This window comes from Microbacterium sp. str. 'China' (genome assembly GCF_002993305.1).
Taxonomy (GTDB): Bacteria; Actinomycetota; Actinomycetes; order Actinomycetales; family Microbacteriaceae; genus Microbacterium; species Microbacterium paraoxydans.
Genome location: NZ_CP027434.1, coordinates 394,981 through 451,667 on the forward strand (window position 1 = coordinate 394,981; position 56,687 = coordinate 451,667).

At 71.0% G+C, this 56,687-nt stretch carries 50 protein-coding genes (2 of these 50 only partly in view); 31 read left to right on the plus strand and 19 right to left on the minus strand.

The genetic code is table 11. The features are described 5' to 3' along the window. The 5 genes from C6C15_RS01875 to C6C15_RS01895 all read left to right on the plus strand — a co-directional run. Positions 1–331: the end of an ABC transporter substrate-binding protein gene (locus C6C15_RS01875; protein ID WP_060922864.1), read on the plus strand. It extends 986 nt beyond the left edge of the window; the window shows 331 of its 1,317 coding nt (coding positions 987–1,317); its start codon lies off the left edge, out of view; the stop codon is at positions 329–331. A gap of 178 nt (positions 332–509) precedes the next feature. Then, positions 510–1,550: a carbohydrate ABC transporter permease gene (locus C6C15_RS01880; protein ID WP_025103982.1), complete on the plus strand. Its 1,041-nt coding sequence runs from the start codon at positions 510–512 to the stop codon at positions 1,548–1,550. Next, complete coding sequence (locus C6C15_RS01885) at positions 1,547–2,437, plus strand: carbohydrate ABC transporter permease (RefSeq protein WP_105949141.1); 891 nt, start codon at positions 1,547–1,549, stop codon at positions 2,435–2,437. The genes C6C15_RS01880 and C6C15_RS01885 overlap by 4 nt, the downstream gene beginning before the upstream one ends. Before the next feature lie 5 nt (positions 2,438–2,442). After that, entirely contained in the window at positions 2,443–3,873 is a 1,431-nt protein-coding gene (locus C6C15_RS01890) for a GH1 family beta-glucosidase (protein WP_199787682.1), read from the plus strand. A 128-nt stretch (positions 3,874–4,001) separates the two neighbouring features. Beyond that, the gene (locus tag C6C15_RS01895; protein ID WP_105950733.1) at positions 4,002–4,997 is read left to right on the plus strand and encodes a LacI family DNA-binding transcriptional regulator; all 996 of its coding nucleotides are present in this window, start codon (positions 4,002–4,004) and stop codon (positions 4,995–4,997) included. Between the two features lie 83 nt (positions 4,998–5,080). On the opposite strand, the gene C6C15_RS01900 is transcribed toward C6C15_RS01895, so the two are convergent. Next, a complete protein-coding gene (locus C6C15_RS01900; RefSeq protein WP_060922866.1) occupies positions 5,081–5,890 on the minus strand; it encodes a M57 family metalloprotease in 810 nt (269 codons plus the stop codon). A 475-nt stretch (positions 5,891–6,365) separates the two neighbouring features. On the opposite strand from C6C15_RS01900, the gene C6C15_RS01905 reads away from it, so the two are divergent. Then, the gene (locus C6C15_RS01905; RefSeq protein ID WP_105949143.1) at positions 6,366–7,034 is read left to right on the plus strand and encodes a TetR/AcrR family transcriptional regulator; all 669 of its coding nucleotides are present in this window, start codon (positions 6,366–6,368) and stop codon (positions 7,032–7,034) included. Positions 7,035–7,044: 10 nt separating this feature from the next. On the opposite strand, the gene C6C15_RS01910 is transcribed toward C6C15_RS01905, so the two are convergent. Next, on the minus strand, positions 7,045–7,701 hold the full coding sequence (locus C6C15_RS01910) for a GntR family transcriptional regulator (protein WP_082750116.1): 657 nt from the start codon (positions 7,699–7,701) through the stop codon (positions 7,045–7,047). A 148-nt stretch (positions 7,702–7,849) separates the two neighbouring features. Between C6C15_RS01910 and C6C15_RS01915 the strand changes: the two genes are divergently transcribed. From C6C15_RS01915 to C6C15_RS01935, 5 genes are read left to right on the plus strand one after another with little or no spacing between them, the layout of a single operon-like run. Further along, complete coding sequence (locus C6C15_RS01915; protein WP_060922868.1) at positions 7,850–9,127, plus strand: NRAMP family divalent metal transporter; 1,278 nt, start codon at positions 7,850–7,852, stop codon at positions 9,125–9,127. A 1-nt stretch (position 9,128) separates the two neighbouring features. Further along, complete coding sequence (locus C6C15_RS01920) at positions 9,129–9,893, plus strand: LamB/YcsF family protein (protein ID WP_060922869.1); 765 nt, start codon at positions 9,129–9,131, stop codon at positions 9,891–9,893. 1 nt (position 9,894) lies between these two features. Next, a complete protein-coding gene (locus C6C15_RS01925; protein ID WP_060922870.1) occupies positions 9,895–10,695 on the plus strand; it encodes a putative hydro-lyase in 801 nt (266 codons plus the stop codon). Then, positions 10,695–12,245 carry an urea amidolyase family protein gene (locus C6C15_RS01930; protein WP_105949144.1) on the plus strand — a complete coding sequence of 517 codons (1,551 nt, stop codon included), beginning with the start codon at positions 10,695–10,697 and terminating at the stop codon, positions 12,243–12,245. The genes C6C15_RS01925 and C6C15_RS01930 overlap by 1 nt, the downstream gene beginning before the upstream one ends. Then, positions 12,242–13,957 carry an acetyl/propionyl/methylcrotonyl-CoA carboxylase subunit alpha gene (locus tag C6C15_RS01935; RefSeq protein ID WP_060922445.1) on the plus strand — a complete coding sequence of 572 codons (1,716 nt, stop codon included), beginning with the start codon at positions 12,242–12,244 and terminating at the stop codon, positions 13,955–13,957. The genes C6C15_RS01930 and C6C15_RS01935 overlap by 4 nt, the downstream gene beginning before the upstream one ends. Positions 13,958–14,491: 534 nt before the next feature. Here C6C15_RS01935 and C6C15_RS01940 read toward each other — a convergent pair. After that, the gene (locus C6C15_RS01940; protein ID WP_105949145.1) at positions 14,492–15,847 is read right to left on the minus strand and encodes a uracil-xanthine permease family protein; all 1,356 of its coding nucleotides are present in this window, start codon (positions 15,845–15,847) and stop codon (positions 14,492–14,494) included. Positions 15,848–15,947: 100 nt separating this feature from the next. Further along, on the minus strand, positions 15,948–16,823 hold the full coding sequence (locus C6C15_RS01945) for a phosphoribosylaminoimidazolesuccinocarboxamide synthase (RefSeq protein ID WP_105949146.1): 876 nt from the start codon (positions 16,821–16,823) through the stop codon (positions 15,948–15,950). Between the two features lie 188 nt (positions 16,824–17,011). Here C6C15_RS01945 and C6C15_RS01950 point away from each other — a divergent pair, with 188 nt between their 5' ends. The 4 genes from C6C15_RS01950 to C6C15_RS01965 all read left to right on the plus strand — a co-directional run bounded on the left by C6C15_RS01950 (position 17,012) and on the right by C6C15_RS01965 (position 21,530). Further along, the gene (locus C6C15_RS01950) at positions 17,012–17,644 is read left to right on the plus strand and encodes a PadR family transcriptional regulator (protein ID WP_324970200.1); all 633 of its coding nucleotides are present in this window, start codon (positions 17,012–17,014) and stop codon (positions 17,642–17,644) included. Continuing rightward, complete coding sequence (locus C6C15_RS01955) at positions 17,641–19,173, plus strand: DHA2 family efflux MFS transporter permease subunit (protein WP_105949148.1); 1,533 nt, start codon at positions 17,641–17,643, stop codon at positions 19,171–19,173. Before C6C15_RS01950 ends, C6C15_RS01955 begins: the two co-directional genes overlap by 4 nt. A gap of 147 nt (positions 19,174–19,320) precedes the next feature. Next, the gene (locus C6C15_RS01960; RefSeq protein WP_105949149.1) at positions 19,321–20,805 is read left to right on the plus strand and encodes an amino acid ABC transporter substrate-binding protein/permease; all 1,485 of its coding nucleotides are present in this window, start codon (positions 19,321–19,323) and stop codon (positions 20,803–20,805) included. Then, entirely contained in the window at positions 20,802–21,530 is a 729-nt protein-coding gene (locus C6C15_RS01965; protein WP_105949150.1) for an amino acid ABC transporter ATP-binding protein, read from the plus strand. The genes C6C15_RS01960 and C6C15_RS01965 overlap by 4 nt, the downstream gene beginning before the upstream one ends. 159 nt (positions 21,531–21,689) lie before the next feature. On the opposite strand, the gene purD is transcribed toward C6C15_RS01965, so the two are convergent. Next, on the minus strand, positions 21,690–22,967 hold the full coding sequence (purD, locus tag C6C15_RS01970; RefSeq protein WP_105949151.1) for a phosphoribosylamine--glycine ligase: 1,278 nt from the start codon (positions 22,965–22,967) through the stop codon (positions 21,690–21,692). Between the two features lie 147 nt (positions 22,968–23,114). Continuing rightward, entirely contained in the window at positions 23,115–23,789 is a 675-nt protein-coding gene (locus C6C15_RS01975) for an NUDIX hydrolase (protein ID WP_105949152.1), read from the minus strand. A gap of 49 nt (positions 23,790–23,838) precedes the next feature. Here C6C15_RS01975 and C6C15_RS01980 point away from each other — a divergent pair, with 49 nt between their 5' ends. Then, complete coding sequence (locus C6C15_RS01980) at positions 23,839–24,207, plus strand: sterol carrier family protein (RefSeq protein WP_105949153.1); 369 nt, start codon at positions 23,839–23,841, stop codon at positions 24,205–24,207. Here C6C15_RS01980 and C6C15_RS01985 read toward each other — a convergent pair. Genes C6C15_RS01985 through C6C15_RS01995 form a run of 3 tightly spaced genes read right to left on the minus strand, consistent with a single transcriptional unit; the run spans position 24,204 to position 27,153 of the window. Then, positions 24,204–24,977 (minus strand): heme ABC transporter ATP-binding protein, encoded by a 774-nt coding sequence (locus C6C15_RS01985; RefSeq protein WP_391510080.1) that lies wholly within the window; start codon positions 24,975–24,977, stop codon positions 24,204–24,206. The two genes, C6C15_RS01980 and C6C15_RS01985, sit on opposite strands and share 4 nt — an antisense overlap. Then, positions 24,974–26,047, minus strand: a complete 1,074-nt coding sequence (locus C6C15_RS01990; RefSeq protein WP_105949155.1) for a FecCD family ABC transporter permease — start codon at positions 26,045–26,047, stop codon at positions 24,974–24,976. The genes C6C15_RS01985 and C6C15_RS01990 overlap by 4 nt, the downstream gene beginning before the upstream one ends. Then, positions 26,044–27,153, minus strand: coding sequence for a heme/hemin ABC transporter substrate-binding protein (locus C6C15_RS01995; RefSeq protein WP_105949156.1), 1,110 nt, complete (start codon positions 27,151–27,153; stop codon positions 26,044–26,046). Before C6C15_RS01995 ends, C6C15_RS01990 begins: the two co-directional genes overlap by 4 nt. Before the next feature lie 161 nt (positions 27,154–27,314). Between C6C15_RS01995 and C6C15_RS02000 the strand changes: the two genes are divergently transcribed. Beyond that, positions 27,315–30,761, plus strand: coding sequence for an HtaA domain-containing protein (locus C6C15_RS02000; RefSeq protein WP_105949157.1), 3,447 nt, complete (start codon positions 27,315–27,317; stop codon positions 30,759–30,761). A gap of 94 nt (positions 30,762–30,855) precedes the next feature. Next, positions 30,856–31,191, plus strand: a complete 336-nt coding sequence (locus C6C15_RS02005) for a hypothetical protein (protein ID WP_060922433.1) — start codon at positions 30,856–30,858, stop codon at positions 31,189–31,191. Here C6C15_RS02005 and C6C15_RS02010 read toward each other — a convergent pair. Next, on the minus strand, positions 31,188–31,793 hold the full coding sequence (locus C6C15_RS02010; RefSeq protein ID WP_060922432.1) for a hypothetical protein: 606 nt from the start codon (positions 31,791–31,793) through the stop codon (positions 31,188–31,190). The genes C6C15_RS02005 and C6C15_RS02010 overlap by 4 nt on opposite strands. Positions 31,794–31,944: 151 nt before the next feature. Between C6C15_RS02010 and C6C15_RS02015 the strand changes: the two genes are divergently transcribed. The 3 genes from C6C15_RS02015 to C6C15_RS02025 are packed head-to-tail and all read left to right on the plus strand — an operon-like array spanning position 31,945 to position 33,802. Next, on the plus strand, positions 31,945–32,820 hold the full coding sequence (locus C6C15_RS02015; protein WP_105949158.1) for a hypothetical protein: 876 nt from the start codon (positions 31,945–31,947) through the stop codon (positions 32,818–32,820). Beyond that, complete coding sequence (locus tag C6C15_RS02020; RefSeq protein WP_060923665.1) at positions 32,817–33,239, plus strand: phage holin family protein; 423 nt, start codon at positions 32,817–32,819, stop codon at positions 33,237–33,239. Before C6C15_RS02015 ends, C6C15_RS02020 begins: the two co-directional genes overlap by 4 nt. Next, the gene (locus tag C6C15_RS02025) at positions 33,236–33,802 is read left to right on the plus strand and encodes a DUF3618 domain-containing protein (RefSeq protein WP_105949159.1); all 567 of its coding nucleotides are present in this window, start codon (positions 33,236–33,238) and stop codon (positions 33,800–33,802) included. Before C6C15_RS02020 ends, C6C15_RS02025 begins: the two co-directional genes overlap by 4 nt. Before the next feature lie 72 nt (positions 33,803–33,874). On the opposite strand, the gene C6C15_RS16980 is transcribed toward C6C15_RS02025, so the two are convergent. Continuing rightward, the gene (locus C6C15_RS16980) at positions 33,875–35,377 is read right to left on the minus strand and encodes a DUF5979 domain-containing protein (RefSeq protein ID WP_158698505.1); all 1,503 of its coding nucleotides are present in this window, start codon (positions 35,375–35,377) and stop codon (positions 33,875–33,877) included. Positions 35,378–35,611: 234 nt separating this feature from the next. Here C6C15_RS16980 and purM point away from each other — a divergent pair, with 234 nt between their 5' ends. The 3 genes from purM to C6C15_RS02045 are packed head-to-tail and all read left to right on the plus strand — an operon-like array spanning position 35,612 to position 39,525. Then, positions 35,612–36,724 (plus strand): phosphoribosylformylglycinamidine cyclo-ligase, encoded by a 1,113-nt coding sequence (gene purM, locus C6C15_RS02035; RefSeq protein ID WP_105949160.1) that lies wholly within the window; start codon positions 35,612–35,614, stop codon positions 36,722–36,724. 6 nt (positions 36,725–36,730) lie between these two features. After that, complete coding sequence (purF, locus tag C6C15_RS02040; protein ID WP_105949161.1) at positions 36,731–38,203, plus strand: amidophosphoribosyltransferase; 1,473 nt, start codon at positions 36,731–36,733, stop codon at positions 38,201–38,203. After that, positions 38,203–39,525, plus strand: coding sequence for an MFS transporter (locus tag C6C15_RS02045; RefSeq protein ID WP_105949162.1), 1,323 nt, complete (start codon positions 38,203–38,205; stop codon positions 39,523–39,525). Before purF ends, C6C15_RS02045 begins: the two co-directional genes overlap by 1 nt. Before the next feature lie 9 nt (positions 39,526–39,534). Here the strand turns inward: C6C15_RS02045 and C6C15_RS02050 are convergent, their stop codons facing one another. Beyond that, on the minus strand, positions 39,535–40,569 hold the full coding sequence (locus C6C15_RS02050) for a LacI family DNA-binding transcriptional regulator (RefSeq protein ID WP_060923337.1): 1,035 nt from the start codon (positions 40,567–40,569) through the stop codon (positions 39,535–39,537). Between the two features lie 93 nt (positions 40,570–40,662). Here C6C15_RS02050 and C6C15_RS02055 point away from each other — a divergent pair, with 93 nt between their 5' ends. From C6C15_RS02055 to C6C15_RS16985, 3 genes are all read left to right on the plus strand, one after another. Then, complete coding sequence (locus C6C15_RS02055) at positions 40,663–42,480, plus strand: glycoside hydrolase family 35 protein (RefSeq protein ID WP_105949163.1); 1,818 nt, start codon at positions 40,663–40,665, stop codon at positions 42,478–42,480. A 185-nt stretch (positions 42,481–42,665) separates the two neighbouring features. Then, the gene (locus C6C15_RS02060) at positions 42,666–47,849 is read left to right on the plus strand and encodes an endo-alpha-N-acetylgalactosaminidase family protein (protein ID WP_105949164.1); all 5,184 of its coding nucleotides are present in this window, start codon (positions 42,666–42,668) and stop codon (positions 47,847–47,849) included. A gap of 135 nt (positions 47,850–47,984) precedes the next feature. After that, the gene (locus C6C15_RS16985; protein WP_158698506.1) at positions 47,985–48,155 is read left to right on the plus strand and encodes a hypothetical protein; all 171 of its coding nucleotides are present in this window, start codon (positions 47,985–47,987) and stop codon (positions 48,153–48,155) included. On the opposite strand, the gene C6C15_RS02065 is transcribed toward C6C15_RS16985, so the two are convergent. The 4 genes from C6C15_RS02065 to C6C15_RS02080 form a co-directional block, all read right to left on the minus strand. Continuing rightward, positions 48,145–49,065, minus strand: a complete 921-nt coding sequence (locus C6C15_RS02065; RefSeq protein ID WP_060922297.1) for a carbohydrate ABC transporter permease — start codon at positions 49,063–49,065, stop codon at positions 48,145–48,147. The two genes, C6C15_RS16985 and C6C15_RS02065, sit on opposite strands and share 11 nt — an antisense overlap. Further along, positions 49,062–49,919, minus strand: a complete 858-nt coding sequence (locus C6C15_RS02070) for a carbohydrate ABC transporter permease (protein ID WP_234024203.1) — start codon at positions 49,917–49,919, stop codon at positions 49,062–49,064. Before C6C15_RS02070 ends, C6C15_RS02065 begins: the two co-directional genes overlap by 4 nt. Before the next feature lie 206 nt (positions 49,920–50,125). Continuing rightward, positions 50,126–51,439 carry an ABC transporter substrate-binding protein gene (locus C6C15_RS02075; RefSeq protein ID WP_105949166.1) on the minus strand — a complete coding sequence of 438 codons (1,314 nt, stop codon included), beginning with the start codon at positions 51,437–51,439 and terminating at the stop codon, positions 50,126–50,128. Positions 51,440–51,728: 289 nt separating this feature from the next. Then, positions 51,729–51,920, minus strand: coding sequence for a DUF3073 domain-containing protein (locus tag C6C15_RS02080; RefSeq protein ID WP_025104705.1), 192 nt, complete (start codon positions 51,918–51,920; stop codon positions 51,729–51,731). 149 nt (positions 51,921–52,069) lie between these two features. Between C6C15_RS02080 and C6C15_RS02085 the strand changes: the two genes are divergently transcribed. Continuing rightward, positions 52,070–52,612 carry a universal stress protein gene (locus tag C6C15_RS02085; protein WP_060922300.1) on the plus strand — a complete coding sequence of 181 codons (543 nt, stop codon included), beginning with the start codon at positions 52,070–52,072 and terminating at the stop codon, positions 52,610–52,612. Positions 52,613–52,675: 63 nt separating this feature from the next. Here C6C15_RS02085 and C6C15_RS02090 read toward each other — a convergent pair whose 3' ends face one another. Both C6C15_RS02090 and C6C15_RS02095 read right to left on the minus strand, forming a co-directional pair. After that, entirely contained in the window at positions 52,676–53,302 is a 627-nt protein-coding gene (locus tag C6C15_RS02090; protein ID WP_105949167.1) for a PadR family transcriptional regulator, read from the minus strand. Then, complete coding sequence (locus C6C15_RS02095) at positions 53,299–54,138, minus strand: DUF4097 family beta strand repeat-containing protein (RefSeq protein ID WP_105949168.1); 840 nt, start codon at positions 54,136–54,138, stop codon at positions 53,299–53,301. Before C6C15_RS02095 ends, C6C15_RS02090 begins: the two co-directional genes overlap by 4 nt. A gap of 211 nt (positions 54,139–54,349) precedes the next feature. Here C6C15_RS02095 and C6C15_RS02100 point away from each other — a divergent pair, with 211 nt between their 5' ends. The 3 genes from C6C15_RS02100 (at position 54,350) to C6C15_RS02110 (ending at position 56,551) form a co-directional block, all read left to right on the plus strand. Next, positions 54,350–55,234 (plus strand): MerR family transcriptional regulator, encoded by an 885-nt coding sequence (locus tag C6C15_RS02100; RefSeq protein WP_060922302.1) that lies wholly within the window; start codon positions 54,350–54,352, stop codon positions 55,232–55,234. 113 nt (positions 55,235–55,347) lie between these two features. Then, entirely contained in the window at positions 55,348–55,740 is a 393-nt protein-coding gene (locus C6C15_RS02105) for a hypothetical protein (RefSeq protein WP_105949169.1), read from the plus strand. 4 nt (positions 55,741–55,744) lie between these two features. Next, a complete protein-coding gene (locus tag C6C15_RS02110) occupies positions 55,745–56,551 on the plus strand; it encodes a nitroreductase family protein (RefSeq protein ID WP_105949170.1) in 807 nt (268 codons plus the stop codon). 1 nt (position 56,552) lies between these two features. On the opposite strand, the gene C6C15_RS02115 is transcribed toward C6C15_RS02110, so the two are convergent. After that, positions 56,553–56,687, minus strand: the final stretch of a protein-coding gene (locus C6C15_RS02115; protein WP_105949171.1) for an FAD-dependent oxidoreductase. 1,395 nt of this gene lie beyond the right edge of the window; 135 of the gene's 1,530 nt are visible here — the last part of the coding sequence; its start codon lies off the right edge, out of view; the stop codon is at positions 56,553–56,555.

Here is a 56,687-nt window from a genome sequence, read left to right on the forward strand (position 1 = left end):
GGAGGCCGCGGCCGAGCTCGCCGACTGGTTGACGCAGCCCGAGCAGCAGGTGAAGCAGTCCGCCGCCGCCGGCAACTTCCCGTCGACCATCAAGGCGCAGGAGTCCCTCGCCGAGGAGGCCACGCCCAACGAGTTCTTCAACGACGCGCCGACCGGTGCCATCCTCGCCGAGCGTGCCAAGGGCGTCGTCGCACAGTTCAAGGGCGCCGATGACTCGGTGATCCAGGAGAACGTCTTCGGGCCGGCGCTGAGCGCGCTCGACCGCGGCGAGACCGACACGCAGGGCGCCTGGGACCAGGCGATCGGCCTCCTGAACGACCTCGTCGGCTGATCATCTCGCTTCGACAGGCTCAGCGACCCAGAGGGGACGCTCAGCGCCCCAGAGGGGATGCTCAGCGCCCCAGAGGGGACGCTCAGCGACCCAGAGGGGACGCTCAGCGCCCCAGAGGGGATGCTCAGCGCCCCGAGTGGGTGGCTGAGCCTGTCGAAGCCCGGCTAAGGACACGCCCATGACCCTCACCGCCCCGCCGGCGGAGCCGCAGGCCGCCGCCCCCGCAGCGGCGGATGCTCCGCCGCGACGCTCCTGGCGCACCCGCGTCTCCCGTTTCGACCACCGCGCCTCGCCGTACTTCTACATCTCCCCGTTCTTCCTCCTCTTCGGGCTCATCGGCCTCTTCCCGCTGCTGTACACGGTGTGGGTCGCGGTCCACGAGTGGGACCTGTTGAAGGGCGAGGGACCGTTCGTCGGCTTCGGCAACTTCGCGGCGATCCTCGGCGACGGCATGTTCTGGAACTCCATCCGCAACACGCTGAGCATCTTCCTGCTCTCCGCCATCCCGCAGCTCGCCGTCGCGCTGGTGATCGCGTACCTGCTGGACCGCGGGCTGCGGACGCCGACGTTCTGGCGGATGAGCGTCCTCATCCCCTTCGTGGTGACGCCGGTCGCCGTGGCGATCATCTTCTCCAGCATCTTCAACGAGGCGGACGGGCTGGCCAACAACCTCCTCAACCTCGTCGGCATCGCCGATCAGCAGTGGAAGCACGACACGGTCCTGTCGCACATCGCGATCGCCGTCATGGTGAATTTCCGCTGGACCGGCTACAACGCCCTCATCCTCCTCGCCGCGATGCAGGCCGTGCCGCGCGACCTCTACGAATCGGCCGCGCTCGACGGTGCCGGGGCGGTGCGGCGGTTCTTCGCCATCACGATCCCCACCATCCGTCCCACGCTGATCTTCGTCATCATCACCGCGACCATCGGCGGTCTGCAGATCTTCGCCGAACCGCGGCTGTTCGACGTCTCCACCGCGGGCGGCATCGGCGGCAGCGATCGGCAGTTCCAGACCACCGTGCTGTTCCTCTGGGAACTGGCGTTCTTCCGCCGGAACCTCGGGGAGGCCTCGGCCGTCGCGATCCTGCTCTTCCTGCTGATCGTCGCGATCGGCCTCATCAACTTCCTGATCTCCCGGCGCATCGCCACCGGAGACGCCCCGAAGAACCGCGCGGCCCGACGCCGCATCCGCCCGACTGGGAAGGAGGAGGCGCGATGACCGCCACCCAGGCCCTCAGCGTGCCGGAGCGCATCCGCCGCCGGCGCGGCACCGCGAGCGGGAGCGCCGGCCTCGGCAGCCGCCCGGGCTTCCTCACCTACGGGCTCCTCGCGGCCTTCGTCATCGGCGGCGCCTATCCGCTGTGGTGGTCGTTCGTCGTCGCGAGCGGGACCAACGCGACCCGCGGCGAGACCCTGCCCCTCATCCCCGGCGGCAACTTCCTCGCGAACGCGGCGAAGGTGTTCGACGCGATCCCGTTCTGGCTCGCCCTGGGCAACTCGTTGCTCATCTCGACGATCATCACGATCTCCGTCGTCACGTTCTCGACCCTGGCCGGCTACGCGTTCGCGAAGCTCCGCTTCCGCGGGCGGGACGGCCTCATGGTGTTCGTGATCGCGACCATGGCCATCCCCACGCAGCTCGGCATCATCCCGCTGTTCATGCTGATGCGCGAACTCGGCTGGACGGGGACGATCGGTGCGGTGATCGTGCCGACCCTCGTCACGGCCTTCGGGGTGTTCTTCATGCGGCAGTACCTCGTGGACGTGATCCCGGACGAGCTCATCGAGGCCGCCAGGGTCGACGGCGCGAACCAGTTCCGCACCTTCCTCACCGTCGGGGTGCCCGCGGCGCGGCCGGCCATGGCGATCCTCGGACTGTTCACGTTCATGACCGCCTGGACCGACTACCTCTGGCCCCTGATCGTGCTCTCCCCCCAGAACCCGACGCTGCAGACGGCGCTCAGCCAGCTGCAGTCCGGCTATTACATCGACTACTCGATCGTGCTCACCGGCGCGGTGCTCGCGACCCTTCCGCTCCTCGTGCTCTTCGTGATCGCGGGGCGGCAGCTGGTCAGTGGCATCATGGCGGGCGCGGTGAAAGGATGACCCCTATGACGCGTGCCTTCCCCTCGGACTTCCTCTTCGGCGCGGCGACCGCGGCCTACCAGATCGAGGGCGCCGCCTTCGAGGACGGGCGGACGGCGTCGATCTGGGACGCCTTCTGCCGGGTGCCGGGGGCCGTGGTCGGCGGCGACGACGGGGATGTGGCGTGCGACCACTACCACCGGTATCCGCAGGACGTCGCGCTGATGAAGCAGCTCGGGCTGCAGACGTACCGCTTCTCCACCTCGTGGTCGCGGGTGCGCCCGGACGGTGGCGCGGTCAACCAGGCGGGGGTCGACTTCTACAGCCGCCTCGTCGACGAGCTCCTCGCGGCCGACATCCTGCCCTGGCTCACGCTGTACCACTGGGACATGCCGCAGGCCCTGCAGGAGGTCGGCGGCTGGACGAACCGTGACGCCGTCGACCGCTTCCTGGAGTACGCGGGCACCATGCACGACGCCCTCGGCGACCGCGTGAACGTGTGGACGACCCTCAACGAGCCGTGGTGCTCGTCCTTCCTCTCCTACACCGGGGGCGAGCACGCCCCGGGGCACACGAGCGTCGCCGAGGGACTGCAGGCCTCGCACCACCTGCTCCTCGCGCACGGTGCGACGGTACGGGAACTCCGCGGTCGCGATGCCTCCCTCAACCTCGGCATCACGCTGAACCACACGGTCGCCGATCCCGCCGATCCGCAGAACCCCGCGGATGTCGACGCGGCCCGGCGGCTGGACGGCCAGTTCAACCGGTGGTTCCTCGACCCCATCTACCGCGGCGCCTACCCCGCCGACACCGTGGAGGACATCCGCGCAGTGGACCCCGAGGCCGTGGCGCGGTTCGAGGCGGCCGTGCACGAGGGCGACCTCGACACCATCGCCCAGCCCATCGACACGCAGGGCGTGAACTACTACCACGGCGACCTCGTGTCCGGCACGGGGCCCGAGGACGCGGCGGTGTCCAGCGGCCCGGAGACGGCGCACGTGACGCGCAGCCCGTATCCCTCGCACGAGGGCATCCACGCGGTTGAGCGCGGGCTGCCCCGCACCGCCCAGGGCTGGGAGGTCCAGCCGGAGGGACTCACGCGACTGCTGCAGCGGCTCTGGACCGAGTACGCCGAGCCCGCGGGCGTGGTGCTCTCGGTGACGGAGAACGGCGCGGCCTACGACGACACCGTCGTGGTGGAGGACGGGGAGACGCGGGTGCCCGATGCCGACCGCACCGCGTTCCTGCGCGCGCACCTCGACGCCGTGCTCGACGCCAGGGACAGTGGCGTGGACGTCCGCGGCTACTTCTACTGGTCCCTCTTCGACAACTTCGAGTGGGCCTGGGGCTACGACAAGCGCTTCGGGATCGTCCGCGTGGACTACGACACCCAGGAGCGGACGGTCAAGGACTCCGGCCGCGAGTACGCCCGGATCATCGCCGCCCGGTCCCTCTGACCCGTTCGAATCGCTCGATTGGCCCCATCTGCGGCCGAAATGGGACCAATCGGGCGATTCGAAGCGGGGGTTTTCACGGCCTGGCTCCGGGTGGATGAGAATGGGGCGATGGAAGAGAGCAAGCGATGATGTCGCCCCGCGCGACCATCGAGGAGGTCGCGGCCGCCGCCGGCGTGTCCCGGTCGACCGTGTCGCGGGTGGTCAACGGGTCGACCGCGGTCAGCCCGGAAGCGCTCGCCGCCGTGCGCGCCGCGATCGACGAGCTCAACTACGTGCCGAACCGCGCCGCGCGCTCGCTCGCCTCCCGGCAGACGCACGCGATCGCCCTCATCGTCCCCGAGGACACGACCCGCTTCTTCGGCGACCCGTTCTTCGCGGCGATCGTGGCCGGCATCACCGGCGCCCTCCGCAGCTCCGACTACCTGCTGAACCTCCTGATCGCGAGCGACGACCCCGGCGACAAGATGACGAGCTTCGTGCGCAATGGCGGCGTCGACGGCGCGCTCATCGTGTCGCACCACACGAGTGACGCGTTCGTCGACCGGATCGCCGACGCGGTCCCCGTGGTCTACGGCGGCCGCCCGGTGCGGCGGGCCGAGGGCGACTACGTGGTCGACGTCGACAACGTCGCCGGGGCGCGGGCGGCCACGCAGCGCCTCGTCGACATCGGACGCACGCGCATCGCCACGATCTCCGGTCCGCTCACGATGCCCTCGTCGACCGACCGCGTGCAGGGGTTCCGCGCCGCGCTCGCCGCCGCGGGGCTGTCTCCCTTCGCGGAGGAGGAGGGCGACTACAGCGAGGCGAGCGGAGCCGATGCCGCCCGACGTCTGCTCGCGGAAGGGCGACCGGACGCGATCTTCGTCGCCAGCGACCTCATGGCCCGCGGAGCGCTCACGGCGCTGCGGGGTGCCGGGGTGCGGGTGCCTGAGGACATCGCACTCGTCGGCTTCGACGACTCCTCGGTGGCCCTCAGTACCGACCCGCCCCTGACGACCATGCGCCAGCCCATGTACGCCCAGGGCGAGGCGATGACGCAGGTGCTGCTCTCCCGGCTTGCCGGCGAGGACCCACCTCGGACGACCATCCTGCCGACCGAGCTCGTCGTCCGCGGCTCCGCCTGAGCCGCACCGACCGCGGACACGGGTGAGGCCCGGTCGCCGAACGACCGGGCCTCGGTGGTGCCGGAGCGGGTCCGACGAGGGCGTCAGTTCCCGTAGAGCGAGACGACGCCGCTGCGGTCGACGCTGGTCATCGACAGATCGGCCGAGCTGCCGTTGCACTGCGGGTAGTGCATGATCGACGACGAGTCGTACGGCGTGAGCGGACGCCAGTTGTTGTCCTCGAAGCAGGTGCCCGCCTCCGGGCGGGTGTGCTCGTGGCGGAAGCCGAGGACGTGGCCGAGCTCATGGCCGAGCACGTTCGTCGGGGTCCACGCTCCGGCGCTCCAGATCGAGTCGTCGATGAGGACGTTCTGCTGGCGGGCCGGCGTGCTGGGGAAGAAGGCGCGGGCGATGTACTGCGTCGTGGCCACCGGCTCGACGGAGAAGACGACGGCGTTGTTCCGCGTGGTGCAGTTGGCGTCGGCGCTGCTCACGTAGCGGAAGTCGACCTTCGAAGACGCGGACTCCCAGAGCGCCGCGCCGCCCTCCATCGCCCGGACGACGTCGGCGTGCCGGCTGCCGAACTTCGTGCTCACGCAGTAGGTGAGGTTGGCCACCTGTGCGGCCGACCACTTGTCATCGATGTTGTTGACCGTGTTGACGATGAGGCCATCGTTGAGGGTCTCGGGGCCGACGAGCCGGTCGTAGAACGCGCGCAGCTCCTTCTTGTTCGAGATCACCTCATCGCCGTTGACGACGTAGGCGCCGTCGACGTCCCGATAGGTCGACGCCGCGAACTCCTGGTACGAGGGCGCGGAGTCGTCGGGGGACGCGGCCGTGGCGGGGATGACCGCGCTGAGGCTGAGCGCGGCCGCCGCGGTGGCGGCGAGCGCGAGTTTTCTGGTGAATCGCATGGAAGATCCTCTTCGATCTGGGCGGTGCCGCGCGCCCGGTGAGCGAGCGGACTCCGGCCGGAACGGTGAGCATCGCTGCCACCGAGGGGCCGAAGCCCGCTCACGCTAACCGCGCGATTTCGACGGGGTCAAGGCGCGACACGGCCCGTCGCCCGCTTTCTGCACTCAGGTCAGGAATCGGCTGGATCGGTCGCCGTCGAAGGTGCCGCCACGGCTCGGCCGGACGTCGGCACCGGCGGTCGACGACCGGGCCTGGTCGTCGGTCCCTCGTCGTAGGCCGGAGGTCGAGGATGACCACGGACGCGTCTCCGCCACCCCCTCCATAGGCGTGAGACGCGTCCGTGGCCCGCTGCGGCGAACCCCCGCGCCGCGAGTGCTCGCACCCTCCATAGGTTGAACGAGCATTCAGTGATTAATCTATCCCGAGACGGCCCGTTAGGGAATTCCGCCGGACGACCCGGGAGGTGGACACCGCATGGCGCGATCGGATGCGCAGAATCGTCTGGCGCGAGAGCGCGCCAGGGAGAACATCCTCCAGGCGGCGATCGAGGTGTTCAGCGAACGCGGCGTCGCCGGGGCGGGCATCGCCGAGATCACGCGTCGCGCCGGAGTCGCCCAGGGGCTGGTGAACTACCACTTCGGCGGCAAGGACCAGCTCGTCGGCGCGGTGATCGACCGCTGGTTCGAGACGGTCCTGGCCTTCGCGCAGGTCGAGGGCACGCCCGACGAGATGCTGGCCGCGATCATCGACGGGGCGATCGGGGCGACCGCCTTCGCGATGCCTCTGCAGCGCGCGGTGCTCGCCATGCAGCAGCAGCCGCTCACCCATCGGCTGTTCGCGGAGTCGGAGCAGCGCTACGCCGAGGGTGCGGCGGTCGCGGAGGATGCCGTGCGCGCCGTCTTCCGCGCCCGAGGCGCCGAGGACCCGGCCCTGGAGGAGGTCATGCTCCGCAGCACCCTGGAGGGGGTGTTCGTGAAGTACTGCGTCTTCGGCGACACGTATCCGCTCGAGGACGCGCGGCGCTGGCTGCACCGCCGGTACGGTCTCCCGGAGCCGACCGCCGCGTTGCCTGGGCTGCCGGCCTCGCCCCGGGGCGAACCCCGACCCCGCGCCACGGCGGCGCTGCGGACCGACGCGTCCTGAGTCGCCGCGCTCAGTCGAGCTGCATCCGCGCGAACGCGCCGAGCACGACCCGCTCCGACTGCACGAGGTACCGCTCCAACTCGGCTGCGCCGGCCTCCGCGCCGCGGGTGAGGAACGTGTCGAGGACGGCGCGGTTCTTCCGGACGAACGGCTCGTGCAGGGCGCGGGGGTCGTCGATCTTGAGGAAAGCGAGCCGCAGCTCCGCCGCGACGTTCCGGTAGGTGCGGGCGAGACGAGGGCTGTCGGCGAGATCGACGAGGGCGACGTGGAAGGCCATGTTCGCGCTGCCGACCGCGCGCCAGGCGGACGTGTCGTCTGCCGAGACCCCGGCCACGGCGGCCTCGGCCGCGGCGACCGCGTCGGTCATGCGCTGGACGGCGGGATGCTCGGGCTCGGACTGCCGCAGAGCCGTGCACTCGATGACCCGGCGGGCGCGGTAGATGTCGATGACGTCGGCGATCGAGGGAGAGGCGACCGAGACGCCGCGGTGCGGGATGTGCTCGACGAGGCCCTGTTCCGCGAGCACCCGGAATGCCTCGCGCAGGGTGTTGCGCGACACGTCGAAGCGCTCGGCCAGAGCCGATTCGGACAGCCGGGAGCCCGGGGCGACGTCGCCGTCGATGATGCGCTGACGGAGCACGTCGGCGAGCGGGCCCTGCTGGTTCATGCCTTCATCGTAGGGCGGCATCACGCCGATCATTACCGAAAAGCAATCGCGCTGTAGCACGACGGAAACATGATTGTTGAACAATCGGGTTCTGTCCGTTCTACACTGGGGGTCACCCGACACCCACCAACGACGATGGGACCCCCCTATGTCCGAGCAGTCCGCCCCCGCCCTCACCCCCGAGGACGAAGCCCGCGCCGCCCACGCGAAGAAGCGCGCCGGCCGCAGTGCCGTCATCGGCGCCATCTTCCTCATGGCCACGAGCGCCATCGGCCCCGGCTTCATCACCCAGACCGCGACGTTCACCGCCCAGATGGGCGCCGCCTTCGCGTTCGCCATCCTCGTGTCGATCCTCGTCGACATCGCGGTGCAGCTGAACATCTGGCGCATGATCACCTCGTCCGGCAAGCGTGCCGGCGAGCTCGCCAACAGCGCCATCCCGTTCTCCGGCCACGTCATCGCCGTCCTCGTCGTCATCGGCGGACTCGCGTTCAACATCGGCAACATCGCCGGTGGCGGCCTGGGTCTGAACGCCCTCCTGGGGCTCGACCCGAAACTCGGCGGCGCGCTCACGGCGGCCCTCGCGATCATCATCTTCCTCGTGAAGAAGGCCGGCAAGGTGATGGACATCGTGCTGATCGTCCTCGGCATCGGGATGATCGTGATGACCCTCGTCGTCGCGTTCATCGCCCAGCCGCCGGTCGGCGACGCCCTGCGCCAGACCTTCGTGCCCGACCAGCTCAACTTCGCCACCATCACCACGATCGTCGGCGGCACGGTCGGCGGCTACATCACCTACTCCGGCGCCCACCGCTACCTCGACTCCGGCCACGTGGGGCCGCAGTACGCGAAGCCCGTCATGCGCGCCGCCGCCAACGGCATCCTGGTGACCGGCATCATGCGCTACGTGCTGTTCCTCGCGATCCTCGGTGTGGTGGCCTCCGGCGTGGCGCTCGACCTCTCCTCGCAGGCCGCGAACCCGGCCGGGCAGGCGTTCGGTGCGGTGCTCGGCGACGCGGGGCTCCGGGTCTTCGGCGCGATCTTCTGGGCCGCCGCGATCAGCTCGGTCATCGGTGCCGCGTACACCTCGGCGACGTTCCTCTCGACGTTCACCGCCAAGCTCCGCGGCGGCTGGCCGCTGCAGCTCGCCACCGTCGCGTTCATCGTCGTGTCGCTGGCGGTCTACCTGGCGATCGGCACGGCCCCGGCCGCGATCCTCGTCTTCGTCGGCGGCTTCAACGGCCTGATCCTCCCCATCGGCCTCACGGTGTTCATGTACATCGGCTGGTTCCGCCGCGACCTGCTCGGCGACCGGAAGTACCCGATGTGGCTGCTCATCGCGGGCACCGTCGTGACCGCGCTCACCTGGTACATGGGCGCCGTCTCGATCGGCCCCATCTTCGCCTTCCTCGGAATCGGAGCGTGACATGGCGACCATCGACCTGAACTCGGACCTCGGCGAGAACGTCCCCGACCGGATCGTCAGCGACGACGCGAGCATGCTCGAGATCGTCACGAGTGCGAACGTGTCGTGCGGGTTCCACGCGGGCAGCCCGGAGGGGATCCGCGAGACCTTGGCCGCGGCCGTCGCCGGCGGCGTCGTGATCGGCGCCCACCCCGGGTACCGCGACTACGAGAACTTCGGGCGCACGAAGGTCGACATCGACTCGGCCACGCTGCAGGCGCACGTGGAGTACCAGCTCGGTGCTCTCCTCGGGCTCACCGCGGCGGTCGGCGGGCGGGTCTCCTACGTCAAGCCGCACGGGGCGCTCTACAACACCATCGCCCGCGACGAGCGGCAGTCGAAGGACGTCGTGGCGGCCATCAAGGCGGTCGACCCCTCGCTCGTGCTGCTCGGTCTCGCCGGCGGAGTGGTGCTCGACGTCGCCGAGCGGGCCGGACTCGCGGTCGCCGCGGAGGCCTTCGCGGATCGCGCGTACCAGCCGGACGGTCAGCTCGTCTCGCGCACCGAGGAGGGGGCCGTGCTGCACGACCCCACCGCGGTGGCCGAGCGGATGGTGCGCCTGGCCGCGGACGGCGTGATCCGGGCGATCGACGGCACCGACGTGGCCGTCTCCGCGCAGTCGATCTGCGTGCACGGCGACAGCCCCGGCTCGGTCGCGATGGCCGCGGAGACGAAGCGCCTGCTGCAGGCGGAGGGCATCACCATCGCCCCGTTCGCCGGAGTCTGACATGGCCGTGCTCGCGACTCCCGCACAGCTCGCCGACGCCCGGGCCGCCCGTGTGGCGCACCGGGCCGGCCACTCCGCGCCGACCAGCGGCGTCGCCCCGGGGCTGACACAGGCGAACCTCATCGCGGTGCCCGCGGACTGGGCCTTCGAGACCCTCCTCTACGCGCAGCGCAACCCGAAGCCCTGCCCCGTCCTCGAGGTGATCGAGCAGGGGGAGGTGGAGTCGCGGCTCGCGCCGGGCAGCGACATCCGCACCGATATCGGGCGGTACCGCATCTGGCGGGACGGCGCGCTCGTGGAGGAGGTGTCCGACGCGACGGCGGCGTGGGACGAGCATCCCGACCTCGTCGCCTTCCTCATCGGCTGCAGCTTCACGTTCGAGACGGGTCTCGTCGAGGCCGGGATCCCGATCCGTCATCAGGAGCTCGGGCGTAACGTGCCGATGTACCGCACGGCGGTGGACTGCACCCCGGCCGGACGGCTGCGCGGCGAGATGGTGGTCTCGATGCGTCCGATCCCCGCGGACCGCGTGGCCGATGCCGTGCAGATCTCCGGGCGCACCCCGGCCGTGCACGGTGCGCCCGTGCACATCGGCGACCCGGCGTCGCTCGGTATCGCCGATGTGATGGCGCCGGACTTCGGGGACGCCCCCGAGATCCGCCCCGGCGAGATCCCCGTGTTCTGGGCGTGCGGCGTGACCCCGCAGGCGGCGATCATGGCGTCGAAGCCGCCGTTCGCGGTCACCCACGCCCCGGGCTACATGTTCGTCACCGATGTGCCGGATGCGGAGTACCGGGTCTGATGCGCATCCTCACGGCCTCCGACAGCGCGCTGCTCGTCGAGACGGACGACCTCGAGCAGGCTATGCGGCTGAACCTCGCGTGGAGCGACGTGCCCGGCGTGCTCGAGCGCATCCCCGGCGCCCGCACGGTGCTCGTGCGCTTCGATCCGCACCGCACCTCAGCCGCCGCGCTCGCCGAGGTGCTCGCCGCGACCGAGGTCGACGCCGCAGCGCTGCCCGATGCGGGCGAGGTCACCATCCCGGTCCGCTACGACGGGGAGGATCTGGACGAGGCGGCCGCGCTCCTCGACGTCTCGGCGGAGGAGCTGGTGGCCCGTCACCTCGCCGCCGACTGGCGGGTGGCCTTCTCCGGCTTCGCTCCCGGCTTCGGCTATGCCGTGAGCGGCGACCCCCTCTTCGACGTGCCGCGGCGGTCGTCGCCCCGCACCCGGGTGCCCGCCGGCTCCGTCGCGCTCGCCGGGGCGTTCAGCGGCGTGTATCCGCGGGAGAGCCCCGGCGGCTGGCAGCTCATCGGCCGGACCGCCCTGGAGATGTGGGACATCGACCGGGACCCGCCGGCGCTGCTCGCGCCGGGTCGCCGCGTGCGCTTCGTGCGTGCGGAGCGGGAGTCGGTCGCGGCGTCGCCGGCATCGGCCGCCGCGACGCGCATCGACCGCCGTGAGGACGGCACGGCGGTCGAGGTCGTGCGACCGTCGCTGCAGCTCCTCGTGCAGGACGCAGGTCGCCCCGGCTTCGCGGCGCTGGGCGTCTCGGCCTCCGGCGTCGCCGATCGCGTCGCGATGCATGCGGCGAACCGGGCGGTGGGGAACGTGCCTGCCGCAGCCGTGCTGGAGAGCGTCGGCGGGGCCGTGCTGCGCTTCCACGGCGCGGGTGTGGCCGCCGTCACCGGGGCCACGGGCACGCTCACGCTCACCGACGCCGACGGCACGGAGCGCACGCTTCTCCCCGGCGTGCCGTTCGCGACCGTCGACGGCGACGAGCTCACGCTGGGCCATCCCGAGCGCGGTCTCCGGTCCGTGATCGCCGTCCGCGGCGGTCTCGCTCCGGCCGCGGCGCTCGACAGCCGCGCGACCGACACGCTCGCCGGACTGGGCCCGGCGCCGCTGACCGCGGGCGATCTCCTTCCGATCGGGGCTGCCGCGGTGGCCGCCGTCGAGCCGGACCCGGTGCCGCGCCCCCTTCCCGCAGCCGGGGAGCTGGTCGCGCTGGAGATCACGCTCGGCCCGCGCGACGACTGGTTCACGGCCGCCGGCATCGACGCGCTCACCGCGCAGGAGTGGACGGTCACGCCGCGCTCCGACCGTGTGGGCATCCGCCTGCACGGCGACGTGCCCCTGGAACGCGCGGTCGGCGGTGAGCTGCCGAGCGAAGGCGCCGTGACCGGGGCTATCCAGGTGCCGCCGGACGGCCAGCCCGTGCTCTTCCTCCCCGATCATCCGCTCACCGGCGGCTACCCCATCATCGGTGCTCTCACCGATCGCAGCCTCGATCTCGCCGCCCAGCTTCCGCCGGGCGTGCGGGTGCGTTTCACCGTCAAGGAGACCTCATGACCACTGTGCTGATCGCCAACCGCGGCGAGATCGCGGTCCGCGTGATCCGTGCGTGCGCCGAGGCCGGCTACACGTCGGTCGCCGTCTACGCCGATCAGGACGCGGATGCCCTGCACGTGCGGCTCGCGGACGAGGCGATCGGCCTGGGCGGCGACACCGCGGCGACGACGTACCTGTCCATCGAGGCGCTGATCGACGCGGCTCGCCGCAGCGGCGCCGACGCCGTGCACCCCGGCTACGGCTTCCTGTCCGAGAGCGCCGCCTTCGCGCGGGCCGTCGAGGACGCCGGACTCGTCTGGATCGGGCCCTCCCCGGAGAGCATCGACGCGCTCGGCGACAAGATGACCGCGCGCCGGATCGCGCAGCGCGTCGGGGCTCCGCTCGCCGCGGGCACGGATCAGCCGCTGTCCGGACCGCAGGAGGCGGTGGCGTTCGCCGAGGAGCACGGTCTGCCCATCGCGATCAAGGCCGCGTTCGGCGGCGGAGGTCGCGGGCTCAAGGTCGTCCGCGAGCTGTCGGAGGTCGCCGACGCGTTCGACGCGGCCACCCGCGAGGCGACCGCCGCGTTCGGCCGCGGGGAGTGCTTCGTGGAGCGCTTCCTGGAGAGCCCGCGGCACATCGAGGTGCAGGTGCTCGGCGACGGGCGCGGCGGCGTGGTCGTCGTGGGCGACCGCGACTGCTCGATGCAGCGCCGCAACCAGAAGCTCATCGAGGAGGCTCCTGCGCCCGGTCTCACGGAGGCGCAGCGGACGGCGTTCCACGACGCGGCGCGCGCGATCTGCGCCGAGGTGCAGTACCGCGGCGCCGGCACGGTCGAATTCCTCCTCGCCGCGGACGGCACGATCTCCTTCCTCGAGGTGAACACCCGGTTGCAGGTGGAGCACCCCGTGACCGAGGAGGTGACCGGGACCGACCTCGTCCGCGAGCAGTTCCGTATCGCGTTCGGCGAGGGGCCGTCGTTCACCGAGACCCCGGCGCCGACCGGGCACGCGTTCGAGTTCCGCATCAACGCCGAAGACCCCGGCCGCGGGTTCCTGCCCAGCCCCGGACGGGTGGACGGTCTGCGCATCCCCGGTGGACCCGGCGTGCGGTGGGACAGCGGCATCGAGGCCGGAGACACCGTGCAGCCCGCGTTCGACTCGATGATCGCGAAGCTCATCGTGCACGCGGACACCCGGGACGCGGCTCTCGTCCGTGCGCGTCGGGCGCTGCGGGAGCTCGCGGTCGAGGGTCCGGCGACCGTGATCCCGTTCGACCTCCGCGCCATCGACGACCCCGCGTTCGCGACCGCGACCTTCGCCGTGCACACCCAGTGGATCGAGACCGTGCTGCTCCCGGCCCTGGAGGCGCAGCCTCGGCCCGCGGTCGCTCCGGTGTCCGGACTGCAGCGGTTCCCGGTGGAGATCGACGGCCGCCGCGTGATGCTCGGTCTGCCCGCGGAGCTGCTGGCGGGCATCGGTCGTCCGGCGGGAGAGGTCGCGGCCCCCGTGTCCTCGGCGGATCCCTCCGAGCTGCGGGTCCCCGCGCCGGGCACGCTCGTCCGCTGGCTCGTCGACGACGGGGCCGAGGTGGCCGAGGGAGACCCGGTGGCCGTGCTCGACGCGATGAAGATGGAGACCACGGTCACCGCGCACCGCGCCGGCACGCTCACCCCGCGCGCCGACACCGGCGCGACCCTCGCCGCCGACGCCCTCCTCGCCACGATCGCCTGACCCCGCCCCGGTCACCCTCCGCGTGCGGAGTGCAAAAACACCCCTCCCGCACCCCTCAGACGCCCCTTTCCGATCCCGCACGCTCTGATCCCGCCAGCGCCCCCCGCGTGAGAGTGCGAATACGGTCCTCCCGCCCGCCGGGCACGCCCGTTTCCGATCCCGCACCCTCCGACCGGGGGACGTCCCCGCGTGCGAGTGCGAATAGGCCCCTCCCGCCCGCCGGGGGCGCCCCTTTTCGACCCTGCACCGTAGGGGCCGGACCCGCGGACACCGCGCGGGCCGGGACGTTCCTGTCTGGAGAGTGCGAAAGTGCACCTTCCGGAGACCCGGAAGGCCCCATTTCGATCCCGCACGCGGCTCGGCCGACCAAGGCCGAGCGAGTGCGAAAACGCCCCCTCGTCGTGTGAGGAAGGGGCGTTTTCCATCCGGACCGTGAATACCCCCGGGAGGGCGCACCCCCCGTCACCCGGTGCGAGTGCGAAAACGGGCCTTCGAGGGATGCGGGAGGGGCGAAACCCGTCCCGCATGTGAGCGTTACGCGGGGTCGCCGCCGAGGGGGCCGACGGGCTCGAGAGGCTTCGGGTCGTCGGCACCCGTCTTGCGCGCGCGGGCGATGAGGTTGCCCAGGTGATAGATCAGCAGCGCCGCGACCGTCCCGAGCACGATCCCGCCGAAGGCGAAGTCGCCGAGCTGCATCGTGAACCCGGCGATGCCGATCACGAGCGAGACCGCTGCGGTGTACTGGTTGACCGGACGCGAGAAGTCGACCCGGCTGTCCACCCAGATCTTGATGCCGATGATGCCGATGAGGCCGTAGAGCGCCGTCGTCGCACCGCCGAGCACGCCCGCGGGGATCGAGTTGAACACCTCGCCGACCTTGGGGGAGAACGCGAGGAGGATCGCGAACAGACCCGCCACCCAGTACACGGCGGTGGAGTACACACGGGTCGCGGCCATGACACCGATGTTCTCGCCGTAGGTCGTGGTGCCCGAGCCGCCGAAGCCACCGGCGATGGTCGTGGCGACACCGTCGGCGATGAGGGCGCGACCGGTGTGGCGGTTGATCGCGGGGTCCTCGGTCATGGTCGCGACGCCGCGCACGTGACCGACGTTCTCCGCGATGAGCACGAGCACGACCGGCAGGAACATCGCGATGGTCGACCAGGTGCCTGGCTCGACGAAGTCCGGGAACTGGAAGTGCGGGAGGCCGATCCACGGGGCGTCCGCGATGAGCTCGGCGGGGGTCTTGTCGCCACGGAGCGGGTTGGGCACCTCGAACGAGCCGTTGAAGGCGGCCCAGATGAAGCCGACGGCGACGCCGAGGAAGATCGAGATCCGGCCGAGGAAGCCCCGGAAGAGCACGGCGAAGAGGATGATCGCGACGAGGGTGATCGTGGCGGTCACGGGGTCGAGCGCGAAGTTGCTCCAGGCGGTGGGGGCGAGGTTGAAGCCGATCAGCGCGACGATGGCACCGGCGACGACCGGGGGCATCAGGGCGTCGACCCAGCGGAGGCCGACGAACTGCACGACGAGACCGACGACCGCGAGGAGCACGCCCACCGCGACCACGCCCGCGAGGGCGGAGCCGGTGCCGCCCGCCGCGACGGCCGCGGTGATGGGGGCGATGAAGGCGAACGAGGAGCCGAGGTAGCTCGGCAGCTGGTTCTTCGTGATGAGGAGGAAGAGCAGCGTGCCGATGCCGCTGAAGAGCAGGGTCGTCGACACCGGGAAGCCGGTGAGCGTCGGCACGAGGAACGTGGCGCCGAACATCGCGACGACGTGCTGCGCGCCGATGGCGATGGTCGCGAGCCAGGACAGACGTTCCTCGGGGGTGACGACGGCGCCGGGCTCGACGGTGCGGCCGTTTCCGTGCAGCTTCCACAAAGCCATGCGGGCTCCTCAGGGTTCGGGATCGGGGGCGGAGTGCTGGAGCAACACTACCGATTCCTGAGTTTTCCCTGTGCGTCCCGCGGCCGCGGGGAGCGCGACGTCAGGCGCCGAGGCGGTCGATGAGCTCCCGGTACCGGGCGGCCGTCCGGGCCACGACCTCCTCGGGCAGCACGGGGGGCTCGCCCTGCTTGTCCCAGTTCGCCGCGAGCCAGTCGCGCACGATCTGCTTGTCGAAGCTCGCCATCCGCTCCGCCGGGGTCGACCCCGTGCGCCAGGCCTCGGCGTCCCAATACCGGGAGGAGTCGCTCGTGAGGACCTCGTCGGCGAGGCGGAGGATGCCGTCGGCGTCGGTCCCGAACTCGAACTTCGTGTCGGCGAGGATGAGCCCCTTCTCCTCGGCGATGGCCGCGGCACGACGGTAGATCGCGAGCGAGGCGTCGCGGAGCTCGGCCGCCCGGTCCGCCCCGACGAGCTCGACGACGCGGTCGAACGTGATGTTCTCGTCGTGTTCGCCCATCGGCGCCTTGTAGGCCGGGGTGAACAGCGGCTCGGGCAGGCGGTTGCCGTTCTGCAGGCCTGCTGGCAGGGCGATGCCGCACACGGTGCCGTGCTCCTGGTACTCGGCCCAGCCGGAGCCGGTGATGTACCCGCGCACGACGCACTCGATCGGCAGCATCTCGAGCGACTGGGCGAGCATGGCGCGATCGGCCACCTCCTCCGGCAGGTCGCCGTCCGTGAGGTGGTTCGGCACGTCGAGCTGGGCGAACCACCAGCGGCTGAGGCGCGTCAGCAGAGCGCCCTTGTCGGTGATGCCGGGGGAGAGCACGACGTCGAAGGCGCTCACCCGGTCGGACGCGACGACGAGGATGCGGGTGTCGGCCGGGTCCTCCGAGGCGTAGAGGTCGCGGACCTTTCCGGAGTAGAGGTGTCGCCACCCGGGGATGGCCTGCGCGTTTCCTGCGGACGGTGTGCTCACCCGCCCATTATCCCGGTGATGCGTCCTCTTCCGCGCCGAGACCCCGCGTTCGCGTCGAGACCCCGGGGTGAGCGCGTCGGGACCCCGGGGTCTCGCCGGAAAACCGGGGTCTCGGCGGGGGAGAGGCGGGTGTATAGTCCATGTGGACTATTCGTGCGGGGCGACAGAGCAGGGGACAGGGGAGAGGCGTGGGGAAGAACGGGGATGTGGTGGCGGGACTCACGCCGCTCGGGGTGATGGTGCTCGCGCTGCTCCGCGAGAGCGACATGCACCCGTACGAGATGGTGCGCCTGCTCCGCGCGCGTCACGACGACCGCCTCATCACCGTCACCAACGGCACGCTCTACCACACGGTCGCCCGGCTCCAGCGTGCCGGTCTGCTCGACGAGGTCGGCACGGATCGCGAGGGCAACCGACCGGAGCGGACGACCTACACCCTCACCGACGCCGGCCGGGAGGCGGTGGTCGCCTGGGTGCGTCGCGCCCTCCCCCGCATCGACCGCGAGACCGACGCCCGCGTCGCGCTCGCCGAGTCGCACAACCTCGACCGCGACGACGCCGTCGCGCTGCTGCAGGAGCGACGGGAGGCCCTCGTCGCCTCGTACGCGCTGCACCACGACGGCCTCGCCTCCGCCCGCGCCAAGGGCGTCCCGCCGCAGGTCCTCGTCGAGATCGAACGGCAGGAGGCGCTGCTCGACGCCGAGCTCCGCTGGCTCGACTCCCTCCTCACCCGCCTCGACGGCGACGAGCTCCGCTGGGGCCCCGACGCCTTCGACGACACCGACCGCTACCGCGCCCAGCGAAAGGCTGCACAGCAATGACCGATTCCCGTCAGACCTCGGGGCCCGAGACGGGGCCCTTCGCCGCCGGTCACGCGCCGAAGAGTCCGTGGCCCGCGCTCTGGGCGCTCGTCATCGGGTTCTTCATGATCCTCGTCGACACCACGATCGTCTCCGTCGCGAACCCGGCGATCAAGGCCGCCCTCGACCCCGACACGAACAACCTCGACAACGTCGTGTGGGTCACCAGCGCCTACCTGCTCGCCTACGCCGTGCCGCTGCTCATCACCGGGCGCCTCGGCGACCGCTTCGGGCCGAAGAACATCTACCTCATCGGGCTCGCCGTCTTCACCCTCGCCTCACTCTGGTGCGGACTGTCGACGACGCTCGAGGGCCTGATCGCGGCCCGCGCGGTCCAGGGGCTCGGCGCCGCGTTGATGACCCCGCAGACCATGGCCGTGATCACCCGCACGTTCCCGCCGAACCGCCGCGGGGCGGCGATGGGCCTCTGGGGTGCCACGGCCGGTGTGGCCACGCTCGTCGGCCCGCTCGCCGGCGGTCTGCTCGTCGACGGCTTCGGCTGGGCGTGGATCTTCTTCGTGAACCTGCCCGTCGGCGTGGTCGCCTTCGTGCTCGCCTGGATCCTCGTGCCGAAGCTGAAGACGCACCCGCACCGGTTCGACCTCGTCGGCGTCGTGCTCAGCGCCGTCGCGCTGTTCCTCATCGTCTTCGGACTGCAGGAGGGCGAGAAGTACGACTGGGGGACCATCGCGGGCCCGATCTCGGTCTGGGGCCTCATCATCGCCGGCGTCGTGGTGCTCGCGCTCTTCATCGTGCAGCAGGCCCGCACCCGCAGCGAACCCCTCGTCCCGCTCGCCCTCTTCCGCGACCGCAACTTCTCCGGCGCGAACGTGGCGATCGCGGCGGTCGGCTTCACGGTCACGAGCATGTCGCTGCCGATGATGTTCTTCCTGCAGACCGCGCGCGGGCTCACCCCGACCGAGGCCGCGATGCTGCTCATCCCGATGGCCGTGCTGTCGGGCGTGCTCGCCCCGGTCGCCGGGAAGATCCTGGACCGTGTCGACCCACGCATCATCCTCGTCCCCGGCCTGCTCTGCGTCGCGGGTGCCCTGGTCTGGTACTCCGCCCTGACCACGATGGACACCCCGATCCTGATGTTCCTGCTGCCGTCCGCGCTGATGGGCATCGGCAACGCGGGCATGTGGGGGCCGCTGGCGACCACGGCCACGCGCAAGCTGCCTCCGCGGCAGGCCGGTGCCGGTGCGGGCATCTACAACACCACCCGCACCATCGGCTCGGTCATCGGCTCCGCGTCGATCGCCGCGTTCATGCAGTCGCGGCTGGAGGCGAACCTCCCCGGTCTGGCCGACGCTCCGGCCGGCACGGGCAGCGGCGCGCTGCCCCCGAAGGTCGCGGAGGGCTTCGCGGCCGGCATGTCCGAGACGCTGCTGCTCCCCGCCGGTGTGATCCTCATCGCGCTGGTCGCCTCGCTGTTCCTCCGTGGGCAGGATCGGAAGGACGAGGCCGTCGCCGCGACCCCTCCGGCGTGACCGCGATGACCCCGACACGCCGGTATCCACGCGGGTTCCGGCAGTGTCGGGCGTCTCTCCGAGATTCCGGTGCGCGGGAGGTGCAGGGTTAGGGTGGATGGTCGGCGGCCGCCGGGTCGCCCTTCCGAACCCCGAGGAGCACTCGACGTGAGCCGCCATCCATCCTCTCCGCCGAGCCGTCTGCGGCGGTTCGGCCGCACCGCCGGCGCGACCGCTCTCGCCGCGCTCGTCGCCGCCGGGGCGCTGCTCGCCGGAGCCGCGCCCGCCACCGCGGCCGACGACGGCGAGACCTACGTCATCGGCACCGACACGACCTTCGCGCCGTTCGAGTTCACGAACGAGTCCGGCGACCTGGTCGGCATCGACATGGACCTCCTGCGCGCGATCGCGGAGGACCAGGGCTTCGACGTGGAGATCCGCCAGCTCGGTTTCGACGCCGCGGTGCAGGCGCTGCAGTCGAACCAGGTCGACGCCGTCATGGCCGGGATGTCGATCACCGAGGAACGCCAGCAGACCTTCGACTTCAGCGACCCGTACTTCACGAGCGGCGTGCAGCTGGGCGTGCTCGAGTCCAGCGACATCGAGTCGCTCGACGACCTCGACGGCAAGACCGTCGCGGTGAAGACCGGCACCCAAGGGCAGACCTTCGCCGAGGAGAACGCCGACGAGTACGGCTTCCGCATCACGCCCTATCAGGACACGACCGACATGGTCGACGCGGTCAAGGCGGGTCAGGCCGTCGGCTACTTCGAGGACTTCCCCGTGCTCGCCTACGGCATCCAGCAGGGGTCCGGCTTCCGCCTCGTCGGCGAGCCGGCGCTCGGTGGCGAGTACGGCTTCGCGGTGAACAAGGGCGAGAACGCCGAGCTCCTGGAGATGTTCAACGCCGGCCTCGCCAACCTGCAGGACTCCGGCGCGTACGACGAGATCGTGGACACCTACCTCGCGACGCGTGACGACGCGCAGGAGGCGCAGCCCACCGACATCATCTCGGTCGCGGTGAAGTACTGGCCGGCCCTGATGCAGGGTCTGTGGCTCACCATCCTCGCCACGATCGTCGCGGTGATCGCAGCCTTCATCCTCGGGATCATCTTCGGCTTCGGACGCCTGTCGAAGTTCGCGCCGTTCCGCTGGATCGCGACCGCCTACGTCTACGTCTTCCGCGGGACCCCGATCCTGATCCAGGCGTTCTTCGTGTTCTTCGCCATCCCGCAGCTCATTCCGGACCTCAAGTTCGACCCGTTCGTGGCCGGTGCGATCACCCTGTCGCTGAACACCGGTGCGTACATGACGGAGATCATCCGCGGCGGAATCCAGGCCGTCGACCCCGGTCAGGCGGAGGCGTCGCGCTCGCTCGGCCTCAGCCACTGGAAGACGATGCGCAAGGTCGTGCTGCCGCAGGCGTTCCGGATCATGATCCCGTCGTTCGTGAACCAGGGCATCATCACGCTGAAGGACACCTCGCTCATCAGCGTCATCGGTCTCGCCGAGCTGACGTTCGTCTCGCGACAGATCATCGCCTCGACGTATCTCTCGGCGCAGGTGCTGACGATCGTCGCCATCATCTACTTCGTCGTGATCACGCTGCTGACGCTGCTCGCGAACCGCCTGGAGAGGAAGGCCAACGCATGAGCAAGATCGAGGTCAGGGACCTGCACAAGTCGTTCGGCGACAACGAGGTGCTCAAGGGCATCGATCTCGCGGTCGAGGACGGTGAGGTCATCGCCGTGATCGGCCCCTCCGGCTCGGGCAAGTCGACGCTGCTGCGCTGCCTCAACAAGCTCGAGGAGCCGACGTCGGGGCACGTGATCATCGACGGGGTCGACCTCACCGACAAGAGCGTGAAGCTGGACGAGGTGCGTCAGCGCATCGGCATGGTGTTCCAGCACTTCAACCTGTTCCCGCACATGACCGTGCTGGAGAACATCACGCTCGCCCCGGTCGAGCTCGGCCGCATGACGAAGGCCGAGGCCCGCGACCGCGCCCGCTCGCTGCTCGAGCGCGTCGGCCTGTCGGAGAAGGCGGACACGAAGCCCGCGTCGCTCTCCGGCGGTCAGAAGCAGCGCGTGGCCATCGCCCGTGCACTCGCGATGGACCCGGAGATCATGCTGTTCGACGAGGCCACCAGCGCCCTCGACCCGGAGATGGTCGGCGAGGTGCTGCAGGTCATCCGCGACCTCGCCGAGGGCGGCATGACCATGGTGCTCGTGACCCACGAGATGGGCTTCGCGCGCGAGGTGTCCGACCGCACGGTGTTCATGGACGGCGGCGTCGTGGTCGAGGAGGGCACCCCCGCCGATCTGTTCGGCGCCCCCAAGAACGAACGCCTCCAGGACTTCCTGTCCAAGGTCCTCTGACCCCGTTCGAGTCACTCAAATGGCTGCATTCCCGGTCGGGATGCAGCCATTTGCGCTACTTCAACGGGGACGGTCGCCGACGGTCCCGGGCTTCGAGTCGCTTGAATGGCTGCATTTCCGGTCGGGATGCAGCCATTTGCGCTACTTCAACGGGGACGGTCAGTCAGCGACGCGGGCAGCGATGTCGGTGCGGTGGTGGGACCCCTCGAGGCGGATGCGGCCGAGGGCGTCGTAGGCGCGGTCGCGGGCGGTGCGGAAGTCCGGGGCCACGGCGACGACGTTCAGCACACGGCCACCCGTCGCGATGAGCGAACCCCCCGGGGCGTCGGGGCTCGCGGTCGCGGCGTGCACCAGGCGGATCCCCTCCACGGCGGCGGCCTCGTCCAGACCTTCGATCGGACGCCCGGTCTGCGGCGCCTCTGGATACCCCTCGCTCGCCAGGACCACGGTGATCGCGACCTCATCGCGGAACACGGGCTCCGGCTGGTCCTCGAGGGTGCCGGAGGCGGCGGCGAAGAGGAGCTGGGACAGCGGGGTCTCCAGCCGCGGGAGCACGACCTGGGTCTCCGGGTCGCCGAAGCGCGCGTTGAACTCGATCACGCGCACGCCCTGCGGGGTGAGGATGAGACCGGCGTAGAGGAGTCCGATGAACGGGGTCCCCTCCGCGTCGAGCTGCCGGACGACCGGGAGGGCGACGTCGCGGGTGACCTCTTCCACGAACGCCTGCTCGCTGCCGAACTGCTCCGCGAGCCAGGGCAGCGGCGAGTACGCCCCCATGCCGCCGGTGTTGGGGCCGGCGTCGCCGTCGAGGGCCCGCTTGAAGTCTTGTGCCGGGCTGAGGGCGCGCACGGTGTCGCCGTCGCTGAGGAAGAACACTGAGACCTCGGGGCCGGACAGGAACTCCTCGACGAGGACGGGGCCGGCCGGGAGGTACTGCTCCGCGTGCGCCAGGGCCTCGGCGCGGTCGGAGGTGACGATGACGCCCTTGCCCGCGGCGAGCCCATCGGCCTTGACGACATAGGGGGCGCCCAGCTCGTCGAACGCGGCCTCGACCTCGCCGACCGTGGCAGCGCGGACCGCGCGGCCCGTCGGCACACCAGCGGCGTCCATGACGCGCTTGGCGAAGGCCTTGGAGCCCTCGAGCTGCGCGGCGGCCTTGCCCGGACCGAACACGGGGATGCCGCGACCGCGGAGCTCGTCCGCGACGCCTGCCACGAGAGGGGCCTCCGGGCCGATGACGACGAGGTCGATCGCGTGCTCGTTCGCGAAGGCGGTGACCGCGGCGCCGTCGAGCGGGTCGAGGGCGACGGGTGTCGCGTCCTGCGCGATGCCGGCGTTGCCGGGGGCGACGAGGATCTCGTGCGCGGTGGACTCGGCGCGCAGCGCCAGGATGATCGCGTGCTCACGGGCACCGGAACCGAGGACGAGGATCTTCACGCGTCCAGCCTATCGAGGCACGTGCGCGGGGTTTCGGCCGGTCCCGCGTTCACAACTCAGGACGATCGGCGCGGCAGCCGGGATCCGACGGCATATCCGGACCGATCCGCCGCGGTTCTCCTGAGTTGTGCACGGAGGTCGGCGGGGTCAGAGCGCGATCGGCCGCTCGGCCGCGGTGTCCCAGGGCACGGTCCACCCGGTCGCGTCGAACAGCGCGTCGAGAACCATGGCGGTGAAGCCCCACACGATCGTGCCGTCGACGTCGAACGCAGGTCCGCGGAACGTGCGGCCGGCACGGGAAAGGGTCGAGGTGAAGCGGGTCGCCGGGTCGAGGAGCTGCGCAACGGGGACGCGGACCACCTCGACGGTCTCCGCGTGGTCGACCGCGACCACGCGGGACGGCGACTGCCACCAGGCGAGCACAGGGGTGACGAGGTGGTTGCTCGCGGCGAGGGGGATCACGGGAAGCGTGGCGAGCACCTCGACTCCCGCGGGATCGAGGCCGGTCTCCTCCTCGGCCTCCCGGAGCGCCGTGGCGACCGCGTCGGCATCGGCCGCTTCGGCGCGCCCGCCGGGGAAGGAGACCTGCCCCGGGTGCGAGGAGAGCGTGGGCGCGCGGCGTTGCAGCAGCACGTCGAGGTCGCGGGCGACGGCCGCATCGACGGTCGGTGCGGGGATGCGGTCGAGGACGCCGAAGAGGATGAGCACCGAGGCGTCGTGGGCGTGGCCCGGGTCGGCGAGCGGAGGGATCGGCACACTCCAGGAGTGGTCGGCTGCGGCGGCGAGCAGCTCGGCGCGGGCGCCCTGCGGATGCATGCTCATGCCATCGAGCTTATGACCGGGGCCGCCGCAGCGGATCTAGGGTGGGGGGATGGCCAGGAAGATCGACATCGTCGACGGACGCGCGGCGCTCGGTGCCGTGCGCGACGCCGAGGCCGCGGGGACGAAGCCGGCGCGGCCGGAGCTCGCCACCGCGGTGCGCTACCTGCTGCAGCTGCTCGACGAGAAGGCGCCGGGCAACAGCGTCGAGGTGCGGGTCCCGCCGTTCGGAGCCGTGCAGGTGATCCAGGGCCCGCGGCACACGCGTGGGACTCCGCCGAACGTGGTGGAGATGGACGCCGCCACCTGGATCGCGGTCGCCACCGGCGCCGAACCGTGGGCGGACGCCGCGACGGCCGGGCGCATCCACGCCTCGGGCACGCGTGCGGATCTCACCGGCGTCCTCCCGCTGCGCCCCTAGCGCCGGGCCACGACGAGCGGCACCCCGGTCAGCGGGTGCGGGAAGACATCGACGGGCTGTCCGTAGACCTCCTCGATCCGTGCGGCCGTGAGGACCTCGGCCGGCGTACCCGTCGCGGAGACCCGACCGCCCATGAGCAGAGTGACGCGGTCGGCGTGCGCGAGCGCGGCGTTGAGGTCGTGCAGCACGACCGCGACCGCGACCCCGGCCTCCGCCTGGGTGCGGACCACGCGCATGACGTCTTCGTGATGCTTGAGGTCCAGGGCCGCCGTCGGCTCGTCGAGCAGCAGGATCCCGGTGCTCTGGGCGAGCACGCGGGCCAGCGCCACCCGTGCGCGCTCACCGCCGGAGAGCGAGGGGACGGAGCGCTCCCGCAGCGCCGTGACCTCGGTCGTCGCCATCGCCGCCGCCACGGCGCTGTCGTCCTCCTCGGCGGCCGGACTCCGCGCCCACGGCGTGCGCCCCATCCGCACGACCTGCTCGACCGTGAAGGGGAAGGTGACGGCGTTCTCCTGCAGCAGCACGGCGCGTTGTCGGGCGAGATCGCGGGGACGCGTCCCCGCGACGGGGCGGCCGTCGAGGAGGACGGTGCCGGACGCCGGAGCGACGTCCCCCGCGAGCACGCCGAACAGGGTCGATTTGCCTGCGCCGTTCGGCCCGACGAGGGCGTGCACCTCGCCGGCGTGGATGTCGATGGCCGCGTCGTCGAGGATGGCGCGTCCGTCCCCGACGCGCACCGTGAGCCCCTGGCCCCGCAGACGCGGACTCACGCCCATCCCCCCGACCGCCGCCGCGTCCGCACGAGGAGCCAGAGGAAGAACGGCCCGCCCACGAGGGACGTGATCATGCCGATGGGGAGGTCTGCGAGCGGTACGGCCGTGCGCGCCACGAGGTCGGCGGCCGCGATGAGGAGGGCGCCGCCGAGAGCGGAGGCGATCACGAGCGGAAGGTGTGCGGGGCCGATCAGCATCCGCATGAGGTGGGGCACCACGAGACCCGCGAACCCGATGATCCCCGCGAAGGCGACCGCGGCGCAGACGAGCAGTGCCACCGTGACGATGACGACCATCCGCAGCAGCTCGACCGGCACGCCCAGATGCCGGGCGGTGCGCTCGCCGAGGGCGAAGAGGTCCAGACCCGGCGCCACGATCAGGGCGACGACGATCCCGATCGCCACGAGCGGTGCGACGAGCTGGATGTTCGACCAGAGGGCGCCGTTCAGCGAGCCGAGCTGCCAGAACACGATCTGCTCGCGCGTCGACGTCGTGCCGAGGAACGTGAGGAAGGCCATGCCGGCGCCGGCGATGGCGTTGATCGCGATGCCGGTGAGCAGCAGCGTGACCACTTCGGTGCGACCGCCGGAGCGGCTCAGGAGGTAGACGGAGAAGACGGCCGTGAGACCGCCGAGGAAGGCGAAGGCGGGCGTGGTCCACATGCCGAAGGTGGCCAGGCCGAACGTGATGCTGGCCGCCGCTCCGAGCGCCGCGCCGGAGGAGACGCCGACGACGCCGGCGTCCGCGAGAGGGTTGCCGAAGATGGCCTGCATGAGCACGCCGGAGACCGCGAGCGCGGCGCCGACGAGCAGGCCGAGGACCAGTCGGGGGAGGCGGAGGTTGTAGATCACGCCGTCGTCGGTCGCCGCGGCCGGAGTCCCGGCGGTGTCGATGCCGAGGCCGCGCAACAGGACGTCCAGGAGCGCGGTCGGGGACAGGTCGTACTGCCCGCTGGTGATCGACGCGACGCCCGTGACGAGAAGGCCGATGACGAGGGCGACGACGACCGTCGCGAAGCGCAGTCCCCGATGCCGGGTCGGCGTCGGGGTGACGACCTCGCCGGTCACGAGGCCGGTTCCGGCGCGTACAGGGTTCGCGCGAGGGCGCTGATCACGTCGGCCGACCGCGGCCCGAAGCTGAGGATCTCGGCGTCGGCCATGTCGATCACGCGGCGATGCGCTCCTGCGGGGGTCTCGGCGATGGCGGGGATGCGTTCGATGAGCCCGTCGACGCCGCCGACCGATTCCAATCCGTCCGTCATCATCACGAGCACGTCGGGTTGCGCGGCGACGAGTGCTTCCGCGGTCATCGGCTTCATGCCCTCCCAGCCGATCTCCTCCGCGACGTCCACACCGCCGACCGCATCGATGAGGGAGTCCGCCCCGGAGTCCTCGCCGAAGATGTAGTACACGTTGGCGCTCCCGCGCACGTACAGGAAGAGCATGCGTGCGCGGTCCGTCTCCGCGGACGGGGTGACGTCGGCGATCTCCGCGATGGCGGCGTCGAGCTCGGCGTCGAGGCGGGCGCTGAGTGCCGTGCCGCGCGTCGGGACGCCGAGGGCCGTGGCGATCTCCGTCACGAGCGCGTCGGTGGTGTCGATCCGGCGGTCGCTGGAGATGACGACGACCGCGATGCCCGCATCCCGCAGCTGCTGGCGGACCTCCTTCGGGCCGATCGTGGTGTCGGTGAGCACGACGGTCGGGGCCAGTTCGAGGATGGCCTCCGGGTTGAGCGTGTGCCCGGTCTTGGTGACGACCGGGAGATCCTCGGTGCCGGGGAACTGCGTGGACGCGTCGCGTCCGACGACCTGATCGCCGAGCCCGAGCGCGAACACCGTGGCGGCGATCGTGCCGGAGATGTCGATCGGGAGGATGCGGTCGGTGTCCGTGATCTCGACCTCGCGGCCTTCGCTGTCGGTCACGGTGACCGGGAGCGCCGGGGCGGTGTCGTCTTCGACGGGCGCGACCGCGTGACTCGCGAGGCACGCGGTCGAGGGGCCCGTCGCTGCGCGCACGTCGGCGACCAGGTCGAGATCGGCGAGAGGAGTCGAGGCCTGCGGGCAGGCGTCGTCGACAGGGGGTGCCGCCGCCCCGGGGCCGGAGTCCGCCCCGGCGCACGCGGCCAGTCCGAGGGCCAGCGCGGCGGCGAGAAGCAGGGCAGGGGTGCGTCGCATTAGGCAAGGCTATCCTAAAACTTGACGCCCTCACTGGCGCCCCTCTACGCTCGGGATCGGCGGCTTGCTTAGCAAAGCCTAACCAAAGTCCACCTTCGCCCGACTGCCGTGCGGCGCCGCAGGGCGCGCGATCGATCGCGCCCGGCGCGCCGCGGAGAACCGTGAACGCCACAGCACATACCCCCTCAGCGAGCACACGCCTGCGTGTCCTGCTCGCCGCCCTCTTCTCCTTCGTCCTCGTCGCCGCTGGGGCGATGGTCAGCTCGCCGGCCCACGCGGCCGCGGCGACCGTCACCGCGGCGGTCTCGTCCGCCGACACCAGCGGCCTCACCGTGCAGGTGCGGGTCGAGGGTCTGCCGGACGTGACGGGCGTCTATGCCGCACTGATCGTGTCGGGCACCGAGAGCGGCATCTCCGCCGGGGGTGGCTACGCCGCGTTCGCGCTGCCCTTCCCGAGCGTGCAGCAGGGGGCCACGTCCTTCACGCTGCAGGCGCCCGTGGCGTCCCTGGACCGGACGAAGACGTACGAGGTGCTCGTCTGGCAGCAGCACACCGCGCCGACAGCCGCCACGATCTACGGCCGCGGCGACGTCACGGTGACGTCTGCGCAGTGGGACACGGTCTTCGGAACGACGCCCGTCCAGCCGGGCGAGACGGAGCCGGGAGAGACGACTCCAGGCGAGACGGAGCCCGGTGAGACCGAGCCCGGTGAGACCGAGCCCGGTGAGACCGAGCCTGGTGAGACCGAGCCTGGGGAGACGGAGCCCGGGGAGACGGAGCCGGGAGAGACGGCCCCGGGAGAGACCGAGCCGGCGCCCGCCGAAGCCGCCATCGAGGTGTTCCTCGCCGACGGCACCACGCCCGCTGCGGGCGCTCGCCTCCAGGCCGGCGACGAGATCATCGTCAAGGGCACCGGATACGACCCGACCGCGAACGTCGGCGGACGCGGCGTCCCGATCCCGTCGAACCTGCCCCAGGGCACCTACGTGGTCTTCGGCAACTTCGCGTCCACGTGGCAGCCCTCACAGGGGGCGCCGTCCTCGGCGCGTTCGGTCGGCGCACAGGCCTGGGCGCTCGCCGAAGGCGTGCTGGCCCAGGTCCCGACGCAGTACCAGGGCGCGATCCGCGCGCAGTGGGTGGACATCTCGCCCGAGGGCTCGTTCCAGGTCGCGCTGACGCTGAAGGACACCCCGGCGACGCCCGGCTCCTACGGGGTGTACACCTACCCGGCAGGCGGTGTCGTCAACGCCGACCAGGAGCGCAGCGTCGCTCTGGACTACCGCATCGCCTCGGGGCTGACGACCACAGTGAAGGCGGCGACGGCCGAGGACGGCCTCACGGTCACGGCCGCGGCGACGAAGCTCGGTGCCGTCACCGGTGCCTACGCCGCGCTGATCGAGAAGGGCACGGAGGCCGATGTCACCGCCGGCGGCGGCTTCCTCGCGATGCAGTACGTGCGCGGCATCACGGGCGGCGGCTTCACCGTCGACCTGACCGCGGCGGCGAGTGCTCTCGATCGGTCGAAGGCCTACGAGGTGATCGTCTGGCAGCAGCACACGATGCCGAACGCGGACACCATCTACGCACGCTCCACCGTCACCGTCACCGACGCGCAGTGGAACGCCCTGCTGCCCTCCTCCGGACCGACGGTCACGACCGCCGTCACCGGCGCCACCGCCGCGGACGGGCTGACGGTGAAGGTCACCGCCGCCGACCTCGGCGCGGTCACCGGCGCCTACGTGGCGCTCATCGAGACGGGGACCGAGGCCGACGTGACCGCAGGCGGCGGCTTCCTCGCCATGCAGTACGTCCGGAACATCGGCTTCGGAGCCTTCGCCGTCGACCTGAACGCGGCGGCGAAGAACCTCGACCGGTCGAAGGCGTATGAGGCGATCGTGTGGCAGCAGCACACGATGCCGACCGCCGACACCATCTACGCGCGCGGAGCGGTCACGATCACCGACGCACAGTGGCGCGCACTGCTCGGCGAGAAGCCGACCGAGCCGAAGCCCCCGGTCACGCCTAAGCCCCCGGTGACTCCGACGAAGCCGGCCGCGACCGTCCCCGGCGGGTCGCTGCGCTGGGCCATCTCGTCCTCGTTCACGAACTACATCACCGGACCGATCGCCCAGGGCACGATCGCCGTCTCCGGGGGCGCCACCCGATCCGGCGGCCAGTTCCAGTTCGGGCAGACCGTGGGCGGCGACTTCGACGCGGCTTCCGGACGCGGCAGTGTCGTCTACCGCGGTGCCGTGCGCTTCACCGGCCACCACGGGGTGCTCGACGTCACCGTCGCCGATCCGACGATCCGGATCACCTCGGCGTCCTCCGCCACGCTGTCCGTGACGAGCGGGGGTGCGCAGGTGCCGTTCGCGACCCTCGACCTCTCCCGCGCCGTCCGCACGGCGGCCGGTGGCGCCGTCACCTACACGGCGGCACCCGCCGCCCTCACGGACGCCGGACGCGACCGCGTGCTCTCGGGGTACGGCACCACGCTCAACCCCGTCTCGTTCACGATCGGCTCCGTCGCCGCCGCTCCCTCGGGCACGACGGGCACGGTCGCGGCGGCTGCGGTCGTCCCGAAGTCCACGCTCCCGACGACCGCCCCGACGGCGGCCGGCATCGAGGTCGACGAGGAGAACCTCGCCGCGCTCGCCGCCGGGAAGACGGCTACGGTCTCCGCCTCCGGCTTCCGTGCGAACGAGGAGGACATCAAGGTGGTCGTGTACTCGACCCCGGTGCTGCTCGGTACGGTGACGGCGGACGCGGCGGGGGTCGTGAAGTGGTCGGGTGCCCTCCCGGCCACACTCGCGGACGGCGAGCACACGCTCACCTTCCAGGGCTCGGTCGATCGCGGTCTCGCGTTCACGCTCGCAAGAGCGACCACGGAGATCGGCGTGTGCACGGTCGAGGGGGCGACCCTGCACTGGGGCTACAAGGAGTCGTTCCGCACGTACATCGAGGGCATCGCCCGGGGCGGCTGGACGCTCGCCGACGTGGCCTACGAGTATCCCGCCTTCGTGTGGTCGAACGGCACCGGTTCGCTGGATGACGCCGCGGGCTCGGGTCTGGTCACCTACGGCGGCGGCATCACCTTCACGGGCCACGACGGGGCGCTGAACACGACGTTGGCGAACGCGCGCGTCGAGCTCACGGGCGACGCCGGCTACCTCGTGTTCGATGTGACCGGGACCACTCAGGCGGGAGAGGCGGTGGCGCAAGAGGGTGTGCGTCTCGCCGAGTTCGCCCTCGCGGACGCCGCCGTGGTCGACGGCGCGCTGACCCTCGATGCGGTCCCCACGACGCTGACCCCGGCCGGGGCCTCCGCGTTCGGTACGTATGAGGCGGGCGAGGAGCTCGACCCGGTCTCCGCCGTGATCCCGGTCGACGGCGCCTGCGGCACTCCCGCCGAGGAGGAGTCTGAGCCGGAAGCCGAGGCGGACGCGGCGGTGACCGCGATCAGCGCGCCGGTCGCCACGGAGGAAGCCCCGGTGTGGCCCTGGATCGTGGGCGGGCTGGTCGTCGTGGCCCTGGCCGCGACGGGCGGGGTGCTGATCGTGCGTCGCACCCGGAGGGGGGAGCCGGCCGAGACGACGACCGAGGTCTGAGTCCGGCGGCTATCGGAACCGCCCTCCCCGGTGATCGGGGAGGGCGTTTCCGCGTGCGGCTGCGCACGCCCGCAGAGGGTGGGACAATGGAGGCATGCCCTCCCACGACACCCACCAGACCGTCGAAGCGACCGTGCGCCGCGTACCGCGGTACGGCGTGCTCATGGGCATCGGGGTCGTGCTGGGCGTCATCGCCGCCGGCATCCTCACGATGGTCGGCAGCTTCGAGCAGTCGCAGGCGCTCGATGTCGTCTACCCGCCTGGTCAGGTCTTCGGCTTCCTGCTGCTCTGGACCGTGCCGATCGGTCTGGCTCTCGGTGGCGTCGCCGGTCTCGTGCTCGAGCGGATCGCCCGCCGCCACGACCGCGTCGTGAGGGTCGACCGGGAGACCGTGGTCGACGAGGACGACACGACGACCGACCGCGCCTAGGCGAGCTCGGCGATCACCGGGCGGATGGCGGAGTCGAACGCCACGACGTCCCGGCGGAGGCCGTCGGTCACCGCGACCGTGAGGTCGCCGATCCACCAGATCCCGCGCTGCGACAGCGGCAGCACCTGTACGTTCAGCTCGAACGAGTGCGCGCGTCGTCCGATGTCTCGTTCGAACTCCGCGATCGCGCTCGCGTACGCCCGATAAGCGTCTCCGCCCGTGTGGCTCTTCATCGACCCGACGTATCGGTCGTGCGCGGCGTTGGCGTACCGGAGGGCGGTGCCGGCATGCGGACGGATCGCGGTCGAGAGCGCTTCGGCGCCGGTCGCCGGGAGGGCCACCAGGGTGTCGAAACCGTCGATCAGCTCGAGCGGAACGCCGGAGTGGTGGGCCCGCGGCTCCACGGTCATGTCCCAGTAGCCCTGCCACTGCGCCTCGACCTCGGGTGAGGCGTCGGGGGCATCGGGCGCGCGCACGGACAGGTCGCGGAGGGACGGCAGGTCCAGCGGCGCTCTGATGCCCAGCAGCTGGCGCAGGGCGAGCGCGACGAGCACGGGGACGCTCGCGTCTTCGCGGATGAGCCACTGCGGCTTGTCGGCCATGGCCCCATCGTAGGCGGGTGCGGCTACCGTGCGGAGTCCCGGCACGGTAATGCCCTCCGCGAGCCGCGTCAACCCTCGCTGTGATCGCCGCACCCGGGGGTAGACCTGCTCACACGCCGGCGGCCGTCGGCGGGAGTCGAGAGGAAGAACGATGTCGCAGAGCAATGCAGAAGGTGCCGCGGGCAGCGGTACGACCGAGTCTCCGGGCACCGTCCGGACCGCCGCGCATGAGGCCGCGGGTGTCGCCGACACGGCGAAGGGCCAGGCCGCGGACGTCGTCGAGACGGCGAAGGCCGAAGCCGGGGCGGTCGCCCACGAGGCCAAGGACCAGGTGCGCGACCTGTACCACCAGACCAAGACGGAGCTGTCGGAGCAGGCGGCGGTGCAGCAGCGCCGCGTCGCGGACGGACTCCGGTCCGTGGGCGGGGAGCTGGGCACGATGGCGGAGCGTTCCGACGGCGGTGTCGCCGCCGACCTCGTGCGCCAGGCGTCGACGCGTATCCAGGGCATCGCCGGCTGGATCGGCGACCGCGACCCCGGTTCGCTGCTCACCGAGGTGAAGTCCTACGCGCGGGCGAAGCCCGGCACGTTCATCGCGGTGGCCGCGCTCGCCGGTCTCGTCGCCGGCCGGCTGACCAGGGCGCTCTCCGAGGGCGCCGCCGAGTCCGCCTCGTCCGGCGCGGCATCGGGCTCGGGCTCCCCGTCGGGGGCGGGAGCGGCGGCACCCGCGGTCCCGCCGCGTCCCGTCGTCGCCCCGGCGACCACGCCCGGCGCCGTCCCCGGCAGCGCGGGCGCCGCGGGAGTGGTCGGAGGCGCGGGGACCGCAGAGAACACCACTCTCGGTGAGCCGCCGCTTCCCACCGACGGCACCGTGCCCGGAGCGCCGGACGGCATGAGCGGCATCGATGCCGGCACCGCCCCGTGGGGCGTCACGCCGCGCGGCGAGACGGTCGACGACGGGGACACCCCGCTCTACGACCGCACGGACGCCGCCTCCCGCGGCACCGATGAAGAGGGGCGACCATGACCGACGCCACCCCCACGCCCTCGGAGCAGAAGGCGGAGACCACGTCACTCGGCGATCTGCTCAGCGAGGTCACCACCGATCTGTCGACCCTCATGCGGCAGGAGCTGGAGCTGGCCAAAGCCGAGCTCAAGCAGTCGGCCACGCGTGCGGGCCGGGGGGCGGGGATGCTCGGCGGAGCGGGATACGGCGCACTGATGGCCGTGTTCTTCCTGTCGGTCGCCCTCTGGTGGGCCCTCGGGGCCTATGTCACCGGCCTCGGCTGGTCGGCCGTGATCGTCGCCGTCATCTGGGCGGTGATCGCGCTCGTCCTGTTCGTGATGGGACGCAAGCAGTTGAAGAGCATCGAAGGGGCTCCGCGCACCGTGGACAGCCTCAAGCGCATCCCTGATGCGGTGAAGAGGAATGAGGAGAACAAATGAGCGATTCACCCGACGCGATCCGCGCCGACATCGAGCGGACCCGAGCGGAGTTCGGCAGGGATATCGATGCCCTCGCCGACAAGGTCACCCCCTCGAAGGTCGTGCACCGGCAGACGCAGAAGATGAAGGGCGCCGTGCGCTCGGCGGTCGACCGCGTCATGGGCGCCGCCGACGACGCGGGGGACCGACTGGGGGATGCCTCCTCCTCGGTCGCCGACGCCGGACGGCATACCGTGGCCAAGGCGCAGGGCAACCCGCTGGCGGTGGGGCTCATGGCCTTCGCTGCGGGGCTCGTCGTGGCCGCCGTCATCCCCGCCTCCTCGAAGGAGAAGGAACTGGCCGAGGACATCAAGGAGAAGGCCCAGCCTCTCGTCGATGAGGCGACCGACGTCGCCAAGACCATCGGCCAGGACCTCAAGGAGCCGGCACAGGAGGCCTTCGCCGCCGTCAAGGACGAGGCCGCGGGTGCCGCCGCCCACGTCCGTGACGACGCGACCCACGCGGTCGACGAGGTCAAGAGCAGCGCTCAGGACGCTCGCGACAACGTCACCGGCGGGAACTGATCCCCGCGCATCCACCACATGAGGGGCCCGGTCCGATCCGTCGGACCGGGCCCCTCGCCTGCCGGGGCCGGGTCAGCTCTCGATGCCGGTGCGTCCCGGTGCGGAGTCTGCGCGGGTCCCGACGCGCCGGCTGAGCAGGATCCCCGCCGCGAGCGCGAGCACCGCCCCGGCGGCGAGTCCGATCAGGCCGCCGGCGTTGCCGCCGGTGGCCGCGAGGCCCCGGGAGGGAGGAGAGGGCGGCGTCGCGGGAGCCGAGGGGGACGGCGGCTCGACCGTGGTCGGCGGCGTGGTCGGGGACGGCGGGGAGAGCGTGGTCGGGTTGCGCAGCTCGACGGCCACGACGGATTCCGCGCTGATCGTGAGCTGTGCGCCTCCGTCGGTCGCCGTCACCCCGTCGCCGGTGAACTGCGGGCTTCCCCACACGACGCCGGGGACGGCATCGGCCCGGTGCTCGGACAGCGTCACGACCGCTCCGGCCGGAATCCCCCCGACGGCGTGAGCGGTGCCGTCCGCGAGCAACGTGAGCGTGCCGGTCACCGGGCCGTCCGCGGTGGGGTAGGAGTAGTCGACGGCGAACGTCGCATCGGCCGGGACGAAGGGTGCCCCCTCCCCGACGATCCGTTTCGCGACCGAGAACCCGCCGCGCCCGTCCCCTTCGCCGTCGCCGCCCGCCACGCTCGTGGTCACGGTCGCCGTGGTGGTGGTGACGCTCGATCCGGAGACGGTGTTGGCGAACACCTGGCCGTTGTGCGCATCCGCCGGCAGCTGGGTCTGATACGACAGTCGATACAGGCGGTCGGCCTGAGCCGGCGCCGTGAACTCCACGGTGAACGACGAGCTCGCGGTGCCCGGAGTGAGGACGAAGTCCGACCCCGCCGCGAGCGGGTGCAAGTCCGCCGGGTCGAAGAGGCCGCCGGCCCACGCGTCGGTGGCGACCGATCCGATCGCCACGGTGTCCGACAGCAGGGTCAGCCCGGGCGTCGCGGTGTCGGTGAGGGTCGGGCGCTCTCCACTGAGCAGTCGTCCGGGCACCCAGATGTACCACTCGATCGTCCCGTCGGTGGTCTGCACGCCCGACTTGGTCGCGTCCGTCGGCACCGGCTCGGGGCGCTGCGGACCGACGCCGCCACCGGGGATCTCCACGGTGATCGGATCCCCGTCCCCGGTGGTGAAGGTCACGGTGTCGACGTCGGTGGTCTCCTCCGCCTTCATCTGGAAGAACAGCGTCCCGCGGACGTTGTCGTGCGTGAGGACGTAGTCGCTCAGCGTGCACGTGATCGCGCTCGCCGTGACGGTGCAGGTGCCGACCACGGCTCCGTCGGGATCCCGCAGCGGGAACGTCGAGGAGACCCCGACGAAGCGGGGCGTCGTGGGAAAGGCGAGCGAGAAGGTGTCCCCCGGTTGCGCGCTGTCCGGAACGGCCCAGGCGGCCTCGAGTCGGAGCGTGTCGTACAGGTGGATGTCGCCTGTCGGTTCCACCACCCTCACCGCCGTGATGGCATCCAGCTCCGCCGCCTGCGCCGCCGGCGGCACCGCGAGTCCGACCAGGGCCAGGAGGGCGACGGCGCTGCTCACCGCGCCCCGGCTTCTCCTGCGTCGTCGCTCCGTTCTCTTCTTCTGTATGCGCACAGTCACCTCTCCTGTTCTTTCCGCGACATCCGGTCGTCGAGCCCGCCCGATTCGCCGACAGACTCTCACATGTGCGGATGATTACGCTACAGATGAGGACGTTTCGGTATCGCGCGATCCGCCCTGCACTCGAAGAGGGCCGCGAGCCGACGGGGCGCCCGCGGGCGGTAGGCTGTTCGAGTGGCTGCCTCCCCCACCAACCCCTATTCCGAAGCCGGCGTCGACACCGCAGCGGGTGACCTCGCCGTCGAACTGATGAAGTCGTCCGTGCGCGCGACGCACGGCCCCGAGGTGCTCGGCGGTGTCGGCGGTTTCGCCGGTCTGTTCGACGCCAGCGCCCTGCGCGACTTCCGGCGTCCGCTGCTCGCGACCAGCACCGACGGCGTCGGCACCAAGGTCGCCATCGCGCAGGCCATCGACAAGCACGACACGATCGGCCAGGACCTCGTCGGCATGGTCGTCGACGACATCGTTGTGGTGGGCGCGAAGCCGCTGTTCATGACCGACTACATCGCCTGCGGCAAGGTCGTTCCCCAGCGGATCGCGGACATCGTGCGCGGTATCGCCGAGGCGTGCGCCGCGACGGGCACCGCGCTCGTCGGCGGCGAGACGGCGGAGCACCCCGGTCTCCTGGGCCCTCGCGACTACGACGTCGCCGGCGCGGCGACGGGTGTGGTCGAGGCCGATGCCATCCTCGGCGCGGAGCGTGTGCAGGACGGTGATGCGGTCATCGCGGTCGCCTCCAGCGGCCTGCACTCCAACGGCTACTCGCTCGTGCGCCACATCATCACCCGAGCCGGGATCTCCTACGGCGACAACGCCGAGGACTTCGGCTCGACGTGGGGCGAGGCTCTGCTCGAGCCCACGCGCCTCTACACGCTGCCGCTGCTGCGCCTGATCGAGGCCTCCGGCGGCGTCCACGCGCTGAGCCACGTCACCGGCGGCGGCATCGCCGCCAACCTTGCGCGCGTGCTCCCCCAGGGAAGCTGGGTCGAGGTCGACCGCAGCACCTGGTCGCCGAGCCCGGTGTTCCGCGTGCTGAGCGACATCGCCGGTTCCACGCTGGAGTCCGCCGAGGGCACCTGGAACCTCGGCATCGGCTTCCTCGCCGTGGTGGCGGCGGACAGGAAGGACGCCGCGATCGCGGCGCTGAACGCCGAGGGCATGCCCTCCTGGCAGGTCGGCACGGTGGGCTTCGGCCCGCGTCCGGCCGGCGGATTCGAACAGGGCGCCAAGGGCGTCGATGGTGGAGCAGTGCGCCTCGTCGGCGCCTACGCGGACGGAGCGAAGTAAGAGCCCATGTGTGGCATCGTCGGAATGGTGGGCTCTGCCCCGGTCAATCAGGACATCTACGACGCCCTCCTGCTGCTGCAGCATCGCGGGCAGGACGCGACGGGCATCGCCACCGCCGAGGCGAACGGCGTCATGCACAACGCCAAGGCCCAGGGGATGGTGCGCGAGGCGTTCCGCACCCGCGACATGCGCGGACTGCTGGGCAACGTCGGTCTCGGCCACGTCCGCTACGCCACCAAGGGCACCGCGTCCAGTGAAGAGGAGATGCAGCCGTTCTATGTGAACGCGCCCTACGGCATCATCCTCATCCACAACGGCAACCTCACGAACACGCGTGAGCTCGCCGCCGACATGGCGCAGCGCGACCGCCGGCACCTGAACTCGTCGAGCGACACCGAGCTGCTGCTCAACGTGCTCGCCGGTGAGCTGCAGGCCACGACCTCCACGGTCGACCTCGACCCGGACCGGATCTTCGAGGCCGTCGCCCGCACGCATGACCGCATCGAGGGTGCGTACGCCGTGATCGCCGTCATCGCCAACTACGGCTTGCTCGCGTTCCGCGATCCGTTCGGCATCCGTCCGCTGATCCTGGGCCGCCGCCCTTCCACGGTCCCCGGAGCCGAGGGCAAGGACGAGTGGGTCGTGGCGAGCGAGTCGCTCGTGCTCGAGAACGGCGACTACGAGGTCGTGCGCGAGGTCGAGCCCGGCGAGGCCGTGTTCATCACGAACGACGGCGAGCTGTTCACGAAGCAGTGCGCCACCGAGACGCACCTCGCGCCCTGCGCGTTCGAGTACGTCTACCTCGCCCGTCCCGACTCCGTCATGAACGGCATCTCGGTATACGAGTCCCGCCTGCGGATGGGGGACAAGCTCGCCGACACGATCGCGAAGCACGTGCCGATGGACAAGATCGACGTGGTCATGCCGATCCCCGACTCGTCCCGTCCCGCGGCCATGGAGGTCGCCCGCAAGCTCGGCATCGAGTACCGCGAGGGCTTCTACAAGAACCGCTACGTCGGCCGCACCTTCATCATGCCGGGGCAGGCGGTGCGCAAGAAGAGCGTCCGTCAGAAGCTCAACGCCATGTCCACGGAGTTCCAGGGCAAGAACGTGCTGCTGATCGACGACTCCATCGTGCGGGGCACCACCTCGAAGGAGATCATCCAGATGGCCCGGGACGCCGGGGCCTCGTCGGTGACCTTCGCCTCCGCCGCCCCGCCGGTCCGGCACCCGCACGTGTACGGCATCAACATGCCGTCGCGGCACGAGCTCATCGCCCACGGCCGCACGATCCCCGAGATCGCGGAGGAGCTGGGCTGCGACCACCTCGTGTACCAGGAGGTCGACGACCTGAAGGCCGCGATCACCGAGGGTTCCGTACTGGAAGACCTCGACATGAGCTGCTTCGATGGCCGCTACGTCACCGGCACCGTCACGGACGAATACCTCGCCTGGGTGGAGGGGTCGCAGACCTCTTGATGTCCGGGTCCCTGAGCGCACCGCAGGGCCGACCCCTCTGGCAGGGGCGCACCCTCGCGTTGATCGGGATCGTGCTGGTCGCGTTCTCGCTGCGGTCGGCCGTCGCCTCGCTCTCTCCGGTCCTCGACCACGTCGCCGAGGACTTCCCGGTGGCCCCCGTGATCGTGGGGCTGATCGGTGCGGCTCCGCCCGTCTGCTTCGCGCTGTTCGGGCTGCTGACCCCGCTGTTCGAGCGCCGGTTCGGGCTGGAGCGGATGGCAGTGGTGGCCATCGTGCTGATGGCGGCGGGCATGCTGCTGCGCGGCCTCGCCCCCGACTCCTGGAGTCTGCTCGCCGCGACCGCGGTCGTGTTCGCCGGCGTGGGGTCGGGCAACGTCCTGCTGCCACCGCTGGTCAAGAAGTACTTCGCCGACCGGCTCGGCGTCATGATGACCGCGTACTCCACGACGCTCGCGGTCTCGACCTTCCTCCCGCCGCTGGTCGCCGTCCCCGTCGCCGACTCGCTCGGCTGGCGGATCTCGCTCGGCATGTGGGGTGTGGTGGCCGCCCTCGCGCTCGTGCCCTGGGTGACGCTGCTGGTGCGCTCCCGCGGCGACGAGCGCGCGGTGCCGACGGAACTCCTGGTTCCTGACCCCACCGACGGCGTGGACGATGTGCGCGACGCGGTCGCCGCCTCGACCGGGCCGATCACGACGCAGTCGGCGAACCCCCGCGTCTTCGGCCGGCTCTGGCGGCTGCCGTTGGCGTGGGCGCTCGCCCTCGTGTTCGGCACGTCGTCGACCATGGCCTATGTCGCCTTCGCCTGGCTGCCCACCATCCTCGTCGACCTCGGTGGCGTGACCCCGGCGACCGCCGGCTTCCTGCTCTCGCTGTTCGCTCTCGTCGGGCTGCCCTGCTCCATGCTCGTGCCGGTGCTCGTCGTACGGTTCCAGGCCACCCGCCCGCTCTTCTTCGTGGCCGTGGTCGCCGGTCTCGTCGGGCTCGGCGGCCTGCTGCTCTTCCCGACCGTCGCGCTGCCGCTGTGGGTCGCGATCTTCGGGCTCACCGCGATCATGTTCCCGCTGAGCCTCGTGCTCCTGAGCATCCGCGCCCGTACGCCGGAGAGCGCCGTCGCCCTCAGCGGCTTCGTGCAGAGCATCGGCTACGCGATCGCGGCGGTGTTCCCGCTCCTCGTCGGGCTCCTCCACGACACCAGCGGAGGGTGGCAGGTGCCGCTTCTCGTGGTGGCCGGGGTGCTGGTCGTCTCGGTGCCGGCGGGGATCATCGCGGGTCGCCGCCGCACGATCGAGGACGAGTGGGAGCGGCGTCACGGCCGCTGGTGACGATCGCCGTCAGCGCGCGACCCGCGGTGGGGCGGTCGAAGAGCGCACGATGAGCTGCGGGTCGGTGGAGGGCATCTCGCCGACCGGGTCGTGGCCCTCGATCTGGGTGATGAGCCGTAGCGCGGCGGCGCGGCCCATGGCCTCGAACGGCTGACGGACGGTGGTCAGGGCGGGGGAGGCGTAGGCGGCGAGGGCGATGTCGTCGACACTCACGACGGAGATGTCCTCCGGCACGCTGCGCCCCGCCTCGTGCAGGGCGCGGATGAGGCCGAACGCCATCTCGTCGCTGCTCACGAAGACCGCGGTCGCCTCGGGGATCGCGGCGATCGTGCGGCCTGCCCGGTACCCGGACTCCGGGGTCCAGTCCGCCGGGATCACGGGCGGCGGGACGATGCCGCGCTCGCGGAGCGTCTGCTCCCAGGCCTCGCTGCGCTGCTGCGTCTCCGTCCAGTAGTCGTCGCCGGAGACATGCCACACGGTCTCGTGGCCGAGGTCGAGGAGATGCTCCACGGCGAGGCGGGCGATCGCGCGCTGGTCGACCGCGAGCGGGGCGTCCTCCTCGAGGGAGGTGCGTTCGCTGCGGGTGGCGGGGGTCCGCTCGGTGCGCGCCCGCATCGCCGGGGTGTCCAGGGCGATCGGAACACCGAGGATGATGCCCTCTGCGCCCTGCCGCTCCAGGCGGTCGAAGGCCTCGAGGAACGCGTCGTCCGAGGCGTGGTCGGCCACCGCGGCGGTGGTCACGGTGTAGCCGTTCGCCGCCGCAGCCTGCTGGATGCCGACGCCGAGCGCGGCGGAGGAGTAGCGATCGGTCGAGACGACGATCACCCCGAGCACACGGGTGCGCCCCGACGCGAGTGATGCGGCGGCGGCGTGCACCCGGTAGCCAAGCTCCTCGACCGCGGCGAGCACTCGTCGCGCCGTCTCCGGCCGCACGTTGTCCTGCCCGGACATCACGCGCGAGACGGTCTGCGTGGAGACGCCGGCGAGGCGGGCGACGTCGACCTGGCTGGGGGCGCGGTCGTCTTTCGGACGGCGAGGGGACATGTCCCAATGGTAGCGATCCATCGGCGGAAAACCACGGAGCGCGGACCTCGGCGATGCGATAATGTGAACGCAAACAATTCAGCTGGGAGTGCAATGTCCGACCTTCTCGCCGCGGCTTCCGACGGCTTCTCCACGGCCGTCGCCGCGCCGACAGACGCCGCTGCCCCCGGCGCCCCCGCCCTGTCCTGGCGCGACGGGGAGATCCTCCGCGACGGTGTGCCGCATCGCATCCTGTCCGGCTCGATCCACTACTTCCGCGTGCACCCCGACCAGTGGGAGGACCGCCTGCGCCGGCTCGCCGCGATGGGCGCGAACACGGTCGACACCTACGTCGCCTGGAACTTCCACGAGCGGGTCGAGGGGGACATCCGTTTCGACGGCTGGCGGGACGTCGAGCGCTTCGTGCGGCTGGCCGGCGAGGTCGGCCTCGACGTCTTCCTCCGGCCGAGCCCCTATATCTGCGCGGAGTGGTCGAACGGCGGGCTGCCCTTCTGGCTCACCGGCCGGGTCTCGGCCCTGCGCACGAGCGATCCCGCATTCCTCGCCGCCGTCGACGCCTGGTACGACGCACTGCTCCCGCGGCTCGTGCCCCTGCAGGCGGCGTACGGCGGGCCGATCGTGGCGATCCAGGTCGAGAACGAGTACGGATCGTTCGGCAGCGACGCCGCCTACCTCGCCCACCTGCGTGACGGGCTCCGGCGACGGGGCATGGTGGAGATGCTGACGACGGCGGACGGGATCACCCCGGACATGATCGCGCACGGGAGCGTGCCGGGCGCGATGACGACGTTCACGTTCGGCACCGGGGTGCCGGTGGCGGCCTCCCTGCGTCGGCATGGGGAGGCGCTCATGTGCAGCGAGCTCTGGGGCGGCTGGTTCGACCACTGGGGCGAGCGGCACCATGTGCGGTCGGCGGACAGCATGGGCGGGACGATCCGCGAGCTCCTCGACGAGGGCGGCTCGGTCAGCCTCTACATGGCGCACGGGGGCACCAACTTCGGCCTGTGGAACGGCGCGAACCACGACCTCGTGCTGCAGCCCACGGTGACCAGCTACGACTCCGACGCCCCGATCGGCGAGGACGGCACGCTCGGGGAGAAGTTCCATGCGCTTCGCGCGCTCTTCGCTCCCTTCCACGCGGACGCGCTGCCGCCGGTCCCCGACCAGCCGCGGCGGCAGTCCGCGGCGTCCGCGCCCCTGGAGCGGCAGGCGGGTCTACTCGACGTGGTCCGGGCGACCCCTGCCGCGGGCGCGCTCTCGCCCCGTCCACTCACCTTCGAACAGCTCGGGGCGGAGGACGGTCTCGTGGCCTATGAGGCCGACGTGTCGTTCCCCGAGGAGGTGACACTGACCATCGACGGCCTGCATGATCGCGCGGTCGTCTTCCTCGACGACCGCCGCCTCGGTGTGCTCGAACGGGACGGCGAGACGTCTCTCGCTCTCCCCGTGGACGGCGGCTCCGGTCGGCTGACGCTCGTCGTCGAGAGCCTCGGACGAATCAACTACGGGCCGTACACCGGCGAGGGCAAGGGCATCATGCGCGGGGTGATGATCGGCCGCCGCCTTGTGAACGGCTGGACGCATCGCCTCCTGCCGCAGACGGCTCCGGCGGCGGACGCAGCCGGGTCGGGCGTAGCGGACGGCCTCGCCGTCGCCGGGTTCGATGTCGATGAACCGCTGGACGCGTGGCTCGCCTTCCCCGGTGGCGGCAAGGGCATGGTGTGGCTGAACGGATTCCTGCTCGGACGTTACTGGAGCGTGGGGCCGCAGGAGACGCTCTACGCCCCCGCGCCGCTGTGGCGCGCCGGGCGCAACGAGATCGTGGTGCTCGACACCGACGGCCTCGGGGCGACGGTGGAGATCCGGGAGGCGCCGTCCTTCGGGGAGACCGAGGAGTTCATCGGCTCCTGAGCCGCACACGGGCCGCGGGTGGTGACCTTCGGCCAATGTTTGCGCATACTTCGCGCTCGACTCTTGTCTTAAGCCACCGCGTCGCTCTACGGTGATAGCGCAAACATGGGTTCCGATCCATGATCCACCTGCGGCGCATCGGGGCGTCCTTTCCTCCGGCCGTCGCACCGTTCGAGAGGCAAGACGTGTCGACATCTTCCCGACCGCCGCGCACCGCCGTCGCCGTCAGCTCCCTGCTGGCGACGGCCCTCGCGCTCGGCGGAGCGCTCCTCCCCGCGACCGCGGCGCAGGCCGCCGATCTCGTCCCCGTCCCGCACGCGGACTACCGACTGCACGCGGTGTCCAGCGAAGCCGATCCGTATCCGGCGCCGCCTTCGCTCGACGGCACGGCTCTCGGTGCCTTCGACGGCGACTACGCGACGCAGTGGACGTCGAGGTACTCGGCCAACGCCCCTTTCCCGCACTGGATCTCCCTCGATCTGCAGCGGTCCCTCTCGGTGAAGGCGCTGGACTATTCGGTCAAGCGGGGGCAGAGCGTCGCGGCGAAGACCGTCGAGGTGTACGTCACGGACGACGCCGACGCCGCGCGCACCTCGCCGGCCGACGGGGGATGGGGCGCCGCCGCGGCGGCCGCGACGCTGCACGCGCCCACCGCGAACGACGAGAAGCAGCGCATCACGCTGGACACTGCGAAGGACGGCCGGTACGTCGCCCTCCTCATCATCGATGCGCAGGGCACCACGGGCGGCGGCGCCGGCGAGATCCAGGTGCTCTCCGACGAGGAGCTCCCGCCGATCGTGACCGAGCCGGAGACGCCGGAGCAGCCGGAGCCCGGGGACACCGTCGAGATCGCCGCGGGCGGCACCACGGCCACCGTCTCCTCCGCGTTCCCGCAGATCCTCGGTTACCGCGTGGGCGATGAGCGCCTCGGCGGGCAGAAGGGCTCCGCGCGCACCTGGGCGGTCAACGGCACCGCCTATGCGTCGACCACCACCTCCACGGCGACGGCGACCGGCGTCGACTACGTCTCGACCCTGACCGGCATCGACGTCACGGTTCGCAGCAGCATCCGGGTCGCGGCGAACGGCACGGTCGAGTTCACCGTGGCCGGAGTCGACGGCTCCGCTGCGGTGAACACCCTGGGGCTCCCCGACAACGCCTTCCTCTCCGCGACGGCCGCGGACGGCGCCGTCCTCGACCGCACCGTCATCAGCCCGAACAGCACCACGAACGCCGACGAGCACATCGCGGTGGGCGCGACGACGGCCACCGGCACGAAGGGCGCGGCCTTCGCGTTCCTCGGCCACGGGACCCTCGCCGGCAGCGTGATCACGAACGCGACGACGCAGGCCTCCGGCGGCACCGCCTCGTGGAACACCCGGCTCACGACGCGGGTGACTGCGGCCGACGGCCGGACCGCGGAGATCGGCTCGAACACCTGGCTCATCCATCCGACCACCGCCGTCGACAGCCGGGTGACGACCTACGCCCTGCCGAAGGTCACGGTGCTCCTCACCGCCGACCGCAACGGCGACGAGACCGTGGACTGGCAGGACGCCGCGATCCGCTACCGCGAGGTCGATGCCCCGCGCCTCGGTGCCGACCGGGTGGCCGACCGCGTGGTCAGCCGCATCCCGTTCAACTTCGCCTCCAGCGCCACGAACTACTTCGACCTCGTGCTCGACAACACCAAGCGCATCGCGAACCAGACCGACGGCCTGGGGCAGTGGGTGCTCAACAAGGGCTTCGGCAGCGAGGGCCACGACTCCGCGAACACCGACTACGGCGGGAACTACAACGAGCGCGCGGGCGGCCTCGCCGACCTCAACCGCCTCGTCGACGAGGGGGCGAAGCTCAACGCAGACATGAGCGTGCACGTCAACGCCACGGAGATCTACCCCCAGGCGGACGCGTTCGACGCCGCGATCCTCGACGGCACACCGCCCTACAAGCCGGGCTGGAACTGGCTCGACCAGTCGTACTACATCAATCAGCAGACCGACCTCGGCACGGGACGCGTGCTCGACCGCTTCCAGCAGCTGCGGGACGAGGTGCCCGGGCTCAGCGGCGTCTACATCGACGTGTACTACTCCAACGGCTGGGTGGCCGAGGAGCTCGCGGACGAACTGAACGCCATGGACCTGGAGGTCGCGACCGAGTGGGGCGACAAGTTCGTCGACAGCACGGTCTGGTCGCACTGGCCGAACGACCTCGCCTACGGCGGCAAGGACAACAAGGGCATCAACTCCACCATGGTCCGGTTCATCCAGAACGCGCAGGCGGACGTCTGGAACGACGACGTCCTGCTCGGCCAGCAGCGTCTCGTCGATGCCGAGGGCTGGGTGGGCAACCGCAACTGGGACGGCTTCATCGGCAACATCTGGTCGCAGAGCCTGCCGACGAAGTTCCTGCAGCACTTCGACCTGCAGACGTACGAGGCGGGGGTCGAGGCGACGTTCACCGACGACGTGGCTGTTCGGATCGACGGCGGCACGCGGGTCGTCACGATGGACGGCGCGACCGTTCTTCGCGGCGACTCCTACCTGCTGCCGTGGCAGTCGCTGGAGTCGAGCGCCGAGTCGGGTTCGCCCGTCGACGCGGACAAGATGTACTTCTTCACGGCCTCCGGCGGCGAGAAGACGTTCGGTCTCACGGACGCCTTCCGCGGGAACACGACCTTCGACGTGTTCGCGCTCGGCGACCAGGGCCGCGAGAAGGTGCGCACCGTCACCGCGCTCGACGGCAAGCTGACGCTGTCCGGTGAGAAGGGGGCGGCCTACGTCGTCGTGCCTCAGGGCGGAGCGCAGCGGGCGGCGATCGAGTACCGCGACGCGGGCCTGACCGATCCCGGGTTCAACTCGGGCGCGCTCGACGGCTGGAACCCCCGGGGTGACGTGACCATCGAGCGCACGGACCTCGGCGCGGCGAAGAACGCCTCACGGGGCGACAACATCGCGGTGTTCGGCTCGTCCCCCTCCGCGATCTCGCAGACCGTCACCGGCCTCACCCCCGGGAAGCGCTACGCGTTCTCCGCGCAGGTGCAGATCGATCCGACGGCCACGCGGGACGTGAGCGTCGCGGTCGACACCGGGGGCGGCGTCGTGAGCCGCACCTGGAACCTCTCCCCGACGTACAACTACATGCGCGCCGACTCCAAGGCCGGACAGTACTACCAGCGCGGATCGGTGTCGTTCGTCGCCCCGGCCTCCGGCGAGGTGACCGTCTCGGTCTCGGCGGTCGCCGGCGACGCGACGGTACGGATCGACAACGCCAGGGTGATGGTGGATACGACGGCCCCCGCCGCGTCCGGCACCGTGTACTCGAACGACTTCGAGGGCAATCAGCCCGGCTGGGGCCCGTTCGTGAAGGGCGACGCCAACGGCATCGACGACCCGCGCACGAGCATCTCGCGGCGGCACGACCCGTACACGACGAGCGACTGGCGCAACACGGCCAAGCCGTTCGACAGCGGAGCGCTCGCGGGGCTGGCGGTGGACACCACTCTCACCGGCGAGCACTCGCTGATGTCCCACTCCGAGAACTCCGGCGTCGTCTACCGGACCGACCCCACGCTGGTACCGCTGCAGGCCGGGCACACCTATCGCATCGGGTTCGACTACCAGGCCGGTGCGAGCGGGGCCTACCGCTGGCTGACCGGCACCGACGCCGTGCTCGGCGGGGAGATCTCCTCGACGACCCTGCGTCGCACCCCCGTCGTGCAGGCCCTGGAGACCACCGCGTTCCAGGAGGACGTGATCGTGGGGTGCGGCGACTACACATGGGTCGGTCTGGAGCGCGTCGGCGGCCCGGACGTCGACTTCGTCCTCGACGACTTCACGGTCACCGACCTCGGTCCGACGGAGGGTGGCACCCCGTGCGCCACGGTCTCCGGCGAGGCCGTGACCCTGAGCCCGGGGGCGCAGACACCCTTCACCACGACCTTCACCAACAGCGAGGACATCCTGGCGGAGAACGTCGGTGTGCAGCTCGACCTCCCGGAGGGCTACACCGTCGAGGTCGCAGACGGGTCGTCGAACCTGTTCGCGAAGGTCGCCCCCGGCGAGAGCGTGACGACGGACTGGCTACTGACGGCACCGGCGTCGGCCGCGGGCTCTCCGGTGAGCATCGGCATCGCAGCCACCTACCTCGTCGACTGCGACGTGCGGACCGTGCAGACCGCGCAGGAGGCGGCTGTCGCCTCCCGTGCCCGCATCCCGAACGCGCAGATCACCGCGACCGCGAGCTCCGAGGAGACCGCTGGTGAGGACGGCGAGGCGGCGAACATGCTCGACGGCAACGCCGGGACGTTCTGGCACAGCCGCTGGAGCAGCGACGCCCCCGGGTATCCGCACGTGCTCACGTTCGATCTCGGGGCGGCGGAGACGGTCGACGGCATCTCCTATCTGCGGCGCGGCGCGAACCAGAACGGCCCCATCAAGGGCTTCCAGGTCGCGGTCTCCGCCGACGGGCAGACCTTCACCGACGTCGCGGCGGGTGAGTGGAAGAACGTCGCGGAGTGGCAGGATGTCGACTTCGACGCGACCACGGCGCGATACGTGCGGGTGACGGCGACCTCGTCGATCTCGGGCACGCCGTTCGCCGCCGTGGCGGAGATGGCGGTGTACGGCACCACCGTCCCGCAGGCGGGGCACGCCCCGGAGAAGCGGCCCGAGGACGACCTCGGGGCCTGTGCTGCGGAGACCGATCCGGCGTTGACGCTCGGCGCGGATTCCGTGCGGGCGGGGGAGACGGTCGAGGCCGTGCTCTCGGGCTTCGCGCCCGACGGCGTCGTCTCGTTCTGGCTCGACGGCGTGCGGCTCGCGGACGCGACGGTCGATGCGCGCGGCGCGCTGACCACCCGCGTGCTCATCCCCGCGGATGCGACGGTCGGGAAGCACCGCTTCCTCGTCAAGGACGCCTCCGGCGCGGAGGTGGCCGGCGCCGCCCTCACAGTCAAGAAGGCGAAGCCTGCGAAGAAAGCCGTCCTCACCCCGTCGGTCGGCACCGCGGCGGCAGGAGACTCCCTCCGCGTGCAGCTCCGCGGCTTCGACCCCGAGGCGGTCGTGCAGCTCTGGCTCCACTCGGAGCCGGTCCGCGTGGGGGAGGTGACGATCGCCGCCGACGGCAGCGCGGTCGCGACCGTCCTCATCCCGGCGGGCACGCCCGCGGGTGCCCATGCGCTCGTTGCGACGGACGCCGAGGGCGCCGAGCTGGCCCGTGCGGATCTCGCGGTCACCGCGGCCGCGACCGCCGCGGGCGGGGCGCTGGCCACGACCGGCGCGGAGGGGATGACCTGGCTGGCGGTGGCTGTCGGGGCTCTCGCGCTGAGCGCCCTCGGCGCGGGGCTCTGGCGGCGGCGACGCAGCTGAGTCCGTCTGCGCACAAAGAGGCCCGGGGTTCGCCCCGGGCCTCTTCTGCACGCGGCGGGGAGTTTGCCGGTTCTCCACGGGTCGCAGTTCCGGGGCGGGAGAGCATGTCCCGGTGCACGAGGGGCGCGCCGGGCGGTGACCGTCGTCGACGCCTCGATCGTCGTCGACCTGGTCTGCACCGGAACGTCGACCGGTGTCCTGGGGTCGCGGCTGGAGGACGAGTTTCTGCTGCCCCTCCTCACGCACGACCGGAGGCTCGCGCCGGCGGCCTCCGGTCTGTGCGCGGTCGAGGTGCCTAGCCCTTGACGGCGCCGGCGGCGAGACCGGAGCGCCAGTACTTCTGCAGCGTGAAGAACAGGGCGATGAGCGGGATCACGCCGAGCAGTGCCCCGAGCATGACGGCGCCCTTGTCGGGGGAGAAGTAGCTCATCATGCCGTAGAGGCCGAGCGTGACCGGCTTGAGGTCGGGGCTGGAGATCATCATGAGCGGGAGGAGGAAGTTGTTCCACGTGGCCACGAAGATGAACAGGAAGATCGTCACCATCGCGGGGCCGAGCAGCCGCAGCACGATCGTGAAGAAGATCCGGGCCTCACCGGCGCCGTCGATGCGGGCGGCCTCCAGCAGCTCCGTCGGCACCGAGGACTGCGCGTAGACCATGCCGAGGAAGACGCCGAACGGCGAGACCGCCGAGGGGATGATGATCGCCCACACCGTGTTCGTGAGGCCGAGCGCCTGGAACTCGATGTACAGCGGCACCGTGAGGAGGGCGACGGGCAGGAGGAGCCCCGCCATGATGATGCCGACCGCGAGCTTCTTCCCGGGGAAGGCGAACTTGGCGATCGCGTAGCCGGCCATCACGGCGAACAGCGTGCCGATGACCCCGGCGCTGAGCGAGTAGAACAGGGAGTTGCCGACCCAGCGCCAGAACAGCCCCTGCGTCCAGCCCATGAGGCTGTCGTAGTTGGCAGCGAGGTTCGGCTCGGCGAACCAGAAGCCGAACGTCGACGTGAGGTCGGTGTTGTTCTTCGTCGAGGCGACCACGAGCCAGAACACCGGTACGAGGAAGTACAAGGTGGCGACGACGAGGGCGATGATGCCGAACGTGCGCGCGGCGGGGCCGGGGGCGATCGAAGGAGGAGGGGCGTCCGCCGCCTGCGGCCTGCGGGAGCGCCGCTTCGTCGGCGGAGCCACGGTGACGAGTCGTGTGGTGGTCATGCGTCGCTCTTCCGCCGCTGGAGCAGTGCGTACACGATCGCGAGCACACCCGCGATGCCGGCCATGAGCAGCGAGTACGCCGACGCCGGACCGCTGCCCGACGGCGACAGCTCGCCCATCATCGTGTTGTAGGTGAGCATCATCGGCGTGAAGTCCTTGCCCATCCAGGAGTTCGCAGCCTCCAGGATGACCGGCTCGTTGAACAGCTGGATCGTGCCGATGATCGACAGCAGCACGGCCAGCAGCGCGGCACCGCGTACGAGCGGCACCTTGATGCGGGTCGCGATCTGGAATCCCGTCGCGCCGTCCAGGCGGGCGGCCTCGTAGAGGTCGCGCGGGATGGCCTGCAGGGCGCTCAGGAAGATGAGCATGTTGTAGCCCGTGTACGTCCACGTCGTCATGTTCGCCATCGAGAAGAGGATCGTCTGCGGCGACATGAGGTCGGTCCCCTCCGGCAGATACGGCAGGAAGGGCGACACCTCGGGCGTGTAGAGGTAGAGCCACATCATCGCCGCGATGATGCCGGGGACCGCGTACGGGAGGAAGAAGGCGAGGCGGAACAGCGCGGGGCGGCGCACGATGAACGAGTCCAGCAGCAGGGCCAGGGCGAGGGCCGCGATGATCATCACCGGGATCTGGAACGCCGCGTAGAGCACGACCCGTCCCATGCCGGCCCAGAAGGCGCCGTCGGTCGCCGCCGCGGCGAAATTGTCGAGGCCGACGAAGGTGTCGACGAGCTCACCGCCGCCGTACAGGCCGCCGCCGGCGGGTACCTGGGCGAAGAACGACGACCGGACCGACACGATGATCGGGATGAGGAAGACGACGGCGAACAGCAGCGCGAACGGCGCCATGAACAGCCACCCGGTCAGGCCCTCTCTTCGGATCCGCGATCGACGGGTCGACGGGGCGACGGGACGGCGCGCGGGAGGGAGCGGCGCCGCTGCCCTCGTCTCAATCACTGTGGCCATGATGTGCCTCTCGCTCTCACGACGACGGCGGAGTGCACGATCGCCCGTGCACTCCGCCGTCGTTCATCCGATGATGCCGTCCGGTCCGGTCATTCCGCGACCGGAAGGCCGAGGTCCTTCAGCGACGCGACGGCGGTGTCCTGCGCCGTCGTGAAGATGTCGGCGACGGTGGCGGTGCCGGCGGCGGCCGCGGCGGCCGTCTCGTTCATGTTCGCCAGCGTCGAGAAGCCGGGGGCGTAGGGGAAGTCGGGGTTGAGGTTCTCGGTGGCGGTGCCGAGCTCGGCGAGCACATCCTGACCGCCGAACTGACGCAGCATCTTCTCGGGCGTCTCCACCTCGCCCTTCGCGGCGACGACGAGGCCCTGGGAGGCGAGGTCGTCGACCTGCGTGTTGAACCAGTCGTTGAACTCCATGGCGGCCTCGGGGTTCTCGCAGCCCTTCATGACCGAGACGCCGGACCCGCCGTCGGGGCCGGTCATCGCCCCGGCGCCGAAGTCGGGGAGCTGGGCGACGCGCCACTGCCCCTCGGCCGGGGTGCCGTCCAGGGAGTCGAGGAGGAATCCGGCCTCCCACGCCGCGCCGACGTGGCCGATGAGGCTGCCGTCGTTCAGCGCCGCCGTGAAGCCCTCGCCCCAACGCTCGGTCGCGAGCGTCTGCTTGCCGTCGAGCAGGCCCTGCCAGAAGGCGGCGACCCGCTCGGAGCCCGCACCCTCGGCGTCCACCTTCCACTCCTCGCCCTCCGTGGAGAACCAGGTGTCTCCGGCGGCGGCAGCCTGTCCGGAGAGCCAGTTCTGCGCCTCGTCCGGTGTGAACGCCGTGACGAACTTGCCGGCGGCGGCGGCCGTGGCGGAGGCGGCGGTCAGGTCGTCGAGCGTCGCCGGGGCGTCGAGGCCGAGCGCGTCGAACTCCGCGGTGTTGTAGAAGTAGACGAGGGGTCCGGTGTCCTGCGGGAGGCCCACGATGGCGTCACCGACCCGCATGCCGCTGAACGCTCCCGCCGAGTAGTGGTCCTCGTACTTCTCGGCCTCCGCGGCGACGTCCTCCAGCAGCCCCTTCACGTAGAGCTGCGGCACCTCGGAGTATCCGGTCTGCGCGAGGCAAGGACCGTTCCCGGCCTTGATGTCGGTCTCGAGCTTGAGGATCATGTCGCTGGCCTTGCCGTCGAACTTCGTGGCCTTGACCTGGATGTCGGGGTGCTCCTCGTTCCAGCGGTCGACGATCTCCGCGACCGTGGTCATGCCCTCGCCGTCGGGGAGGCGGTGCATGTACTCGATGGTGACGGGCTCACCGCCGGCGTCGCCGCCCCCGGAGGCGGCCGGGGCGCAGGCCGCGAGTCCTAACGCCGACACCGCGCCGAGGGCGACGACCGCGGCGACGCGGGGGGTGCGTGAGGTGGGTGCCATGCTGTTCTCCTCTTTGAGGTCATGTTCCTGCGGATCGCCCGAAGCGGGGACGCGGCGAGGGTGCGCCGTCGATCACATGCACATCAAATCAGAAAATGTTTGCGCTCACAAGACGTGGATCAGCGGTCTGGCGACGCATTCGGCTCGCGTCGAGGGAGCGCTGACATGCCGGAGGCATCGGGTTCGGGCGGCAGGCGTGATCACGGCAGCGCGCGACGCCGCCCGCCCGCAGCCGCCCGGGAACGACGAAACACCCGCACGAGCCGTGCGGGTGTTTCGAACCGAGGGGCTACGCCTTCTCTAGTTCGTCTTCGTCTTCGTCCGCGTACTCGTCGGCCCACTTGTCGACGTAGGCGTCTTCGTCGGAGTCGCTCGAATGCGCGAGCTCGCGCTCCAGCGCCGAGTAGTTCACCGACGGACTGTACGCCTTGAGTTCGCGGGCGATCTTGGTGTGCTTCGCCTTCTGACGGCCACGGCCCATGCCTGAGACCCCCTCACGAGTTAAGCTGCGGGCAGACGGGCGCCCGAGTCATTCACGACACCGGCTCGAGGCCGGTAAGAGTAGCATTCAGGATAGCACGCGGGGAACAGACCCTGGCCGCGGCCAGGCCGGCGAAGGGAGCGATCTCCATGACCGACAGCACCTCCACTCCGTCCGACGAGGCCACGCAGAACGCCGCTCTGCAGAAGGCCGTGATCGTCGGGATGCAGCTCGACCAGGACCCGCACGTTCTCGATGAGGCCGTCCGCTTCGCCCGGCTGCTGAACGCACCGCTCGTGGTGGCCCACGTCGACATCACGCGCTTCGTCACCTACGAGGATCCGGACGGCTACGTGCACTCCGCTCCCATCGACATCAACTTCGACGCGGGGGCTGCCGAGTTCGAGGCCGTCGAGGCGGCAGCGGCCACGGTGCTCGACGGCAAGGGCGTCACCTGGACGGCACGTCAGCTCGTCGGCGACCCGGCGCTGGCCATCAAGCAGCTCGCGAACAAGCTCGACGCGCAGCTCATCGTCGTCGGTACCCGCAAGCGCGGTATCGGTGAGTCCATCCGGGAGTTCTTCACCGGCTCCGTCGCCGCGCGCCTCGCCCATCGCCAGCACCGCTCCGTGCTCGTCGTCCCCCTGGGGGAGTCCGTGCCGGACGAGCAGAAGGAGATCTGGCCGGAGTGATCCGCACACGACGAGGCCCCGCCGACGGATGTCGACGGGGCCTCGTGCGGTCATGCCAGGGGCTCAGGAGTCCGGCTGACTCAGCGCCACGGTCACGCTGCGGGCGGCCTGATCCAGCGCGTTCTCGAGGTCGGTGATCACCGACGACGGGAGGACGCCGCCCTTGGCGACATGGGTGCGCAGGTCGGTGCGGATGCGGGCGCGGAAGGCGTTCACGACGGCGTCCGCGCGGTGCAGCTCCTCGCGGCTGGTCAGCCGTGCATCGTCGCCCGCGGTGCGCGGCCTGTTCTTCGCCGCCGCCCGGTCGTCCTTGGTGGCTGTCGCCAGGTCGGCGCGAAGACTCTTCATCGCCTCCTGCACGCTCTGGCGCACCTCGTTCGCGATGAGGCGGACGGTGTCGGTGATGCCCGCCTCGATGTCGGCGAGGTCGCTCTGGCGCGAGGCCAGCTCGGCGCGTCCGGCCTCGGTGATCGCATAGATCGTCGTGCGTCCGTCGACGGTCTTGGTGACCAGCCCCTCCTCCTCGAGCTTCGCGAGGCGCGGGTAGATGGTGCCGGCGCTCGGCGTGTACGTGCCACCGGTCCGATCCGTGAGGGACTGGATGATGCCGTAGCCGTGCTGCGGGGACTCCGCGAGCAGCGACAGCAGGTACAGGCGCAGATCGCCGTGGGAGAAGACCGCGGGGCTCATGCTTCCCACTCCGGGTCGTTCTCGATGGTCTGCGGAGCGCGGCGGAGGACCGTCACCCCTCCGGACACGGAGTTGGCGCGGAGGTCGACGAAGCGTCCCGCGAGCTCGCCGGTGGTGCCGTTGTAGGTGCTCGGGCCGGACGAGCTGCGCTCGACGCCGTCGATGAGGAGACGGCCGCTGAGCGAACGGATGACGTAGTTCGCCGCGAGGGACTCGTCGAGCCGCACCGTGGTGCCGCCGGAGACCGAGTTCACGGTGATCGTGTTGACGTCGCCCGCCGCGTCCACCAGTGTCGCGCCGGAGACGATGTCGACCGTGGCCTTGCGGATGGCGCCCGTGACGGCCACGTCGCCGGAGACGCTGTTGGCGCTGAGCGAGCCGGTGAGGTTGCGGATCTGCACGTCGCCGGAGACCGAGTTCACGCTGAGGTCGCCGATGAGGGTGTCGACGATGATGTCGCCGGACACGGTGTTGAGACGCGTGTCGTTGCGGATGCCAGACACGAGGGCGCCGGCGCTCACGACGCCGAGGGTCAGGGCGATGCCGCGCGGGACGGCCACGCTCACCTCGGCGCGCGGACCGCCGGAGCCGAAGTTCCGGAACACCTCCAGGAAGTTGTCCCAGCCGAGCTGCGGGTGGTCGATCTCGACCTCGCCGTCGCGGGACTCGATCCGGAGGTCCTTCGTGGTGACGCCGTGCACCTCGATCCTGATGCCGGGTTCGTCGTGGGCGATGACGTCGACCTGTCCGCCGACGAGGCCCACCTTGAGCCGGGTCGCGGAGGCGATGTCGATGACGCGTTCCTCGCCGGGGGCGATGAGCCACTTCTCGGTCATGTCTGCTTCTCCTGTGTCGAGGGATTCACGATATATCGTGTTGCCGTCACGATAACACGATATATCTCGATCTGGACACCCGCCTTCGCTTCGAATCGCCTGATTGGTCCCATTTCGGCCGGGAATCGAGCCAATCAAGCGATTCGAGCGGGGTTGACCTTGACGTAACGGCAACTTCTACGGTGGAGGGGAACGACCGGAAGGGAGCGGGATGGACGAGAAGGACTGGTCGATCCAGGAGATCGCGCGACTGGCGGGGACGACAAGCCGCACGCTGCGGCACTACGACGACATCGGGCTGCTGCCTCCGTCGCGCATCGCGGCCAATGGCTATCGGCACTACGACGCGGCGTCGCTCGTGCGGTTGCAGCGGATCCTCCTGCTGCGGGAGCTCGGGCTCGGGCTGCCGCAGATCGCGGAGGTGCTGGGCCCTTCGACAGGCTCAGGGACCCAGGTCCGCGGCTCAGGGACCCAGGGCGGGGGCTCAGGGACCCAGGGCGGGGGCTCAGGGACCCAGGGCGGGGGCTCAGCGGCGGAGGCGTCGGCGCTCGAGACGCATCTCGCGCTGCTGCGCGAGGAGCAGACCAGGCTGGCGCGGCAGATCGCGTCGGTCGAGTCCACCATCACGGCATTGAGAGGAGGTGAGAACCTCATGGCAGAGAACATGTTCGACGGCTTCGACCACACGCAGTACAAGCAGGAGGTCGAGGACCGCTGGGGGAAGAAGGCCTACGCCGACAGCGACCGCTGGTGGCGCGGGATGAGCGACGCCGAGCGTGCCGAGTGGCAGCAGCGCGTGTCCGACCTCGGACGCGACTGGATCGCCGCGGCGGAGAGCGGTATCGATCCCGCGTCCGCCGAGGCGCAGGAGCTCGCGCGCCGTCACGTGGCCTGGCTCACGGGCATACCGGGCACTCCCGCCGCCGCGCTCCGGCAGGGACCGGACGCGGGTGCCAAGGCCTACGTCATCGGTCTCGGCGAGATGTACGTCGCAGACCCGCGCTTCGGCGCGAACTACGCGACGTCCGCGGGTGGCACGCGCGGCGCGGAGTTCGTCCGCGACGCGCTCCGCATCTACGCGGAAGCCTCCCTCTGATCCGTCGAGCGGCCCCCTTGCGTGCGACCCACCCCGCTGCGGTCGTACTCAAGGGGGTGGCTCGCACGCAAGGGGGTGGATCGGGGGAGGCGGGGAGGGCGTAGGGTCGTGCCATGACGGGGCAAGCGCGACGGGCACGACGGGAGCGCGACGAACGCCCCGCGTCCGGAGCCTTCGCGGCGGCGGCGACGGCCTATGCGGCGAACTGCGCCCTCGGGCTCGCGGTGGCGGCGCAGCTCATCGACACGCGTCGTTTCCGCTGGGTGCACCACGCCCTCTACATCCTGACCTGCGCGACGACCGGACTCGCCGTCGTCGCCGGTCTCGCCACCCGCACGCCGCGCAGCCATCGCGCCGCCCTGGCCCTCCTCCCCGCCGCCGTCCCCCTGGCCGCGATCCCCTACGCAGGGACGCACACCCGGCGGCACCCGCTCGTCGCCCTCACGGCGGCGCCCTTCGTCCTCGCGGGGCTCGTGGTCTCGCGCCTCCCCTCCGACCGGAAGTGACCGCATGGAACTGCTCGACGCCATCCGCCGCCGCAAGACCACGAACGGGGCCTTCCTGCCCGACCCCGTCTCCGAGGAGCACCAGCGCATCCTCCTGGAAGCGGCCGGGCGCGCGCCCTCGCAGCTCAACAGCCAGCCCTGGCGCTTCGTGGTGATCGAGAACAGGGACACGATCGACGAGATCGCGCGCATCTCCGGCGAGAGCATGACGGAGGCCATGTCGAACGGCACGTTCTTCGAGCGGTACAAGCCGTACTTCCGCTTCAGCCAGGAGGAGATGGAGGAGAAGCGCAGCGGCATGCTGTTCGACAAGCTCCCCGCGCCGCTTCGGCCCTTCACATCCCAGGTGTTCACCAAGCGCGGTCAGACGCTCATGAACACGTTCGGCGTGCCGAAGACGCTGGGTTCGGAGAACCGCAAGCTCGTGGCCGGATCGCCGCTACTCCTGGGCGTCATGCTCGACCGCAGCGAGTACCGGCCCGGGCAGCTGTCTTCGTTCTACTCCGTGTTCAGCATGGGGGCGGCCATGGAGAACGTCTGGCTGACCACGGTCGAGCTGGGCATGGGCATCCAGTTCATCTCGTTCCCGATGGAGGTGCCGGGACGCTGGGACGAGATCGTGCGGCTGCTGCGGGTGCCCGACGACCTGGAGCTCATGGCCGTCTACCGGCTGGGCTACCTGCCGCCCGAGCAGCGCCGCCCGGCGATCGACTGGTCGAGCAGCCAGCGCAAGCTCGTGTCGCAGTACGTGTTCCGCGAGGACTGCGACAGCCCGCAGCAGGGATGGGACGCTCCGCCGCCGCGGACCTGAGTCAGGAGCCCCCGACCGTCCGCGGCACCTCAGGGAGATCGTTCAGCGCCGGTCCCTCGATGCGTGTGCCGTCCGCGGCGAACCGCGACGCGTGCAGCGGGCAGTCCCACGTGCACTCGGCGTCGTTCCAGTCGAG

What these genes read in the sequence shown, in the direction of transcription:
- C6C15_RS01880 (WP_025103982.1), top strand. Translation starts at nt 510, where the DNA reads ATGACCCTCACCGCCCCGCCGGCGGAGCCGCAGGCCGCCGCCCCCGCA.
- C6C15_RS01885 (WP_105949141.1), top strand. Translation starts at nt 1,547, where the DNA reads ATGACCGCCACCCAGGCCCTCAGCGTGCCGGAGCGCATCCGCCGCCGG.
- C6C15_RS01890 (WP_199787682.1), top strand. Translation starts at nt 2,443, where the DNA reads ATGACGCGTGCCTTCCCCTCGGACTTCCTCTTCGGCGCGGCGACCGCG.
- C6C15_RS01895 (WP_105950733.1), top strand. Translation starts at nt 4,002, where the DNA reads ATGTCGCCCCGCGCGACCATCGAGGAGGTCGCGGCCGCCGCCGGCGTG.
- C6C15_RS01900 (WP_060922866.1), bottom strand. Translation starts at nt 5,890, where the DNA reads ATGCGATTCACCAGAAAACTCGCGCTCGCCGCCACCGCGGCGGCCGCG.
- C6C15_RS01905 (WP_105949143.1), top strand. Translation starts at nt 6,366, where the DNA reads ATGGCGCGATCGGATGCGCAGAATCGTCTGGCGCGAGAGCGCGCCAGG.
- C6C15_RS01910 (WP_082750116.1), bottom strand. Translation starts at nt 7,701, where the DNA reads ATGAACCAGCAGGGCCCGCTCGCCGACGTGCTCCGTCAGCGCATCATC.
- C6C15_RS01915 (WP_060922868.1), top strand. Translation starts at nt 7,850, where the DNA reads ATGTCCGAGCAGTCCGCCCCCGCCCTCACCCCCGAGGACGAAGCCCGC.
- C6C15_RS01920 (WP_060922869.1), top strand. Translation starts at nt 9,129, where the DNA reads ATGGCGACCATCGACCTGAACTCGGACCTCGGCGAGAACGTCCCCGAC.
- C6C15_RS01925 (WP_060922870.1), top strand. Translation starts at nt 9,895, where the DNA reads ATGGCCGTGCTCGCGACTCCCGCACAGCTCGCCGACGCCCGGGCCGCC.
- C6C15_RS01930 (WP_105949144.1), top strand. Translation starts at nt 10,695, where the DNA reads ATGCGCATCCTCACGGCCTCCGACAGCGCGCTGCTCGTCGAGACGGAC.
- C6C15_RS01935 (WP_060922445.1), top strand. Translation starts at nt 12,242, where the DNA reads ATGACCACTGTGCTGATCGCCAACCGCGGCGAGATCGCGGTCCGCGTG.
- C6C15_RS01940 (WP_105949145.1), bottom strand. Translation starts at nt 15,847, where the DNA reads ATGGCTTTGTGGAAGCTGCACGGAAACGGCCGCACCGTCGAGCCCGGC.
- C6C15_RS01955 (WP_105949148.1), top strand. Translation starts at nt 17,641, where the DNA reads ATGACCGATTCCCGTCAGACCTCGGGGCCCGAGACGGGGCCCTTCGCC.
- C6C15_RS01965 (WP_105949150.1), top strand. Translation starts at nt 20,802, where the DNA reads ATGAGCAAGATCGAGGTCAGGGACCTGCACAAGTCGTTCGGCGACAAC.
- C6C15_RS01975 (WP_105949152.1), bottom strand. Translation starts at nt 23,789, where the DNA reads ATGAGCATGCATCCGCAGGGCGCCCGCGCCGAGCTGCTCGCCGCCGCA.
- C6C15_RS01980 (WP_105949153.1), top strand. Translation starts at nt 23,839, where the DNA reads ATGGCCAGGAAGATCGACATCGTCGACGGACGCGCGGCGCTCGGTGCC.
- C6C15_RS01995 (WP_105949156.1), bottom strand. Translation starts at nt 27,153, where the DNA reads ATGCGACGCACCCCTGCCCTGCTTCTCGCCGCCGCGCTGGCCCTCGGA.
- C6C15_RS02005 (WP_060922433.1), top strand. Translation starts at nt 30,856, where the DNA reads ATGCCCTCCCACGACACCCACCAGACCGTCGAAGCGACCGTGCGCCGC.
- C6C15_RS02010 (WP_060922432.1), bottom strand. Translation starts at nt 31,793, where the DNA reads ATGGCCGACAAGCCGCAGTGGCTCATCCGCGAAGACGCGAGCGTCCCC.
- C6C15_RS02015 (WP_105949158.1), top strand. Translation starts at nt 31,945, where the DNA reads ATGTCGCAGAGCAATGCAGAAGGTGCCGCGGGCAGCGGTACGACCGAG.
- C6C15_RS02020 (WP_060923665.1), top strand. Translation starts at nt 32,817, where the DNA reads ATGACCGACGCCACCCCCACGCCCTCGGAGCAGAAGGCGGAGACCACG.
- C6C15_RS02025 (WP_105949159.1), top strand. Translation starts at nt 33,236, where the DNA reads ATGAGCGATTCACCCGACGCGATCCGCGCCGACATCGAGCGGACCCGA.
- purF (WP_105949161.1), top strand. Translation starts at nt 36,731, where the DNA reads ATGTGTGGCATCGTCGGAATGGTGGGCTCTGCCCCGGTCAATCAGGAC.
- C6C15_RS02045 (WP_105949162.1), top strand. Translation starts at nt 38,203, where the DNA reads ATGTCCGGGTCCCTGAGCGCACCGCAGGGCCGACCCCTCTGGCAGGGG.
- C6C15_RS02050 (WP_060923337.1), bottom strand. Translation starts at nt 40,569, where the DNA reads ATGTCCCCTCGCCGTCCGAAAGACGACCGCGCCCCCAGCCAGGTCGAC.
- C6C15_RS02055 (WP_105949163.1), top strand. Translation starts at nt 40,663, where the DNA reads ATGTCCGACCTTCTCGCCGCGGCTTCCGACGGCTTCTCCACGGCCGTC.
- C6C15_RS02065 (WP_060922297.1), bottom strand. Translation starts at nt 49,065, where the DNA reads ATGACCACCACACGACTCGTCACCGTGGCTCCGCCGACGAAGCGGCGC.
- C6C15_RS02070 (WP_234024203.1), bottom strand. Translation starts at nt 49,919, where the DNA reads ATGGCGCCGTTCGCGCTGCTGTTCGCCGTCGTCTTCCTCATCCCGATC.
- C6C15_RS02075 (WP_105949166.1), bottom strand. Translation starts at nt 51,439, where the DNA reads ATGGCACCCACCTCACGCACCCCCCGCGTCGCCGCGGTCGTCGCCCTC.
- C6C15_RS02080 (WP_025104705.1), bottom strand. Translation starts at nt 51,920, where the DNA reads ATGGGCCGTGGCCGTCAGAAGGCGAAGCACACCAAGATCGCCCGCGAA.
- C6C15_RS02085 (WP_060922300.1), top strand. Translation starts at nt 52,070, where the DNA reads ATGACCGACAGCACCTCCACTCCGTCCGACGAGGCCACGCAGAACGCC.
- C6C15_RS02090 (WP_105949167.1), bottom strand. Translation starts at nt 53,302, where the DNA reads ATGAGCCCCGCGGTCTTCTCCCACGGCGATCTGCGCCTGTACCTGCTG.
- C6C15_RS02095 (WP_105949168.1), bottom strand. Translation starts at nt 54,138, where the DNA reads ATGACCGAGAAGTGGCTCATCGCCCCCGGCGAGGAACGCGTCATCGAC.
- C6C15_RS02100 (WP_060922302.1), top strand. Translation starts at nt 54,350, where the DNA reads ATGGACGAGAAGGACTGGTCGATCCAGGAGATCGCGCGACTGGCGGGG.
- C6C15_RS02105 (WP_105949169.1), top strand. Translation starts at nt 55,348, where the DNA reads ATGACGGGGCAAGCGCGACGGGCACGACGGGAGCGCGACGAACGCCCC.
- C6C15_RS02110 (WP_105949170.1), top strand. Translation starts at nt 55,745, where the DNA reads ATGGAACTGCTCGACGCCATCCGCCGCCGCAAGACCACGAACGGGGCC.